Source organism: Enterococcus viikkiensis (assembly GCF_005405345.1).
GTDB lineage: Bacteria > Bacillota > Bacilli > Lactobacillales > Enterococcaceae > Enterococcus_A > Enterococcus_A viikkiensis.
Genome location: NZ_BJDW01000013.1, coordinates 1 through 57,671, shown reverse-complemented (window position 1 = coordinate 57,671; position 57,671 = coordinate 1). Strand labels below are relative to the sequence as shown.

Annotated in this window: 41 protein-coding genes and 1 pseudogene (1 of these 42 running past the window's edge); 6 read left to right on the top strand and 36 right to left on the bottom strand. The window is 39.9% G+C overall.

Features of this window, described 5'->3' with window-relative positions; translation table 11 throughout:
• The 8 genes and pseudogenes from FFM67_RS08255 to FFM67_RS08220 form a co-directional block, all read right to left on the bottom strand.
• Positions 1-519 carry the 5' portion of an NAD-dependent epimerase/dehydratase family protein gene (locus FFM67_RS08255; RefSeq protein WP_137614099.1) on the bottom strand. 324 nt of this gene lie to the left of the window's left edge, so 519 of the gene's 843 nt are visible here — the first part of the coding sequence; its start codon is at positions 517-519; the stop codon falls past the left edge of the window.
• Positions 516-1,133, bottom strand: a complete 618-nt coding sequence (locus FFM67_RS08250) for a sugar transferase (RefSeq protein ID WP_137614098.1) — start codon at positions 1,131-1,133, stop codon at positions 516-518. The genes FFM67_RS08255 and FFM67_RS08250 overlap by 4 nt, the downstream gene beginning before the upstream one ends.
• A 10-nt stretch (positions 1,134-1,143) precedes the next feature.
• Positions 1,144-2,967 (bottom strand): annotated as a pseudogene (locus tag FFM67_RS08245) (polysaccharide biosynthesis protein).
• Between the two features lie 115 nt (positions 2,968-3,082).
• Entirely contained in the window at positions 3,083-3,850 is a 768-nt protein-coding gene (locus FFM67_RS08240) for a tyrosine-protein phosphatase (RefSeq protein ID WP_137614097.1), read from the bottom strand.
• Positions 3,851-3,881: 31 nt separating this feature from the next.
• Positions 3,882-4,592, bottom strand: a complete 711-nt coding sequence (locus tag FFM67_RS08235; protein ID WP_137614096.1) for a CpsD/CapB family tyrosine-protein kinase — start codon at positions 4,590-4,592, stop codon at positions 3,882-3,884.
• A gap of 9 nt (positions 4,593-4,601) precedes the next feature.
• A complete protein-coding gene (locus FFM67_RS08230) occupies positions 4,602-5,396 on the bottom strand; it encodes a YveK family protein (RefSeq protein WP_137614095.1) in 795 nt (264 codons plus the stop codon).
• A 1,116-nt stretch (positions 5,397-6,512) separates the two neighbouring features.
• Complete coding sequence (locus FFM67_RS08225; protein WP_137614094.1) at positions 6,513-7,724, bottom strand: 3D domain-containing protein; 1,212 nt, start codon at positions 7,722-7,724, stop codon at positions 6,513-6,515.
• A gap of 195 nt (positions 7,725-7,919) precedes the next feature.
• Positions 7,920-8,708, bottom strand: a complete 789-nt coding sequence (locus FFM67_RS08220) for a putative ABC transporter permease (protein ID WP_137614093.1) — start codon at positions 8,706-8,708, stop codon at positions 7,920-7,922.
• Positions 8,709-8,899: 191 nt separating this feature from the next.
• Between FFM67_RS08220 and FFM67_RS08215 the strand changes: the two genes are divergently transcribed.
• Positions 8,900-10,624 carry an ABC transporter ATP-binding protein gene (locus tag FFM67_RS08215; RefSeq protein ID WP_137614092.1) on the top strand — a complete coding sequence of 575 codons (1,725 nt, stop codon included), beginning with the start codon at positions 8,900-8,902 and terminating at the stop codon, positions 10,622-10,624.
• Positions 10,617-12,374, top strand: a complete 1,758-nt coding sequence (locus FFM67_RS08210) for an ABC transporter ATP-binding protein (RefSeq protein WP_137614091.1) — start codon at positions 10,617-10,619, stop codon at positions 12,372-12,374. The genes FFM67_RS08215 and FFM67_RS08210 overlap by 8 nt, the downstream gene beginning before the upstream one ends.
• Positions 12,375-12,462: 88 nt before the next feature.
• On the opposite strand, the gene FFM67_RS08205 is transcribed toward FFM67_RS08210, so the two are convergent.
• From FFM67_RS08205 to FFM67_RS08170, 8 genes are all read right to left on the bottom strand, one after another.
• Entirely contained in the window at positions 12,463-13,680 is a 1,218-nt protein-coding gene (locus tag FFM67_RS08205) for an MFS transporter (RefSeq protein WP_137614090.1), read from the bottom strand.
• Between the two features lie 138 nt (positions 13,681-13,818).
• Entirely contained in the window at positions 13,819-14,985 is a 1,167-nt protein-coding gene (locus tag FFM67_RS08200) for a glycoside hydrolase family 3 protein (RefSeq protein ID WP_174784472.1), read from the bottom strand.
• 110 nt (positions 14,986-15,095) lie between these two features.
• On the bottom strand, positions 15,096-15,791 hold the full coding sequence (locus FFM67_RS08195) for a winged helix-turn-helix domain-containing protein (RefSeq protein WP_137614089.1): 696 nt from the start codon (positions 15,789-15,791) through the stop codon (positions 15,096-15,098).
• A 169-nt stretch (positions 15,792-15,960) separates the two neighbouring features.
• Entirely contained in the window at positions 15,961-16,572 is a 612-nt protein-coding gene (locus tag FFM67_RS08190; RefSeq protein WP_137614088.1) for a hypothetical protein, read from the bottom strand.
• Between the two features lie 101 nt (positions 16,573-16,673).
• A complete protein-coding gene (gene trhO, locus FFM67_RS08185) occupies positions 16,674-17,618 on the bottom strand; it encodes an oxygen-dependent tRNA uridine(34) hydroxylase TrhO (RefSeq protein ID WP_137614087.1) in 945 nt (314 codons plus the stop codon).
• A gap of 691 nt (positions 17,619-18,309) precedes the next feature.
• Positions 18,310-18,777 (bottom strand): PTS sugar transporter subunit IIA, encoded by a 468-nt coding sequence (locus FFM67_RS08180; RefSeq protein WP_137614086.1) that lies wholly within the window; start codon positions 18,775-18,777, stop codon positions 18,310-18,312.
• A 17-nt stretch (positions 18,778-18,794) separates the two neighbouring features.
• Positions 18,795-20,297 (bottom strand): PTS transporter subunit EIIC, encoded by a 1,503-nt coding sequence (locus tag FFM67_RS08175; RefSeq protein ID WP_137614085.1) that lies wholly within the window; start codon positions 20,295-20,297, stop codon positions 18,795-18,797.
• 13 nt (positions 20,298-20,310) lie between these two features.
• Complete coding sequence (locus tag FFM67_RS08170; RefSeq protein WP_137614084.1) at positions 20,311-20,994, bottom strand: N-acetylmannosamine-6-phosphate 2-epimerase; 684 nt, start codon at positions 20,992-20,994, stop codon at positions 20,311-20,313.
• A gap of 145 nt (positions 20,995-21,139) precedes the next feature.
• Here FFM67_RS08170 and FFM67_RS08165 point away from each other — a divergent pair, with 145 nt between their 5' ends.
• Positions 21,140-21,958 carry a MurR/RpiR family transcriptional regulator gene (locus tag FFM67_RS08165; RefSeq protein ID WP_137614083.1) on the top strand — a complete coding sequence of 273 codons (819 nt, stop codon included), beginning with the start codon at positions 21,140-21,142 and terminating at the stop codon, positions 21,956-21,958.
• A 187-nt stretch (positions 21,959-22,145) separates the two neighbouring features.
• On the opposite strand, the gene FFM67_RS08160 is transcribed toward FFM67_RS08165, so the two are convergent.
• From FFM67_RS08160 to FFM67_RS08145, 4 genes are all read right to left on the bottom strand, one after another.
• The gene (locus FFM67_RS08160) at positions 22,146-23,306 is read right to left on the bottom strand and encodes a DUF3089 domain-containing protein (protein ID WP_137614082.1); all 1,161 of its coding nucleotides are present in this window, start codon (positions 23,304-23,306) and stop codon (positions 22,146-22,148) included.
• Positions 23,307-23,414: 108 nt separating this feature from the next.
• Positions 23,415-24,299 (bottom strand): 16S rRNA (adenine(1518)-N(6)/adenine(1519)-N(6))-dimethyltransferase RsmA, encoded by an 885-nt coding sequence (gene rsmA, locus FFM67_RS08155; protein ID WP_137614081.1) that lies wholly within the window; start codon positions 24,297-24,299, stop codon positions 23,415-23,417.
• The gene (gene rnmV, locus FFM67_RS08150) at positions 24,296-24,862 is read right to left on the bottom strand and encodes a ribonuclease M5 (protein WP_137614080.1); all 567 of its coding nucleotides are present in this window, start codon (positions 24,860-24,862) and stop codon (positions 24,296-24,298) included. The genes rsmA and rnmV overlap by 4 nt, the downstream gene beginning before the upstream one ends.
• On the bottom strand, positions 24,855-25,631 hold the full coding sequence (locus FFM67_RS08145; protein WP_137614079.1) for a TatD family hydrolase: 777 nt from the start codon (positions 25,629-25,631) through the stop codon (positions 24,855-24,857). Before FFM67_RS08145 ends, rnmV begins: the two co-directional genes overlap by 8 nt.
• 236 nt (positions 25,632-25,867) lie before the next feature.
• Here FFM67_RS08145 and FFM67_RS08140 point away from each other — a divergent pair, with 236 nt between their 5' ends.
• Positions 25,868-26,467: a hypothetical protein gene (locus tag FFM67_RS08140; protein ID WP_137614078.1), complete on the top strand. Its 600-nt coding sequence runs from the start codon at positions 25,868-25,870 to the stop codon at positions 26,465-26,467.
• Positions 26,468-26,875: 408 nt separating this feature from the next.
• Here FFM67_RS08140 and FFM67_RS08135 read toward each other — a convergent pair whose 3' ends face one another.
• The 11 genes from FFM67_RS08135 to FFM67_RS08085 all read right to left on the bottom strand — a co-directional run bounded on the left by FFM67_RS08135 (position 26,876) and on the right by FFM67_RS08085 (position 48,899).
• A complete protein-coding gene (locus FFM67_RS08135; RefSeq protein WP_137614077.1) occupies positions 26,876-28,369 on the bottom strand; it encodes an AcpB/EbpR/MafR family transcriptional regulator in 1,494 nt (497 codons plus the stop codon).
• 630 nt (positions 28,370-28,999) lie between these two features.
• Positions 29,000-30,457: an NAD-dependent succinate-semialdehyde dehydrogenase gene (locus tag FFM67_RS08130; protein ID WP_137614076.1), complete on the bottom strand. Its 1,458-nt coding sequence runs from the start codon at positions 30,455-30,457 to the stop codon at positions 29,000-29,002.
• Positions 30,458-30,732: 275 nt separating this feature from the next.
• Positions 30,733-32,319, bottom strand: coding sequence for a SpaH/EbpB family LPXTG-anchored major pilin (locus FFM67_RS08125; protein WP_137614075.1), 1,587 nt, complete (start codon positions 32,317-32,319; stop codon positions 30,733-30,735).
• Complete coding sequence (locus tag FFM67_RS08120; RefSeq protein ID WP_137614074.1) at positions 32,303-33,061, bottom strand: hypothetical protein; 759 nt, start codon at positions 33,059-33,061, stop codon at positions 32,303-32,305. The genes FFM67_RS08125 and FFM67_RS08120 overlap by 17 nt, the downstream gene beginning before the upstream one ends.
• Positions 33,061-36,912 (bottom strand): SpaA isopeptide-forming pilin-related protein, encoded by a 3,852-nt coding sequence (locus FFM67_RS08115; RefSeq protein ID WP_137614073.1) that lies wholly within the window; start codon positions 36,910-36,912, stop codon positions 33,061-33,063. Before FFM67_RS08115 ends, FFM67_RS08120 begins: the two co-directional genes overlap by 1 nt.
• Before the next feature lie 470 nt (positions 36,913-37,382).
• Positions 37,383-39,038, bottom strand: a complete 1,656-nt coding sequence (locus tag FFM67_RS08110) for a SpaH/EbpB family LPXTG-anchored major pilin (RefSeq protein ID WP_137614072.1) — start codon at positions 39,036-39,038, stop codon at positions 37,383-37,385.
• Between the two features lie 11 nt (positions 39,039-39,049).
• Entirely contained in the window at positions 39,050-39,742 is a 693-nt protein-coding gene (locus FFM67_RS08105) for a pilin N-terminal domain-containing protein (RefSeq protein ID WP_137614071.1), read from the bottom strand.
• A gap of 495 nt (positions 39,743-40,237) precedes the next feature.
• Positions 40,238-41,731 (bottom strand): AcpB/EbpR/MafR family transcriptional regulator, encoded by a 1,494-nt coding sequence (locus tag FFM67_RS08100; RefSeq protein WP_137614070.1) that lies wholly within the window; start codon positions 41,729-41,731, stop codon positions 40,238-40,240.
• A gap of 695 nt (positions 41,732-42,426) precedes the next feature.
• On the bottom strand, positions 42,427-45,672 hold the full coding sequence (locus FFM67_RS08095; protein ID WP_137614069.1) for a SpaA isopeptide-forming pilin-related protein: 3,246 nt from the start codon (positions 45,670-45,672) through the stop codon (positions 42,427-42,429).
• Between the two features lie 386 nt (positions 45,673-46,058).
• Positions 46,059-47,489: a 6-phospho-beta-glucosidase gene (locus FFM67_RS08090; protein ID WP_137614068.1), complete on the bottom strand. Its 1,431-nt coding sequence runs from the start codon at positions 47,487-47,489 to the stop codon at positions 46,059-46,061.
• A gap of 18 nt (positions 47,490-47,507) precedes the next feature.
• Positions 47,508-48,899, bottom strand: a complete 1,392-nt coding sequence (locus tag FFM67_RS08085) for a 6-phospho-beta-glucosidase (RefSeq protein ID WP_137614067.1) — start codon at positions 48,897-48,899, stop codon at positions 47,508-47,510.
• Positions 48,900-49,126: 227 nt separating this feature from the next.
• Between FFM67_RS08085 and FFM67_RS08080 the strand changes: the two genes are divergently transcribed.
• On the top strand, positions 49,127-50,044 hold the full coding sequence (locus FFM67_RS08080) for a MurR/RpiR family transcriptional regulator (protein ID WP_137614066.1): 918 nt from the start codon (positions 49,127-49,129) through the stop codon (positions 50,042-50,044).
• Positions 50,045-50,091: 47 nt separating this feature from the next.
• On the opposite strand, the gene FFM67_RS08075 is transcribed toward FFM67_RS08080, so the two are convergent.
• Together FFM67_RS08075 and licT are read right to left on the bottom strand one after the other, a co-directional pair.
• The gene (locus FFM67_RS08075) at positions 50,092-51,999 is read right to left on the bottom strand and encodes a beta-glucoside-specific PTS transporter subunit IIABC (protein ID WP_137614065.1); all 1,908 of its coding nucleotides are present in this window, start codon (positions 51,997-51,999) and stop codon (positions 50,092-50,094) included.
• A 100-nt stretch (positions 52,000-52,099) separates the two neighbouring features.
• The gene (gene licT / locus FFM67_RS08070) at positions 52,100-52,942 is read right to left on the bottom strand and encodes a BglG family transcription antiterminator LicT (protein ID WP_137614064.1); all 843 of its coding nucleotides are present in this window, start codon (positions 52,940-52,942) and stop codon (positions 52,100-52,102) included.
• Positions 52,943-53,625: 683 nt separating this feature from the next.
• On the opposite strand from licT, the gene FFM67_RS08065 reads away from it, so the two are divergent.
• Positions 53,626-54,138: a type 1 glutamine amidotransferase domain-containing protein gene (locus FFM67_RS08065; RefSeq protein WP_137614063.1), complete on the top strand. Its 513-nt coding sequence runs from the start codon at positions 53,626-53,628 to the stop codon at positions 54,136-54,138.
• A gap of 394 nt (positions 54,139-54,532) precedes the next feature.
• On the opposite strand, the gene FFM67_RS08060 is transcribed toward FFM67_RS08065, so the two are convergent.
• The 3 genes from FFM67_RS08060 to FFM67_RS08050 form a co-directional block, all read right to left on the bottom strand.
• Positions 54,533-54,838, bottom strand: coding sequence for a hypothetical protein (locus FFM67_RS08060; RefSeq protein WP_137614062.1), 306 nt, complete (start codon positions 54,836-54,838; stop codon positions 54,533-54,535).
• 93 nt (positions 54,839-54,931) lie between these two features.
• Positions 54,932-56,941, bottom strand: coding sequence for a methionine--tRNA ligase (gene metG, locus FFM67_RS08055; RefSeq protein WP_137614061.1), 2,010 nt, complete (start codon positions 56,939-56,941; stop codon positions 54,932-54,934).
• A gap of 358 nt (positions 56,942-57,299) precedes the next feature.
• On the bottom strand, positions 57,300-57,596 hold the full coding sequence (locus tag FFM67_RS08050; RefSeq protein ID WP_137614060.1) for a DUF2200 domain-containing protein: 297 nt from the start codon (positions 57,594-57,596) through the stop codon (positions 57,300-57,302).
• Between the last annotated feature and the right edge of the window lie 75 nt (positions 57,597-57,671).

Here is a 57,671-nt window from a genome sequence, read left to right as displayed (position 1 = left end):
TAGTTGCTGATAGTTACCTTTACTTCCATGTCCATAAATCATTGGTGGTCTAAGAATTGCTATATAAAAACTACTCGTACTTAGCGGCTGTAGCCCAATTTCAGCCTGTAATTTACTATCTCCATAAAAATTAGAAGGGGTTGGAGTAGTCGCTGAAGTAATTACCCGTTTCTTATTAATATTTGTCTCTTCTCCATAAATAATGATTGAACTCATATAAATAAATTGCCCAAATTTTCCATCTAAGTCTTCTTTATATTTTTTTGCAGTCTTTATAGCAAGATCGGTGTTTACTTTATAGTAAAGACTCTTTGTTTCTTCATTCACCTTTGAAGTATCCGCATGTGCAATACCTGCAACATGAAATAATGTATCATATACTGAAAAATCTTTACTTTCCCATAAATTGCCATGCATATCTATTGTGTCAATTTGATACTCATCTTCAAAATGTTTCATATATTTTTCAAAAGAGGTTCCAATATAGCTGTTAGCACCTGTAATCAATATTCGCTTCATTGATTTTCTCCTTTACTTTCAATGGTTCCTGTACCACCTTCGATTACACCCTCACTTCTAAATACTGAAACAATGGTGCCAAAGAAGCACTTTAAGTCTAATATAATTGAAAGATTTTTGACATATTCTCCATCGAGCTTTGCTTTCAAATCTATTTGTAATTCATCGCGCCCGCTAATTTGTGCGAATCCTGTTAAACCGGGACGAATATTATTGGCAGAATATTGATCTCGTTCTTCAATCAAGTCATACTGATTCCAAAGTGCTGGTCTTGGACCAATAACCGCCATATCACCTTTTATAATATTAAATAGTTGTGGTAACTCATCTAGACTCGTCTTTCTCAAAAACCTTCCAATTCTAGTAATAAAATAATCCGGATTCTCTAATAAATGAGTCGGCATCTCTTTAGGCGTATCAGTTCGCATTGTACGAAATTTATAGATATTAAAATGCGACTTGTTTTTTCCAATACGCTTTTGTTGAAAAATAATAGGCCCCTTCGAATCAATTTTGATTGCTACACATAGAAACAATAGTAGTGGTGATAGGATAATGATACCCATCAAAGAAATAACGAAATCTATTACTCTTTTCAAATAATTCTGGTACATATAATTCCTCCTACTTATTCGACGCATTCGCAAATCTCACCACATCTTTTGCCAATATTTTATCGTCTTTTGGCAAATACTCTACAAAATTCATTACCTCTTTAAAAGAAAATCCATGAATATTCCCTACAAAGATTTTCTCGTAGACTTCTTCGTCGTTTCGTTCTTTATCTAGTAATAACTCTTCGTATAGTTTCTCACCCGGTCGAATCCCTGTCTCTACGATTTCAATCTCATCTTCTGCATAGCCGCTCAATCGAATCATGTTCTTTGCAAGATCGACTATTTTGACTGGTTCACTCATATCCAACACAAAGATTTCGCCACCTTTGGCCAAAGCTCCCGATTGAATAACTAAGCGACTCGCTTCTGGGATCGTCATAAAGTAGCGAGTCATTCGAAAATCCGTGACTGTAATAGGTCCACCATTGGCAATTTGTTCGCGAAAAACAGGAATGACACTCCCCCGGGAACCCAATACATTTCCGAACCGAACGGCAGAAAATTTTGTTTTCCCCTCTTCATTAAGGCTCGTAACAATCATTTCCGCAATTCGTTTCGTGGATCCCATCACATTCGGCGGATTATTCGCTTTGTCAGTTGAAATCATCACGAAATTTTTCACACTATTTGCCTTAGCGGCTTCAGCGACATTCTTAGTACCGAAAACATTGTTTTTAACGGCTTCTCGAGGATTGTATTCCATTAAAGGTACATGTTTATGCGCCGCAGCATGATAGACAATATCAGGATGATAATGATCCATCAGTTCAAAAATTTTATCTCGGTCTTGAATATCGGCAATTATAGGAATGAATTCCGTAATTTCGCCGTCATAAGTATTTTGTAATTCACGATGAATTTGATAAATTGAATTTTCTCCATGGCCCAGCAATAATAACTGCTTTGGATTGAATTTTGATATCTGTCTACAAATTTCAGAACCGATTGATCCTCCGGCGCCAGTTACTAGGATCACTCTCCCGGTCAATTGATCCTTGATTGAGTCAATATCCAATTTAACCTCTTCTCGTCCTAAAAGGTCCACAACATCAATCTCTTTTAACCGATTAATACTGATTTTCCCCGAAGCTAGTTCTTCCATCGAAGGCATTGTATTGACCTTAACCTTTGTATCGGCTAACTGATGAATGATGCCTTGCAGTCTTTTACTTGGCAAAGAAGGTATAGCAATCGTTACCATATCAATCTGATAATCGTCAATAAGTTTCGTTAACTATTCAACAGGGCCTAAAACTTTTTTACCCGATAAATATGTCTTTTGCTTGTTTGGATCATCATCAATAAAGCCAACAACATCGATTTCACCCGATGTCGGTGAGCCAACCAAACTATTGAATAAAATTCGTCCACCTTCACCAGCACCAATAATCAACGTGCGATGAATTACCCCAGAACAATCTTTTTGATAATTATTCCGTCGCTCAATCAATAGGCGCCAGATCAACCGACTAGCAATAATTAAACACAAGCTTAAAACATAGGCTAACAATTCAAAGCGCCGACTATAACTACCTTCCCAAAAAAAAGAAACGATTATCAAACTCACTATGAACTGACTGGTTATAGCAAAAAATATCGCAGACATCTCTCTTAGGTTGGTGTAACGATTAATCCGAGTAAAAACATTGAAGATGCGCCCGAATAGTAAGTAAAGCGCAATCGACATTAGCGCTGTTGTAAAAACAAAATTTGGTGCAACCCCTACATATGGTTGCATAAAAAGATATGCCGTTAAACAAGCCAATGTGATTAAGGCAATATCTATTATAATTATGATAATAATTTTTCTTTTCCTTGTTAATGCAAACAACAATGGCTCCCCCTAAACAATACACATTTTTCATAACTTCTTTAGACCGAGGAAAAGTTAGTCAAGCCCCTTACCCTTTTACTTCAATAAACTATCAGGTAATTTCTCCTTCTTTCTAATTAAAAAATTTAAATTTCCGCTCCCGTATCTCAGTAAACCGCGGTCGTTTTACTGTATCCCCATTAACCAAATCTTTAGCCATTTGTTGCATTGCTACAACAACTTCTTGCCCACATTCTTTTTGAATCTCTTCATACGCTTCTTTCAAATAAAAACTCCGCTGTCGGAGATTGTGGGCATCTGAAGCAACCATGTACAACATATTATGTTTTAACATTTGTTTCGCTGTTTTTTGGATCTCTTTTCCAAAGACTCCCACGATACTTGGTGCGGTCAACTGGGTCAGAACACCCATTTCTAAAAAAGGGATCAATTCATTAGGATTCCTTCTAAAAATAGCATTTCGTTCAGGATGAACGATCACCGGTGTGTGTCCTTGACTTAGCAACTGGAAAAAAAGTTGTTCTGTATAAGCAGGTACTTCACCCGTGGGAAATTCAATTAGTATGTACGTGTCATCAAGATCCGTAAACAAGATGTCGCCTTTAGCAATATCTTCTAAAAGGGTTCCCGTAATACGAACCTCTTGACCTTCTAATAAGGTAAGCTCCAAGTTGCGCTGATCCAACTCTTGTTGTAGTCGCGCAACTTGGTCAATGACTTGATTCGCTGGATTGGAATACTTTCCATTGTTATGATGCGGGGTACACATGAGATGAGTAATTCCTTGGCTAATGGCTTTTTCAGCCATCCCAATGCTATCCTCTAAAGTACTAGCTCCGTCATCAATTCCTGGTAAAATATGACAATGTAAATCAAGCATGTTCTCACCTTCTTATTATTTTTTATCGTTCTTAGTTATCTGTTCCATAATAGTAGTACCCTTGATCATTTTCATCCGTGCTACCATTAAACACTGCACCCAAGACATTGGCGTTCACCATTGAAAGCAACTCACGGGCTTTTTGCAAGGAATCTTTTCGTGTCACATTTTCTCGGACAACTAGCATTGTTCCATCCGCTTTTGAAGCCATAATCTGCGCGTCTGTCACTGCTACAATCGGTGGCATATCAAAAATGATAAAGTCATAAGAATCTCTTAGTTCTGTAATCAGTTGATCCATGCGGGTAGATCCCAGTAACTCGGAAGGATTTGGTGCTTTGGGACCACTGGTCATCACATAAAGATTAGGTACCACACTTCGTTGGATCGCTTCTTTAGCTCCCATATCCGAACTTAGAACATTACTCAAACCCACATTATTCGCAAGTTGGAACGTTTTGTGCACAGTAGATTTCCGCATATCCGTATCTACTAATAAGACACTTTGTCCTGAGTTTGCGAAAACGACAGCCAGGTTGGCCGATGTGGTCGATTTCCCTTCGCAAGGACCAGAAGAAGTAATAACTAACGTTTTAATTTGTCGGTCAGCAGCGGATGCGAATTGGATATTTGTTCGAATCGTACGATATCTTTCTGATACGGGAGAAGTTTTATCTATTAGCGTTATTAAACTAACTGCTTCTGGTATTTCTGTTCGTTTCTTTCTTGCATTTTTACTCATAAGTGCCTCCTAAATACGATTACGACGACGGCGTTCAACAGTTTTTGAGGACTCTGTCGCCTTTCTATTAGATACTTTTTGATTATTTATTGGTAGTGGTTCACGGCGAATCTTCGCGTTCAATTCTTTTTGTGTCATCGCTGGAATATTTCCTAAAATAGTCAGACCATATTCATCCGTCAATGTACGGCTTTCTTTGACAGTACGATCTAATAGTTCAAGTAATACCGCTAAAAGCACCCCTAACATTAAGCCAAGTAGCAGACCTACCGCTAGTGTTAGTTTTTTATTTGGAAATACCGGTTGACTGCTTGCGACAGCTTTAGAAATAATCGAAATACGGTCAACATTCAATACATCTTTAGCATTCTCTTTGAATATCTCAGCCGTTACATTTGCGATATTAGCAGCTTCCCTTGGGCTAGTACTTGTAGCAATGATCGAAAACATTTGAGAATTTTGATTTTGCTCAACTTGGATAGCTTCTTTCAGGCCACCCGCACTCATCTTCATGCCATAATCAGCATTTAATTTCTCAGAAACTTCCTTCGTTACCAAGTCACCTGTAATAATATCTTTATACGTATTAATCATTTGCAAGTTGGTATTAACATCATTCGCATTGGTTGTTTCTGATTGGGGCAGCGTCACAACCAATTGAGCTTGCGAACTGTATTTAGGGGTCAAAATGAAAAAGGCAAGCAACCCGGCAATTAAAACACCTACAAGGCCCCCTACTACAATCAATCCTATTCGTTTTCTCAGCAGTTCAAATAATTGTTTGATACTAATTGTCTCTTCCATAAACTCCTCAACTTCCTATTTATTTTAATAATCTGATTCAACCTCCCTAACGATAGCAGAAACAGTATATAAAAAAATACATACTCCAAACGAGTGGTAAAAAAATATGTATTCTTTTTTTGATGCTTTAAATAAAGAAAAAGAACGGTTCTAAACGATACGTGCTTTATTTGTCCTAGTATCGTCACCTTAATCTTCCTTTAGAAATCATTTACATCTTTTCACCAATCCCTAAAAAATATTGGTTAATCATTATCCATATTTTTCATCATATTATTTATTAAAAAAACAATTTTACCGTTATCATTATAGTTGAAATCCCTTGCTATATCAATGATAATTTGGATTGTCATTCTTTTCATATTCTAAATATCTTTTCATAAAAAAATAAAAGAACACTCGTTGCTTTAATTTGGAAAGCCCTTCAATCTATTATTTTCTGCTTGTTTTTCATGTATTGTTAGTAGTTTTCACAATATTGTAAAAAATCACAGTTATTTGGGGTTTCTCATCAGGTACTTTATCCAAATGCCAAATTATTTCTCATAAACAATTAGATTACTTTCCGTTAATAAAATTTATAAAATTACTACTCAACCAATCATTTTTTGGTGAGAAATATTTTAGTTCTTTTATCTTATGATATTAAAAAAATAAATCGACACTTTGAACGAGGTCATTGTTTGGCTAGACACACATCGCGGTTTTCAACACATACAGCTTCTGAATTGGTAAACAGTGCGGTCAAAACCGCTACTTTCTCGGTGATACTACAAAACAGATTCTTTTTATCCTCGCTAGTCTATAGCCCACTTGTTCCAGAGTCCTTCGTCTCTTTACGAAAGCCGATCTATTTAGTTCGGTTTTTGTCATCAGCGATTTATTTTTACTTATGTGCCGTTAACCTACCATAACTCATAAACGTCGCAACTCATTAAATGTCTGGTTGGCGGTATTTCTTCTAACATTTTCTTTGAAAAAGGATACCAGGATTGCATGATAACAAAGCACATTTTTATCATTATTTCGAGAAACTGCCTAAGCAATAATAGTCCCATTCAGACAGCAAAAAAAGCACCAATCAAACGCGTAACGTTCCATTGATGCTCTATTTTGTTAACTAATGACTGTCACCGTAACGGATCGACGACCCCATTGGATACATTGGTCCACCGTTGGAAAATGGCAGTCAATGATATTGCCTTTGATTGCGCCGCCCGTATCGCCGGCAATCGCAATTCCATAACCAGACACTTCTACCATCGATCCTAATGGAATGACGCTTGGATCAACAGCAATGACTTGTGGGTTCTGACGTAAGTCGATTCCCATCGCCGTGAAGAAGGTATTTACTGATTCTGCACATGAGTAGGCAGTTGATTGCATTTGCATGGTTTTGCCGGATGTTGTTGGCGTACTTGGTTCAGCTGGCTTGGGTGTTTCAGGCTTTGGCTGTTCAGCTGGCTGTGTCGCCTGTTGACTCGTTGTTGACGAAGATTCTGCCGGCTGTGTTGATTGTGCCGCAGAGGATGCCGCACTAGCTTGCGAATTCTGTGCTTTCGTCATAGCTGCCGTTTTTTCAGCTTGTGCTTTCGCTTCGTTTTCGGCTTTTTTAGCTGCTTCCGCTTGAGCAGCTTTTGCTTCTTTGGCAGCTTGTTCCTTTTGCGTTTTTTCAGCCGCTTCACGAGCCGTTTCGACTTCTTTGGCTTGACTGATTTTTTCTAAGCTAGTTTTATTTTCAGCTAGCTCTTGTTTTAAATTCGCCATTTTAGTATCCAGCTTTGCTGATTCAGCTTCAAGATTTTGGCTATCTTGTTTTAATTGAGTTTGTGTTTTTTCTTGCGTCGCTTTTAATTCGGTTAGGCGATCTTTCGCTTCGCCAAGACTTGCGACTTTGGTTTTTTCAGCATTTTGAATGACTGACATGGCAAACGCTCGGTTCAGAAATTCCCCCAGGTCTTTTGATTCTAGTAATGCATTGATTGAACGCTCCGTCATGCCGTTGACTTGGACTTCTTTCATTCGTTCAGCGATAGCGGTCTTACGTTCATCAATTTTTTGTTCTGTCTCAACAATCTCGGTTTTTGTCTTAACCAAGGTCGCCTCATTTTGACGGATCTTCATCCGAATGTCATTGACCTCTTGATATTTTTCATTGACATCGTTTAAAGCCAGTTGTAACTCTCCGCTGATTTTATCGCTTTGGCGCGTAATCGCCGTTTCTTTCTTATCTAACTCATTCAGTGACTCTGCGTGTGCAAAGACTGGTAAAAGCATGTTCACACCTAAAATTGCTGTGGCAACAAACCCAAACGTTTTCTTTTTCACTTAAAAAGTCCACCCTTCTATTTTACCCTTCGCTATTATACGAAAAAAAAAGGGGCTTTTTGTTTCAAAGAGATTACATTTCATTACAAAACAAATGGAATCTAGGTAACATTCGGTTTATTTTTATCATTTCCCATAAAAAAGATAGCCCCTTCAAGGATCGAAAGGACTAAAGTTTGTCATATTTTTGTAACATTATTTTTTGCGTAACTCTCTAGATAACTGGCGAATCTCTGTTAAAGGACTTTTTATTTCCTTCGATTTCATATTAGGGAAACTATTTAAGAAGCGGCGTTCTTGGAAATTCAACTTCGGTAATTGCTTGCGCCACTCAGGTTGCTCCTTTATTTCTGCTAGCCAACTGCTACGACTTTGATAGCGTTCTTCTGCGGCTGTTTTCAGCTCATCCAAATTGGTTTGCAACTGCTCTTTTTTCTCTTGAATCGTTGCACTCATTGCGTTCATCGCACGTCGTAGTGAAGACAAATTGGCTAAAGTAAAGCCTAAATCAAAACTGATCAACATTAGCAAGACTAATGGTAAAAATATGCTAAACCGTTGTTGCCAGCCTTCCACTACTGTCATTAAATAAGGATTCAATACTCGCACGATAAAGACACAAGCCAATCCCCAAAAGATCGACACAGGCACCGCCACCCGTCCATTAATATTTAACGGAACCTCTTTATAATCCCACAACGTTAACTGAAAAATCTTTTCTAAAAGAAAACTTGTCACATACTCTAATAATGTGACTAAAAATAAGGACAAAAAGAAAAGTAAAACAATATTTTGCTGATAGGGCTCGATTAAATACAATACCCCTACGACACCAAAGCCATAGATTGGCGTGATTGGTCCCAGTAAAAAGCCCCGATACACAAAATGTTTGGCTTTAATTGAACAATAAATCGTCTCCCAAACCCAACCAATAAATGAATAACAAAAAAATAAGAGCACTACTAATGTGAAAATACGTTCCATTTTTTTCCTCCTAAATAACTAATTTCAGTTTTATTATTCCACGTATAGGCATAAAATGCTAGTTCTATCTGCCCTACCATCCTTAAACCAAAAGTCTCAGGGGAAAATCCTCTGTCACTTTTGACAAATACGGTACAATATAACCAATACTATTTTACATTCTATCTACTTTATATATTGGAGGACGTTGCATGTTTCAACTATTGCGCTATGCGAAAGATTATCGCAAACAGATTATCTTAGGCCCATTTTTTAAATTTTTAGAAGCCGTCTTCGAACTGATTTTGCCTTTGTTCATGGCTCGCTTAGTCGATGAAGGGATCGCCAAGCACAATCAAGGCAAAGTCATTGAGATGAGTTTGGCGATGCTAGGACTTTCCATCGTTGGTTTGCTCTGTGCACTGATCTGTCAGTATTATGCCTCGATCGCCTCCCAAGGCTTCGGAACCGTTTTACGAAATCGCTTGATGGCCCATATTAATCGTTTTTCGCATCAGGAATTGAACCGGTTTGGCACGGATACCTTAATCACCCGTATGACCAATGATATTAATCAGATGCAAGGAGCCTTAGCTATGTTGATCCGGCTTGTGGTTCGCGCGCCATTTTTAAGCATCGGTTCAGTGATTATGGCCTTTTATATTGATTGGCAGATGGGCTTAATCTTTTTGATTCTCTTGCCCTTATTTTGTATCATTCTTTTTTTGATCATTCATTTTTCCGTTCCATTGTATAAAACGATTCAACATCAGCTAGATCAATTGAACCAGCTAGTGACCCAGAACTTGAGCGGGGTACGGGTGATTCGTGCCTTTGCTCGAACCAAAACTGAAACGGCTCATTTTAATGAACAAACGGAGGATCTTTCAAAGCTGAATCAAAAGGTGGCGAACATTTCCGCCTTGCTGTCTCCCAGTACGACGTTGATTATGAATGTTGGGATCGTCGCTTTGCTCTATTTCGGCGGTTTCAAAGTAAATGTTGGTGGTTTAGAACAAGGCCAAGTGTTAGCGTTGATTAACTACATGAACCAAATGCTACTGGCCTTAATTGTTGTTTCCAATCTCGTGGTACTTTTTACGCGGGCGGCGGCTTCTGCCAACCGGATCAATGAAGTATTTGCCACAGAACCGACTTTGAACGCTGGAAAACAATCGGTCAAGTTGGATCAACAGGAACCCCTAGTTGATTTTAAAAAGGTTGATTTTCGTTATACGGAAAAATCTGGTTTAGCTTTACAAAATATCTCTTTCAGCTTAGCAGACAACCAAGTCTTGGGGATCACGGGGGCAACTGGCAGCGGAAAATCGACGCTGATTCAATTGATTCCACGTTTTTATGATGTGACCACAGGCACGGTGGATTTTTTTGGTGTCGATGTACGCGAGTGGTCGTTGGAACAATTACGGTCTGAGATTGCCTTAGTCCCGCAGACAGCCGTCTTATTCAGCGGAACGATTCGCGAAAACCTTCAATGGGGCAAAGCCGATGCTACCGACGACGAATGCTGGCAAGCCTTAGCGACTGCGCAAGCTAGTGAATTCGTTCAAAGTCTTTCCAAAGGTTTGGACACGCCAATCTTGGAAAATGGTAAAAACTTTTCAGGTGGACAACGGCAGCGGTTAACGATTGCCCGTGCGTTGATCCGAAAACCAAAATTATTAATCTTAGACGACTCCTTATCCGCCCTCGATTATCAAACTGATTTAGAGTTGCGACAAGCCATGAAACGCGAGCTGAACTGTGGAATCATTATTATTTCCCAACGGCTGCGCTCGATTCAAGATGCAGAAACGATCCTTTTAATGGATAATGGCCGGCTAGTAGCAAAAGGCAGCCACGAAACTTTATTAAAGGACTCTCAACTCTACCAAGAGCTGGTGGCTTCTCAGGAGGAGGGTGCAGTACATGCTTAAACAAAAGAATTTTTTCCATTCATTAAAACTGTTTGTTCCATATCTAGCCGCTTACCCTAAACAATTGATCGCAGCTGTGATTTTGGGGATTGCTAGCGGCATTACTTCGGTCATGATGACTTATTACATCGGAGTCGCAGTGGATCAAATGGTGAATCAAGGTGCAGTAGAGTTCTCCCGTCTATTCCAAATTCTCCAATTATTTATTGGGATCTTTTTAGTCACTGTCATTAGCCAATACGTTATTCAGCGCCTCGGTAATAAAGTCGCCTTTGATTCTGTGGCAAAACTGCGGGATGAAACGTTCACTCATTTAAACAAACTGCCACTAAGCTATTACGATCAAAGTTCAAAGGGCGATATCGTCAGTCGATTCACCAATGATATGGATAATATTTCGACAGCGATCTCAGCGGTCTTCAACCAAGTCTTCTCCGGCATGACCGTCGTCTTAGTCGCGTTAGTTTTCATGCTTTATCTGAGTCCGTTACTGACCTTAGTCGTCTTGGTCGCAACACCGATCATTTTTCTGTTGACTTACATTGTAGCCAAGACTTCACAACAATACTTTACTAGCCAGCAAAGGCTCGTTGGCTCAATTTCCGGTTTCATCACAGAAATGGTCGGCAATCAAAAAATCGTCAAAGCCTTTCAACGTGAGGAACAAAATCAAAAGAACTTTGAAGCGTTGAATCAAGAGCTGTATGTTCGAGGACAAAAAGCGCAGTTCGCTTCTTCTTTAACGAATCCCTCTTCACGATTTGTTGACCACTTGGCTTACTTAATGGTGGGCTTAGTTGGCGGACTATTAGCGTTGAGAACCAATAGCGGGGTCACGATCGGAATCATTTCCAGCTTTACGATTTATTCGAGTCAATTTACCAAACCGTTTATCGAACTGTCCGGCATCACGATCCAACTCCAAACCGCTATTGCCGGCTTAGATCGTTCGTTTGAATTATTGCGTGAACCCGTGGAGGAACCGGACGATTCAGATGCTGTTGTTTTGAATGATACGTATGGAAAAGTCGTTTTTGATCATGTGGCTTTTAGCTATCAAAAAGATCAGCCCTTGATTGAAAACTTTAATTTGTTGGTTCAACCAGGCGAAACAATTGCTATCGTCGGTAAGACCGGCGCCGGTAAATCAACCTTAGTCAATTTGCTGATGCGCTTTTACGAAGTCGATGATGGCCGGATCACGATTGACGGCATTGACATCCGCCATCTGACCCGCGATAGTTTGCGGCAGCAATTCGGAATGGTATTGCAAGAAACGTGGTTAATGGATAGTAGTTTGCGAGCCAACTTGCGTTACGGTCGCAAATCAGCCACCGATGAAGAAATTTACGCTGCGTTAAAAGATGCTTATATGTATGAATTCGTCATGCGACTACCCGACAAATTAGATACCATCGTCGGTGAAGCCGGTGTCAAGCTTTCTGACGGACAGCGACAACTATTGACGATTGCTCGTACCATGATTAGTCGTCCGCCCATGTTGATTCTTGATGAGGCGACTAGTTCGGTAGATACTTTGACAGAACGAAACATTCAAAGTGCCTTTTTAGCTATGATGAAGGATCATACCAGCTTCGTGATCGCCCATCGCCTCTCAACGATCCAAAACGCCGATCAGATCCTTGTTTTGGATCACGGACAAATCGTCGAGATTGGCAACCATCCAGAACTACTGCAAAAAGATGGCTTTTACAAGCAACTATATGACGCACAATTTTCCAAAAGTTAAGCAAAAAAAGCAGCGTACAATTCATGTACGCTGCTTTTTTTGCTTTACTAGATTATTTTTTTTACTTACTACATGACAATTGTCAAATTCAGCGGTTTCGATTTTTTGCTCGTTGATAAAACATCAAACTTAGTCCGCTTAGTATCACAACGAAGATTCCTGCAAGTAAGAACCACATCGCAATCCCCAATTTTTCCGACATCGGTCCTGCGATAATCAAACCGACCGGCATCGCCGCAGACATAACACTGCCAAATAGCGAAAAGACTCTGCCTAGTTTTTCCGGAGCGATCGTTTCCTGTAAATAAGCAGTAAAGGGAATATTATATAAATTCCCCATGCCGCCCATTAAGATACAGAAAAAAACAAAAAGCCAATAGCCGGTGATTGTCGCGGGGGCTAAGCCGCTACCGATAAAGGTAATGCCTAGCCCCACAACTGAAAGCTGAGCAGCGAACAGTTTTTCCCGCCACGTTTTCTTCATGCCGATCAAAAAGGCGCTGATCATCATACCCACCGCATAAGAAAATTCGACAACACTGGCAAACCACGCCGACAATTCAAAATGTACATTGGTCATTAACGGAAACAAGGTTCCTAGCGGTAAATAAAAAGCCATAATAAAGAATGAAAAGAACATCACTACAAGTAGCGGCGGATCGGCTTTAAAGACTGCAAAACCGTCCTTCAATTCTTGAAAATAATGCTGCTTGCTTTCCTCACTGCGGGGAATGTCCGGTACGTCGACGATCCATAATGTAAAAGAGGCCGCCAATGCACCAATCAAATCCGTCAATAAAATTACCCATAGAGGCAGTACCGCAAACATCGCAGCCCCCAAAACAGGTCCCAGCATAAAGGCTCCGGATTGTAAAAACTGATTCCAACTATTGGCTTTGACTAACTCCTCTTCCGGCACTAATAGCGGAACGATTGCTTGAATCGATGGTGTATGAAAGACATTCGCCAATGAGCGTAAAAACAGTGCGACGATCACTACCACAAAGCCCGGGTTGCCGATTAAGAACCATAAGGATAATACTAAGGCTACCAAACCCATAAATAAATCTGCGCAAATCACCACGTACTTACGTTTCAAACGATCCAGCCACACGCCTACAAAAGGTCCTAAGAACATTTGCGGCAGAAAAGCAAATAATCCTGCTAAAGACAACATGATTGCTGATTTTGATTCATTCGTCAGCCACCAAATCAGTGAAAACTGGACTGCGGAGCTGCCGATCAAAGAGACTGTCTGTCCGGATAAGATCGTTAAATATTTTTTTAGCCATTGTTGCTTTTCCATAAACTCTCCTTTGTTTGTCGTCTGACAAAACAAGCAGCTTCATCAAACGTTGATTAGTTCGTTAACGCGAATGATTTCAACCGCATGGATGCACACATAGAAAAACCTCCTGAAAAATTTTTTTGAAAAAATTGATGGTTAAATGACACCAAGTTCAGCTTTCCACGTTAATAAGCGTTCTAATGATTGATCCAGCTGCTGTTCACTGTATTCCCCTTTTTTAATGGCCTCTAAAATATAAGGAATTTGCGTACTGTAACTAGAAGATAACACCAAGTCATTCCCCGCCTGCAATGCCTGCAAGCCTGCTTCATCCTGAGAAATGAAATTCGCCAGACCAGCCATGTCCATATCGTCCGTCATAATGACGCCTTTAAACCCCAGCTCGTTCCGGATCGTATCATGAACAGACTTTGAAATAGACGCTGGCCGATTACCATCGATGGCCTGGATAATATTATGCGAAACCATGATACTGTCGGCTCCTGCTTTGATTCCTGCTTCAAAAGGGACAAAGTCATTTTTCCGTAGTTCATCGATTGGACGATCATCCGTCACGATTTCTACATGAGAATCACGATTATTGCCGTATCCCGGGAAATGTTTCAAGGTAGAACCAATTTTTTGTTTCTTCATTTCTGCGACACTCAGGCTTACATATTTGCTTGTCCCTTCCGCATCCATTCCGATCGTCCGATCATAAATAAACGATTGAGGATCCGTGGACACATCTGCGTCGGGGAACATGCCTAATTGAATACCTAGCTCTTTAAAGATTTGAGCTTTATGCTCAATATCTTTAGTGATCCCATCCCAGCCTTCCTTCTGATAGATCGCCTGGGGACTAGCAAAAGCTGGTGTCACAATTTGGTTACGGCTCAAACGGCTGACCGTCCCGCCTTCTTCATCTGAAGCGATAAACATTGGGGTCTTACTGGCAGCTTGATAGCTTGCGATCGTTTGCTTTAATTCACTCTGACCTTTGCCTTCCATATCCCGATCAAATAATAAATAACCGCCTAAATGATAATTTTCAATATCCGCGATTTGATTTTGCTCAGGAACGCGAGCCAAAAATAACTGCCCAACCTTTTCTTCTAATGTCATTTTTTCCATCAGCTTATCGACCTTCGCTTCCACTGAACTTTTTTTGTCCGCAGCATTTGTCTGCTCTTTTTTTGAAGACGTCTCAGTTGTTTCTTTAGAGTCACTTCCCGTAGGTTTTTTCGTATCCGAACTGCCGCAAGCAGCTAATGCAACTATCGCTGACAACAGTAGTACACTCATAAAAATTCTTTTTTTCACGATTTTCCGCTCCTTAATAAAGTATCTAATGTTCATTTTAGCATAGTTTCATTTCCTAAAAATGCAAAAGGTGTTGAGAAAGAAGCGGACGCTTCTTTTTCAACACCTCACTATTTATTCTGTACAATTGGATCCGACATCACTCGATAGCCTTTGCCCCAAATTGTCTGTATTAATTCTTGGTCTATTTCAAGAATTTCTAATTTTAATTTGATATTTTTCACTAACGAGGAAAGCTGTGCTAAACGAGATTGAGAAACATTTCCCCACAGCGTCATGCATAACTCGTCACGAGAAATAATCTCTCCTGGCTTACTACGTAATTTCTCTAACACTTGCAGTTCTAACGTAGATAAATTAATCAAGGTCATCGCTGAAAGCCCTCTCGATTCTTTTTTAAAACAGGCCTCAGCTTCAATTGGCTCATAATTTTGATAACCGGCCATAACCTCCGCTAGATTTTCCCGTAATAATTCAATAGAATCGCTACTTTGCACATAACCACTTAGTCCGTGATTCAATAATTGGCTCTTTTCGTCTTCGCTAAGCGGGTGATCGATTTCACGAAAAATCTGTTGCCCATGTTTTTTTAGCTTTGGCAACAGTATTTCCATTTCATAGCTGGAGATTGTTTCACCAATAATAATGATTGGAAAATAATTGACTAACTCAGGCATATGTCCGTTTGATTGCAATTCATCCAGAATACTAGTGGAACAAAAAACCTCATAGTTTAGATGCTGTAATTTCTTAGTAATTCCTTCTTCCGCCAATATATTTTTGGTCAAAACTAAAACTCGAACCATCTATCCGCCCTCATTTTCTACTCAATAATACTTATGAATAAAATATAACTTAAATTTAAGCGGAAAAAAGGTCTTTTTTTAAAGTATATTAAATAAAATTATGAACATTCCTAACTATTTCGTTTTTTTATTTTTAGAATAAAGAAAAACCGTGATTTATTATCACGGTTTAAGCTGTAATCTTATTCAATTCTTTTGTTTGCTTCACTGCTTTTTCAAAAATTGGCAAGTTAAATTGTTTGTATAACGCACCTGCCACAAAGTAAGCGATGTTAAAATCAACCAAACTATGGATCAATCCACCGACACCCATCAATACGAAAATGGTATATAGATAGCCTTGTGAATAGAACGTATCCGGCATATTGCCCATAAAATAAAAGGCTGAGACAACTAGCATTTCGGCCACCGCATGAATAATACCAATCACTAGGTTGAAGACTTGGAAGCGACCATTTGCTAAGGTGAATTTTCCATTCTTCAATACAATCTCAGGATGAGCTTGCAGATATTTTGCACCAATCACTGCAAAGATAATGTGAGAGAATGCCCGTAAAGCGATAATCGGGGTCGTTGAGATAAAAAATCCTAAGGTAGTCCCTAATACCACAGCAACAGCAACTAATGGCGAAAAGAACATCGCAATAAAAACAGGAACATGACTCGCCAATGTAAATGAAGCTGGTGGAATCATGATCTTCGGCATAACCATTGGAATCAAGATTCCTAGACCAATCAACATCGCTGAAATCGTTAAATTTCTAACTGAATTATTTTTCATTTTATCCCCCTCGAACTGTCAAGACACTTTATTCGTGTTTTAGTTTAGTGCATATCACAGTAAGTGTCAAGACACAAGGATGGAACTTTTTCGAAAATTTCCTATTGTTTTTCAATTATTGACAATCGTTCCAAACGTTCTTCTTCAGTTAGCGAATGTTTTTTTACGTAACGATTTTTTACGTGTTTGGCACAGGCTAATGAGCAAGCACCTAAATATTTAGCCTCATTTTCCTCAGAAACTAACATTTGACGATTGCATTCAGGATTGCTGCAATTGATATATCGCTCGCACGGCGATTGGTCGAACCATTCCTTGCCGACGATCGTCTTATCCACTTGATTGATTTCGACACTAATTCGTTCATCAAAAACATACATTTTGCCATCCCACAACTCGCCCTTAGTTTCCGCATTTTTACCATAGGCTGCGATTCCGCCATGGAGTTGCGCGACATCTTCATACCCTTCGCGCAATAACCAGCCGGAAAATTTCTCGCAACGAATCCCACCTGTACAATAGGTAACAATTTTTTTATCCATCAGTTGCTCTTTGTTTTCACGAATCCAAGCTGGCAACTCTCGAAAATTATGAATCTCTGGACGAATCGCTCCGCGAAAATGCCCCAGATCATATTCATAATCATTCCGAGCATCGATTACTACAGTCTCCTCATCCAGTAATGCTTGTTTAAATGCTTGCGGCTCTAAATAGTTTCCTGTCAGTTGTCTAGGATCGACGTCTTCCTCTAAGTTTAAGGCGACTAATTCGTTACGTGGGCGGACGAATAATTTTTTAAAAGCATGTCCGTCACTCTCGTCAATTTTAAAATAAGTATCTTTAAAACGTTCATCCGCTAGCATCACAGCCATATACTGATCGGTCGCTGCTTTCGTACCAGATAAAGTTCCATTGATGCCTTCTGGAGCGACTAAAATCCGACCTTTAATTCCAAGTTTCTGACAAAAAGCCAAATGTTCCTTCGCAAATGCTTCAGGATCTGCAATCGTTGTATAGTTATAATAAAGTAAAACACGGTAATCCATGATAGTTCCTCCTGCTTCTTTCATTCATTACTACTATAGGAGAAGGGAATCGTTTTTTCGAGCTAGATGCTTGTGGAATTATTTACAAGAAAAAATTTCCACCAATTATTAAGTGGGAGAAAAGTTTTAATCAGACTAAGCTTACTTAACCGTCTCTACAACTAATTTTAGTTTTACTCATTGCGCTCTTTTTCGATAGTTTTATTGCCTTCATGGGTGAAAAAAATGCCGTGCTGATGACTTAATGAATCTAAGACCCCCTGTTGGATCCCCGAGATCATCTACTTCGCCCACGCTTCTGCGACTTACTTGTTGGGAAATTTGACATGCTCTAAAAAGGATGCTGCGAATGGAACGATAATTCGCCACTAACGAAGTCCCTTGCGCCTCGGTAGTAATCTAAAAAGCTATCGTTTGAAAATCAAACACGGTGACTTCATTCAAACCAGCAATGGAATCTTACTCATGAAATCCGCTCCTTTATTTATATTTTCCTGGACAATTCTAATTGATAACTACATGAATAAAAAAACCTTAGACATCCGACAAGACGTCTAAGGCATAGTGATACATTACCACCTTATTTTGCAGTGACCTCACGATCTACTGCCTTGACAAGCACCCCAAAATGGGCAGCTCGGTTGATCCTGGATCTTCTTAATTAGAAAAAAGATCCACTCAAAAGCCATTTTCATCTTTCATTTAATACTTCTCCATGTTTGACCTGACTTTTTTCTAATCCATCGTAACTTTTAGTACCATTAGTAAATAAGGTTAGAACGATCTCTGATTTACCCGCATCTCGAATTTCTGCGAAATTTACTCGAACTAATACGGTGTTTTCGTCTACCGTTTGTCCTATTTTAACAAAGACCTCGAAAGGCTTTCCTGCTAATTCAACTGTGTCTATACCTATATGAAGCAAGACTTCTTCTCCTGATGCGCCAGTTAGTCCAATCGCATGTTTGGTTTGAAAAATGGTAGTAATGGTTCCTTTGATCGGTGCATATATTTCTGACGAAGTAGGCTGTATCCCAAAACCTTCCCCCATCATTTTTTGAGAAAACACAGGATCATTCACCTCTTTTAATGGAATGTAGTTTCCATCCACAGGAGCAAAAACGTTCCCATACTTTTTCTTTTTAAGAAAATCAAACACGACTACACCTCCCCTTACTAATCATCGTGACCCAGTAACTGATTAATTTCTTGACTAAACAAATCCGCTTTTCCTCCAAAGACAGCCTGAATACCACCTTGGACTTCAAAAACAGCAGTTGCGCCAAGTCGTTTAAACTCTGCTTTTTGAACTTGATCCCCCTGTTTTACAGCTACTCTCAGACGTGTTGCACAGGCTGTAACGGTCTCAATATTTTGATCACCACCCAAGGCTTCAATGATTTGCCACGCTTCTTCTTGTAACGTTTTGGAACCTGAATTATCTGCTTCGACTGAGATATCCTCCTCGTTTTCCATTCCCGGAATAGCCACCCGAAATTTCTTAATAAAGAAACTGAAGACGAAGAAATAAATAATGGCCCAAGCAATTCCAAAAGGAAGAACTTTTAACCAGTTGGTTTTATCATTCCCTTGTAAAACCCCAAACAATAAGAAATCAATCAAACCACCAGAAAAAGAATTTCCGATCCGAATATTTAGGATATCTGCAAAGTAGAAAGACAAACCATCTAAGAAAGCATGGATTACATATAACCAAGGAGCGACGAATAAGAACATATACTCAATTGGTTCCGTGATTCCTGTTAGGAAAGAAGTCAATGCTCCACTAAAGTATAAACCACCATTTTTTTTGCGATTTTCTTTTGGAATTGCACGATACATCGCAAAACAAGCAGCTGGTAATCCAAACATCATCGTAGCAAAACGACCAGCAAAGAAGCGTGTGCCATAAGTAAACAATCCAGTGTGACTAGAATCCGCTAACTGGGCAAAGAAAATATTTTGTGCTCCTGAGATCGAGTTTCCTGCAACCGTTTCTACGCCACCCAAAGAGGTATACCAAAACATCGGATAAATCGTATGGTGCAACCCAACCGCGCCCGTTAGACGCAGTAAAAATCCATAAAAGAATGTCCCAATACTCCCCATTTGTGCCACTTGGTGTCCCACAACAACTAACCCATTTTGGATTGGTGGCCAAATTAGATAGAACACACAACCAATCGCAATCGCGCTAAAGGATGAAACGATTGGAATAAAACGCGATCCACCAAAGAAACCTAGAAATTGTGGCAGCTCAATTTTTCGATAGCGATTATGCAAGAAAGCCACAGTCCCACCAACAACGATTGACCCAACAACTCCGGTGTCAATACTAGCATCTTTAGCAGAAAATAATTCCAGTAGTCCACTGATGGTGGCTGTATAAACCAAAAATGCTACGCCCCCAGCTAAACCAGCAGTCCCCTTGTCGCCTTTTGCTAGCCCTACGGCAATCCCGATCGCAAAAATTAATGCCAGATTAGCGAAAACTGCATTACCTGCAAAACTCATGACACTTAAAATCGTTTGCAACCACGGTTGATTCAAGAATGGATAGGCTGCAACTGCACTTTCATTCGTCAGCGCACCTCCAAGCCCCAGTAATAACCCGGCTGCCGGCAAGATAGCAATCGGCAACATAAATGCTCGCCCTAACTGTGAAAACTTTTTAAACATCTTCTTCTCCTCCTTATTTTGTCAATGATTGGATAAAGCGTGTCGCGATCTCCTTTGGTCGTGTTATAGCACCGCCAACAACAATCCCCGCAGCCCCTAGTTCTTGCATTTTTTTCGCTTCTTCCGGAGTATGGATACGTCCTTCTGCGATCACTGAGACGTCTGCTTGAACGAGTGCTTTCACCAGCTCGATGGTCGATAAAGTTGATTCCTCGGTATACCCTACTAGTGTTGTGCCAATGAAATCTATCCCTGCTTCCCAAGCATTAATTCCTTCTTCGTACGTCGCAATGTCCGCCATCAATAATTGTTTCGGATACTTTTTCTTAACTTGTTCAATAAATTGATTAATCGTTTGGTTATCTGGTCTTTGACGCAACGTACAATCAAGTGCAATGACTTCCACATTAGCAGCAACTAATGCATCAACTTCTTTCATCGTTGGCGTAATAAATACCTCGGAATTAGGATACGTCTGTTTAATAATTCCAATAATTGGCACGGTCACTTTTTCTTTGATCTGTAGAATATCTCTCACCGTATTAGCCCGAATCCCAACTGCACCCGCTTCTTCAGCCGCCAATGCCATCAAAGGCATAATGCCTCCTTCAGTTGTATATAGCGGTTCTCCTGGCAATGCTTGACAAGAAACGATTAACCCACCTGCCACAGCGTTCAAAAATTCTTTTCTCTCCACGCTCCACTTCACTCCGTTTTTAAATATTTTTGGATTATTACTCCAAAAATATAGCATGCGCTTTCAGAAATGTAAATAGAAACTGAAAAAAATTTTTTTTTGACGTATAATTCATTATGATAACTTAGTGTTCAAAGGAGAAAATATGACCATTACTTATACGATCCAAGAAAAATACTCAACTTTAACAAAATCTGAAAAAAAAATTGCAGACTATATTCTCTCTAGTGGGGAAAAAATTGTTTACAATACGATGAGTGACATCCGCGAGGCGACAAATGTTGGTGATGGTACGATTATTCGTTTTTGCCAAAAAATCGGTTTTTCCGGGTTTTCTGATTTAAAAATCGCTATTGCTAAAGAGGATTTCAGCAAACACCAGGAGGAGTCGCAACCATCTGATCTATTTGATCAGCGGACGAAGACAATCAATAGTGCCTTAAAAGCGACAAATCAACTTTTAGATAGTGAAAAGCTCAAACAAGCGGTTCAATTCATTACGGAAGCACACCAAATCTATATCTTCGGAGTTGGTTCAAGCGGCAACAGTGGAAATGACCTCGAGGCGATGTTCTTGCGTGTAGGAGTTCAGTCTCGCTCTATCATCGACCCCCATTTCCAAGCGCAAGTGGCTTCCTTGTTAACTGAAAAAGATCTGGTGATCGGTTTTTCACTTTCAGGAAGAACTAAAGATACTTATGCTTCCTTAAATGTCGCCAAAAAAAATAAGGCAAAAGTCATCGCTATTACCAATTATCAACTTTCACCCATTGCACAACTAGCCGATGTTGTTTTGCAAACTGCTATTGAAGAATTTTTAGATGGTGCTTCATTGGCAGGAAAAATTTCTCAATTGTATCTATGTGATTTACTGATCCAAAGCTATGAAATAGAAAACAATGTAGATTCCATTGAATTAAGAGAAACTGTTTTGCGTTCCATTTTAGACAAAGGCTTAGATTGAAGCCTTTCTTCAGGAAGATGGAGATGGGAAACTAACTTTTTCTACGATGGTTTGGTCGTGGAAATCTGTAAAAGTGATGACATGGCAGTACTGGAATTTTCATAGCACTAAAAATTTCTATTGCTGCTCTATATTTTTCAATAAAAAACAAGGAACCGCCTACCTTTCGATAGACGGTTCCTTGTTTTTATTGTTGTTGATTTGGATCCGTGGCTTGCTGATCTTCTTGAACCGGCTGATTTGCATCTGGCGTTTGTGCTGATGGTTGTGGGTGCGTCGCAAAATATTGCGCTTCACGATTTTCAGCATTTTGCTGCAAGTTGTAATAATAAAAACTGATGTCATTGTTCAAGTATGAGCCTGATGGATACAGCTTCCGAGTACTTTCAGGCATCTCGTATTTGGCTTTATCAGCGATCGAGCTGATAACTAAGCCTCTAGCTGGATCCACGGTTGCATCGGCAAAATTCATGACCTTAGTATAATCACCTGAATCATTGCGGATATAGGAGCCGAGATTTTCTGCTGCCGTTGCTGGTGTGGCATCTGTTCTCCAATTAATTGGGTTAATCGCCAACGCTCCTTGATCCCAGGTCGGCAACTCTCCAGTAAAATCAGGGGCAACGGTATTGTAAGAAACCACTACTCCAGTATCATCTGGTCCCATCGCGAATTTAACTTGCGGGTTATCATTCATCTCTTGCTGGGTAACGGATTGGCCTAACACGTAGGCGGCGATCATCCGGTTGCTGACGCCGGGATTCTTTTTGAAATAGTCATACATGATCGACTTGATTAGTCGCGCCCCTTGAGAATGACCGACTAAAATAAAGGGACGGTTATTGTTTTTGTGTTTGATGTAATAATCAAAGGCCGCCATCACATCGGCTTTTGGCACACCATCCACATATTGGTTTTGTTCTTCTTTCGATTTTGAAAGCAACCAATTGGCGTCTAATTGACGGTAATAGGGAGCAAAAATATTGCCGCTTGTTTCAAAGGCAGACCCTTGACTGGCTAAGAAAACTTGAGCTCCGGCCCGCATACTGTCGTTATCAATTTTAGCAATTGGCGAAGTATTTTTATTTTTTTGCGCGTAAGCCGTCGTATAAAGCATGAAAACATCGGCTTGACTAGTGATCTCTGTTGGTTCAGCTAACCAATTATTGGCCTTACTGTAATCGCTGGCTTGAATTGTTTCTCCAGACTTTTCTGGTTCTTTGACTTTAATTGAGGTTTTCCGCGTTTCTTGCTTTGGTTCCTCATTTTTATTCATGGTAGTGTAAGCGTAATAGCCGCCGGCGCCTAATACTGCTACAACTAACAATCCAATTAAGAATTTTTCCATCGTATCCTCCAAAAAACAAATTTACTACTTCTATTATAGGGGAGTTGGGTTTTGTTTGACAAATTTCGTGTAGATTTAATGAAAAAACAAAAAGAGCCGCAGCTCTTTTTATTTTTCTTTATTCATCTCTAGAGCATTCGATAAGCGAGCAAATTCTTCCAACGAAAGGGTTTCACCACGACGCTTGGGATCAATCTCTGCCTGCTGCAGGCTGGTTTCCAGCCATGCGCGGGTCGCTTCATCTTTGCCATACGTGTTCAACAAATTATTCCAAAGAGTTTTTCGTCGTAAAACAAAAGCTGACTTGGTTAATTTGAAAAATTCTTTTTCATTTTTCACAGCTACTGCTGGTGTCTCCCGGCGAACTAAACGTAAAATTGCAGAATCCACATTCGGTTGAGGAATGAAGACCGTTTTCGGTACGATAAAGGCTGTGCTGGCCTCCATATAATATTGGACGGCGATTGATAGCGAGCCATAAGCTTTCGTCCCTGGTTTAGCAGAGATGCGATCAGCGACTTCTCGCTGCATCATGACGACCATCTCAGCAATCGCTAAATCAGAGGCCAAAATATGCATCATGATAGGTGTTGTAATGTAATAAGGTAAGTTCGCTACGACTTTGATTGGACCTTCCTGATCAAAATAAGCCGTTTCTTGCTGCAAATTCACTTTCAAAATATCATTATGAACGACCTTAACATTGTCATAGGGGCTTAACGTATCCGCTAAAACTGGAATCAAGCGGTCATCGATCTCAAAGGCTAACACTTGGTGGGCAGCCCGAGCTAAATGCTCCGTCAATGCACCAATACCGGGACCAACTTCGATCACGTTCGTCTGTTCATCGATCTCAGCGGTAGCGACGATTTTTTGTAAAATATTCGGTTCAGTCAAAAAATTTTGACCAAGACTCTTCTTGAAAGAAAATCCGTGTTTTTTTAGGATTTCTTGCGTTCGAGAAGGCGTTGCGATGTCTTTGTATTTATTCAAGCGGTTTCCTCGACTTTCTTCATGGCCTCACGGAGCTGGGCTTCGGTGATCCGAAACATCGCCAACCGTTTTTCTAGTTGTTTCGCGTTTGTATAGCCAATCTTCAGTTCCTCACCTAGACGCTCGCGGCGTTCACGGGCTTGAGCTCCCGCTATTAAACCATAATCCAGCAACGTTTGTCTAGCAATTTTTGGTTCCTCCGTACTAGCGGCAGGCGTCACCACTTTTTTCAATGCTTCAATGAGGGCTTCATCACTGGCATGCTCGACCCCCAGACTGGCTCCTCGCTTTTGGGGCGTGGCCATTCTTCGGGACAAGAAAGCATGCTGAGCATCAGGAATGACCTCCATAATCGTCTTGCGAATCTTTTCACCGGAAAAATCTGGGTCAGTGAAGACAATCACGCCGCGAGTCTCTTGGGCATGCTCAATCTGTTCCAAAATTGTCTCGTCAATCGCCGACCCGCGAGTCTCAATCGTATCGACTTCAAAAACTTCCTTTAGGCGTTTTGTATCGTCTTTGCCTTCCACAACAATGATTTCTTCAATTCTCTCTTTAGTCATGGGCATTGATCCTAAACAAACGATGAGCGTTCTCAGTCGTTTGGCGAGCGACTTCTTCCATCGGTACATTCCGTAACTCGGCGATTTTTTCCACCACATAACGGGTATAGCCCGGTTCATTACGCTTGCCGCGGTAAGGCATCGGCGCTAAATAAGGCGCATCGGTTTCGACGAGTAATTTATCCATCGGCACAACGGTCGCCGCTTCTTGCACATCTAAAGCTTTTTTAAAGGTCACAACACCAGAAAAAGAAACATGCATCCCTAAATCTAAGAAGCGTTCTGCCCATTCACTGCTGCCGCTGAAGCTGTGCATGATTCCGCCAATCTCGCGAATGTCTTCTTCTTTTAAGATTTTATACGTATCCTCCAGTGCTTCGCGGGTATGGATACTGATCGGCAGCTTCATTTCTTTAGCAATGGCGATCTGACGACGAAAGACTTTGGCTTGTACTTCTTTTGGATCTTCCATCCAATGGTAATCCAAGCCGATTTCTCCTAACGCCACCACTTTAGGCAGTGTTAATTTTTCGATTAAATCTTCCTCAATTGCCTTCGTGTAACTCCCCGCTTCTGTGGGGTGCCAGCCGATAATCGAATAGATTCCGTCATATTCTTTATTCAAAGCCAAACTTTTTTCGATCGTCGGTGTATCAAACCCTACGACTGCCATCTCTGTTACCCCTAATTCCCGGGCACGTTCCACCGTTTCTGGAATCTCCGCGTCAAATTGCTCCGCATTCAAATGGGTATGAGAATCAAAAATCATTGATATTCCTCCTGCTGATACTTCGCTTAAGCGTGAAGTATCCCTTAAATTTACTTTCCTCGTACGCCTACCATAGCACAAAATCCAGATTTTCTCATTTCCTATGAAAATCCGTCGCAGGTCGGATGCCGCCACCGTCTATGCCCTCTATAATTAAAAAGGAAGAAAGTGATCCACTCAAATTTTTTCAAGACAACTAACTACTACTCGGTGGAAAACTGATAGGAGGTTTTTTTATGCCGAATTTTCAAAAAGAGTATCCCAACTTCGCCAGCTATTTAACGCGTCGTTATCCCGACAAAAGAGATCCTTTAAAAAGCGTTTGGCATTGGGGGATCTTGATTCTTTTTAGTCTATTATGTATCGCAACGATCAAGCAGCAATTGTTGACGATCGGTCTTTTAATGATTCTAGCCGCTCTAATAAAAGGGCCGGGGCTCTTACTGTTTGGTGCACTGTATTCCTTTTTAGTCAGCTTGTTTCCGCCGATTGGTATCTTGCTCTCTGCTCTTTTCTTTTTATTGAATCTGCGGTTGTTAACCAAAAGCTGGCGCGTAAATCTCGTAACCTCACTTTTTTATTTGTATCCGCTAGGTTTGAGCCTACTGCGCTACTTTACTCATTGGGAGGCCTTCTGGCAAATCGGACTGCAATTATTGCCAGGTCTGTTACTACTGCATGTTGTCTTAATTCAAGTCTACTATTTCCATCCTAGCGTGCGGCAAGTCGCTTGGACCGTTCTAGCAACCCCTTTTGAATTGCTCTCTTTGATCTTGCCTAAACGTCTGAAACGACCTTTCCGCTCGGCCCAGCAAGTCACTAGAATAAAACGCTAAATAAAGAACCGCGAAAGTCCCTATTACTTCGCGGTTTTTTATTTATTCTCAAGCTTTTCCCATGTTAAAATATATAGACCCTCGCTTTTCTTTGAAAAGAAGGACTCAAATGATTTCAACGTATGAACTTCCAGATAACGAGCAGCTATTTGACCAAGCATTCAAAACATTAGGCCGACTGTTCTTTGATAAAGTACCCGTCAATAACTTCACCCCAGACGATCAGCTACTAAGTCAGCCTCTGCTCGAAATAAAAAGCATATCATCCACCAAAGTGCCCATTAAGAACAATGACTGATTGAATAAGACCGAAAAAGACAGCTAGAAGATGCATGCATCTTCTAGCTGCCTTTTTTCTTAGGGAGATCGCGTCCCTCCACTTCTATTTTTAGGATACGTCCTTTCTTTTCAACCAGCTAGCTCACTCACTAGCTGTTGCAATTGGAACACATCTTGATTGGTCAAAAACGGATCAATCACCACCGTCGGGTATTCGTCCGGCACTTCTTCCACACTGCTGGAAGTAATCAGCGCATCATATTTTTCCAGCTCTGAGCGGTTAATATTGACGCTACTTAAATGTTTCTCCACATAATGGACTTCAAAATTTCCGTAAATCTGGCTTTCAATCTGACTTCCTAAGAAAAACTCCTCTGTTGGTGACAGCTCCGATAATAATAATAATTTTAACGGACGGTCACAGCTGGCTAAGAGCGTCAAACTTTGGGGAACCATCGTGATCAGCAGATACACGTAATTCCAGATAAAATCGTTATCCTGATACATTTGATGACGCTGAACAAAAACTTCCACAATTTTGGCCACCTTTTTTACGGCCTGATCATGTGTTTCCGACAATTTTTCAAGAAAAATCTTTCTTTGTCGGAACAAAATATCGATCCGTTTACCACTTGGCGAATAAATTAAATGTTCATTCAGCAAGTTGATCGTCACTTCCTGTTTCTTTTCATGACCGAGGGAGAAATTCAACAAGTTATCAAATTCTTCAACTAATTCCAAATGACGATAATAATAATCCACATAGTCTCCTTCTTTTTTCAAAGCACTGTGCAGCTGGATCTTGCTGGACACCACAGTATCAGAATAAGACAACCAGAGGCAATCCTTGATTTCCTCAGTGGACAAGTTCAAACGAAAGACTTCCATCGACATTCGTCTGAAAGCATCCAAAATATTCCTCTCCGGCAACATCAAATGGCTCCCAAGTTCTTCTTTGGGATAATAATGTCCATTTTTGATCCGCCACAAACTAATATAAATATTGTAGCCCAGCCGCTTCCGTGAAATATAGGTATCTTCCAATTGATTGACCTGAATGAATTGATTCACTAGATCCGTAATCGCCTTGATCTGAAATTCCTTCAATTCCCGATACAAGGATTCCAAACGATCTGACTTTTCAATGAAATAGCGGTAATACATATGGCGAATCACACTCTCCTTGCCTTCTAGCCGCAAGGGGCGATAATGCAAAGTGACTCCCGTTTCTAGTAAAATACTCTCGATTTTTTTTAAGTTCCGTTGTGTCTTTGACGGACTTAAGAACAATTTTTTCGACAAGTCGATGATGTTTTCATACTTTTCATATAACAGTTCTTCGATGATCTGAAACTCAGGCGACTGCTGGATCGTATCCGCATACAGCCGATTGATGCTAATGTGAGATTTGATATTCAGCTGATACAAGCCTTTGAACTTCACGATCATAAACGCATCCTGCTGGCTATTGATCAGCTTCACATCCTTTAACAGCACCGATAATGAACATTCCAATTCTTCTAGTAACTGGTCACTAGATAACCCGGTACGACAAGCATACAACAACTCTACTACTCGCAAATGTCTTAAATTACTGACCCCTAAAATATTTCTAAAATCCATATAACCACCCTTTTTCACTAACCCCGGTAAAACCTCTCTACCCAACATTTGACGTCGAGAGCCTAACCACGAAAAAGACCGATCAAAAATCCCCTAGTTTTTGATTCAGTATGGTTTCAAGCTCTTTTCTTTCCGGTTCTTAATGGTTCAAGTTCTTTTGGTTAAAAGCCAGCTTTCCCCCTTCACTGTTAAACAATTTTTTTGATGATAACAAAAGAATCAACAGTCCCCACTCTATTCTGATTGAATCCACCGTCTATCTATTAATAATGGTAACTGAAATCCAGCTTCCTTGCTCCACTCCTTCTTTAATTATCCATTGTTATCCAGCGTAATGATTATGCTACCATTATAATCTTATTTAGATAAAGTCAGTTATTTAATTCACTTTCTAAAATAAAAATAAATTTTTTTAGAAACTAATTGCTGAATTATTTTTTGAGCGTTTGAATTATCAATCTTTCCGATAACTTTGATTGTTACTTATCCAGGCATAAAAACAAAAAAATATATATTCCGTTCTAAAAAATTTTCCCCTCTTGTTCTACTTATCGATCGGGCTATTTAGCAAAAAAAGGCCTTTCTCCACGAAGGAAAAAGGTCATTTGGACTATTCAAATGGAGTGACTTTTATTTGGCGGTACGAATATTGACGAATTTTACTTCGACATACTCTTCTACCCCATAAGTCCCATTCTCGCGACCAAAACCGGAATGTTTTACGCCGCCAAATGGTGTCGCTGAGTTAGAGATATTCGTATCATTGACGCCTACCATCCCATATTGCAACTTATTGCTGACATTGTCGATCGTATGGATGTTGGTTGCAAAAAAGTAGGAAGCCAAACCGAATTCTGTATCATTGGCATCCTTGATAACTGCTTCCTCATCATCAAAGACAATCAATGGAATGACTGGACCAAACGTTTCCTGATAGAAAATATCCATCTCTTTTGTCACGCCATCTAAGACAGTTGGCTCAAAGAAAAAGCCATCAGCATATTCGCCGTCTGTTAGTTTATGGCCACCTGCTAGGATTTTCGCCCCCTTATCCGTGGCATCCTTTAGCTGATCAACTACCTTTTCGATGCCAGCTTGATTGATTAATGGACCCGTGGTCGGATCATCTAAGCCATTGCCAACGGTCACGTCTTTGATTGCCTCTACTATGCGATCCGTTACTTTCTGCTTGATATCTTTATGGACGAAGATTCGATTTGGCGATGTGCAGACTTGACCATTATTGATAAATTTCGTTTGGATCAAGGCTTCCACTGCCCGTTCAATATCCGCATCTGGAAAAATAATGTACGGTGCATGTCCACCTAATTCCATCGAAACATTTTTCAGGGTAGGGGCCGCTTGTTCATTTAAGGTTTGACCGACTTCGGTGGAACCTGTAAAAGTGATTTTTTGCACATCATCAGATTCAGATAAAATCGTTCCGATTGTAGATGAATCGCCTAAAACGATATTCACTACACCTGCTGGAAAACCTGCTTTATCAAACAATTCCATCAATGCCAAAGCAGACAACGGTGTTTCCTTCGACGGTTTCAAAATCACGGTGCAACCTGCCGCAATCGCTGGTGAAATCTTTCGAATAATCATATTCGATGGGAAATTCCACGGTGTGATCGCCCCTACTACTCCAACTGCTTGTTTGCGTACTTGCCACTGATTCGTCGCAGGTGAAGGTACGATCTCCCCTAGCAAACGCTGCCCTTCTGCCGCGTTCCAGCGAAGATTTTCAACATTTGTTTGGATCTCACCCTTCGCTTGAGTCAAGGGTTTTCCTTGTTCCATCGTCATAATCTTAGCTAATCGTTCTGAGTCCTCTTCCACCAAATCAGCCATCTTATTCATTAATGTTGCCCGTTCAGCCGGTGATTTTTCTGACCATTCAGAAAGTGCATCATTCGCCGCTTTAATCGCTGACTTAATCTCTACTTCACCGCCTGCTTGAACCTTCGTTAAGGTTTCACCAGTGGCAGGATTAATGATGGCAATCGGTTCTTCCGAGCCATCCAGCCATTTTCCATTGATATAGAGACGTGTTTCGACTTCTGGTAACTGTTCTTTTGCCATGTGTCTAATTTCCTCCATTTCTTGGTATAAGGAAAACGTAACACGAAGGACTACAAAGCTCAAAAAATCAGCTTATTCCTATAATTTTTTTGATTAAAATGAAAAATAATGCATAAAAGTAACCGAACCTCGACCTGTCCATCCTCGATTCTTTAAAAAGAACATTTTTCCATCTAATACGTTACTCCTATTGATTCCTATCACGATGGAACCTGAACCTATAAAAAAATAAGCCTTAAAGCTGAGCTTTCAGGCTTATTCATCAACTTCGTTTCTTATACTTCAAACTGTACGCGACGGTAGCGAAGGATTGCTGCTGTCATCAAGCCAAGACCGATTACGATGAAGGCGATGATACCCATACCACCTGTTGATGGTAATGTGCCGCCTTTAGTCGTATTTTCGATTTCTTGTGGAGTAGCGCCTTCGTAAGTTCCTTTAGCTACGGTGAACTGTACGTCACTTGATAATTTTTGGTAGCCGTGAGGGGCTTTTGTTTCACGTAAGTAGTACTCACCGTACTCTAAGCCCGTTACTTCAAAAAGACCATTCGCATCAGAAGTATATTTTGTTGCAGTTGCATAGTCTTCGTTTGCTGCAACGGGAGTCCAAGTCATTGTATCTGCACCAGCCGTTAAGTAGAGATCCACGCCGCTGACTTTTTTGATTACAACAAACTCAGCGCCAGCCAAAGCTTCTTTAGCTGCCCCAGAATATTTGAAGAATTTTTTACCCCCTGTTTTGATTGGCGGAATTGGTGGGTTCGTCTTGCTTTCGTCTTGTTTGCCATCATGATTCATAGTTACAGTGAATTCATTGTTGATGTCTTTATCAACAGGCGTTTTTTCTGTGAATGATACAGTATAGAAGAATTCAATTGTTTGACCTGCGTATTGACTCAAATAATTCGCAGTTGCAGGACCAGCGGCACCGGTTAGATTCATGGCTAAATTAAAGCCAGCATAGCCTGCCCATGGTGAAGCCACATTTTGTGGAGTATACGTTCCGTGAGTCGCCAAGAAGTCAGCAGAATTCACTTGTGTTCCATTTACCACGATTCGATCGATTCCTTCGAATTTCACACCCGTTTCAGTAACCGCATCCTTAAATTCCAATTTGCTGTAACGCGGCACTCCATTATCAAGTCCACCGATTTGGCTTGGAATTACAAAACTTGCGCGGTAGTGGATTTGCTGTCCAACCTCGAAATCATACCCGTCAGGATTAGGTGCTGGCAACGGATCGCCATTTTCGTCAACTAATTCTTTCTCAGGATCTTCGCCTTCAACTTTGTTCTTAGGGTATAAATGAATAGTAGAAAGTTCTGTGTCGCCCTCTTTTAATGGTAACATTAAGATTAATTTGTATTGACCGATAGTAACGCCGGTCGCCGCATGCTCTTCAAAGAAGTAGACTTTGTAAGAACCATCTGCATTTTTAGCAGGCAAATTGGCAAAATTTGCTTCGCCATTTACATCTGTTGTTTGGTCCCCTGCATCAACGGCGTTTGGAGCAGCACTTAATTCAAATGCATCCATAACTTGTTTTGCTTTGGCATTATACTCTGCACCTGTTTCATTCCCAGTTAGGACTGCATCTAAGGCCGCATAGAAATCCTCTGTGATATCCCATGCCGTGAAAGTAATCCCTTGTAATCCTTCATACCGATCAAATTCAGTCATTTCCTTACCGGTATTTTCAAGACTGCTATTAGGGAATTCATCCATTTTTTTCTTATGCAATGTCACGTTCACTGAATCCACCGCATGTGCGTCACTACCAAACCCAAACAATCCTGTTACTAATGGCGCCATAAATAGTAACGCCATTAATAACGAAAGCACTTTACCCTTGTTCTTCATAATTTTTTCCCCCTTGTTTTCTGTTTAGCCCAATAAAGCTGACGAACATAAGCAACAACCCTAAAATACAATAATTACGAATCAACTCATTTGTTGAAGGAAACTCTTTTCCTGAAATATAGTCATCCGGACCTCCATCATTTGGAGTCCCAGGTGTCACAGGCCACTGTTTCTTTGGTTCAGAGCTGTCTGTGATTGGTGGTTCGGGCTCGCTTGGTGTTGTTGGCTTAGTTGGTTCTGTTGGTGTAAGTTCATCGTACTTACAGTTGATGAGTAAACGTTGTCCTTCTTGATTTGTCCCCCTGTCTATTTGTGGCAAATAAATCACGATTGGCAACATTTGGTACTTTCCTGTTTCGCCCGTTGAAAGCACTAGATAAGCGGCATCGCGTGCGTTTTGATAACGCGGAATGCTAAAGGATACCTTGCCCTCACCATCCAACAAAAGCGGTGCTGCTGTGACTTTTGGCAACTGGTCTTGCTGAACAAAAGCCAAGCGTTTTTCTTTCGTTGGATAAGTATTCAAAATGTATTCTTTGTCACTCTTTTCATCACTAGCCCGCGTAACCCGCCATTCTGTCAAATCGTATACCTCCAGTATTAAGGACTCCATTCCTTCGTGGAGTTTTCCGTTCGGACGTGTATCAATCTGAACGTCCACCTGACTTTCCTCTGCAAAAGCAGTAACCCCCCAGTTACAAATGCCCAGAATAAGTCCCAAGAGAAGAATCATTTTTTTCATTACGATCCCCTCCTTTTAGTATGAAGCCAGAATAGGCTGCCAAGCAGTCCTCCTGCTGTTGTTGTTACACCAATTGCAATCTTAAAAATCGTCGCTGTTCCTGATCCGCCAGTGCTTGGTAATGCTCCTGGTCTTTTCTTCTTATTCGTGATAGTCAGATCAATTTGATTTATATCATTTCCGATACCGCCAGACCCGCTGACATTCGGATTGTTTTGAATCGTCACAACACCCTCTTGTGAAATACTGATTCTGACAGAACTAGTCAAGCCGGTGTAGCCATTAGGAATGACTGTCTCCGTTAATTGATACTCGCCAGGACGTAATCCATCAAAAACAAACAATGGCCCTCCGGATTGAGTCTGATCATTATTTGTTCCAACCAATCGGAAGCTGGCTCCCCTGAGTTCATTTCCATCTTGATCAACTTTTTTGATCACTAGCGCAAAATCCGCCAATTCATTCTTGATTTTATTAGTAGAGCCGGTCTTCCCATCAAAATAGATAACTAATCCCGTCCCGCTACTATTTTCAACGGCTCTGATCTCAACATTCGCCGTCTTCTTATAGCCTTTTGGTACATACGTTTCTTCCAAGATAAATTCGCCTAGTGGAATATCTGAAATCGTTACCACCCCATTGGCATTTGGTGTCAACTCTTCCGCTAATAGCTTGTTGTCTGATTTGCGTCTTACCGAAAATTTCGGTAAGTCATTTGAATCAAATGGTGTCTTACCATCTTGCTTATACTTGTAAAAAACGATTTTATCCTTTAGAAGCTTATTCGTTAGCGTCACACCGCCTGTTGGTACATTTGCAGCGGTAAATTCAGCCGAATAATTGTACGTTGGCTTGGCATAACCAGTCACACGTGTTTCCTCGACTACCCGATAAACATGGTTTTCACCTTCTACACCCGCGAAGGTATCTTTCCAATTTGTTGTAGGTGTCAAGATTTTTTGTTCAATGGTCTCCCAGCTGTTGCCATTTTTTCTTTGCAGATTTACACGCACATACATCTGACGTAATCCCCAATAATTTTCCGTTTCCTTGAACTCATCCGCCCAGATTTTTTCTACCGGAATCTTTAAGTCTTTGGATAAATTATTCGTAACTTTATAGGGTGAACTTTTCCCATTCATCGTAAGAATCAGATCTGTTCCAGCTCCGTTCTCCACTGCTTTAAGGTCTATGTTCTCCATCTTAGTGTAACCATCAGGCACATAGGACTCTTCCACAAGAAAGTCACCTAGTGGAATGTCGGAAATCGTGACTTGGCCATTCGCATCTGGTTCTAAATCAGCTGCCAACAACTTGCCATCCGACTTGCGCCTCACCGTAAATCTTGGCAACTCTTTCGTAAATGGCGTCTTGCCATCTTCTTTGTACTTACAAATAACTGCCTTACCCTTCAGCAATTTATTCGTGATTTGAACTCCTTCGCTCGGTAACGTTTTGGCGGTAAATTCATCCACATTAGATATTGGCTTTTCATAGCCTGTCGTTCGTGCAGGTTCAACTACCCTGTACGTAGTCTTACTGCCACCTTCCGCTGTGAAAAAATCTTTCCATCCGTTTGCTGCACTTAGTGTTTTCGTTTCAACATCTACCCATGAATTTCCACTTTTTCTTTGTAAAACGACTTTGACACTATTTGCTCGTAATCCCCAATAATTTTCCGTATTAAGGTGTATATCCGACCATTTTTTCTCAACCGGAATCTTAATTTCTTCTGCTTTTCCACGTGCAGATGGCACACCAAATTCTAGCTTGTCTTTCGTCCGTTCAGGCGTTGGTTCCAGCGTGGTCTTGCCATTCGTCTGATACCACTTGCCGCCCTCATAATTCGGATGTTCTGTTTTTAAACGCAACGTGTAATCCAGTTGAATCTCTTGATTGCCGTATAAATTGATGTTGTCAACAGTAATCTTGTTGTTGGCAACAACGGGATGATTCGGTAATTTATTCGATTCGATTGCGGGTATGCCTGATTTCTTCAATTCTTTAACTTTCGGTGTTCCAATCAACTCATACATATCCCCAATTGGATCTTCAATTTTTCCTTTGTCCACCGTCTGAATGACCGAGGTAAACCAGTCTTCGAAGGAAATATCAAAGTCTCCTTGCGTATTGGCATGGAAGAATTGATAGTCTTTTTCTGCATCACCGGTAGCGTTAGATTTTTTCGAAGCCATCTTATAAAGACCTCTGATTAACTCTGAAGTCGTATGATCTTGATAAAGTGTGCTCTTGATATTGATAGCGATTGAAAAAATCTCCATACCTTGTTCTTTAATGTCTAATGCAGTAGAATTTGCCGGAGTCAGATGGCTATATAAGCAGTGTCCATCTCGCATAGAAAATCCTCTTAAAATCTTCGTTTCAGCAGGACTACCTATGTTCGAATTTCCAAGCATAGATCCGCTATCAACGCTGTTTTTGTCATAATTTATGATGCGTAATCCGTCATAATAAACATTGGAATCAGACACAGCATCTAAGGGTTTTACACTTATATTGGGCGCGCCATCCGTTAAAAGAAAAATAACTTTTCGGCGATTGGTTCCAGGGGTGTTGTTCAACATTGCCTGAGCATCCATCAATGCCTTTTGAGTATACGTATCTCCATTCGATGGCGTATTCTTATACGTATTTACCAAATTTTGCCATCCAGATTCATTGCTAGTCATTGGTACCGTTCTATTTGAATTAGCGTAACTTGCTGATGAATAAATAATTCCACCAAGTCTTAAACTATCCGTTTCTGGTTGAGCTGCCTTAAATTTATCTATCAATTTTTGCAATGAATCGACTGCTAGCGTTTTTCTAGGTTTCCCCCCAATATATCCACTTGATAACACCATCGAATTGGAATTATCCAACACAAAACAGACATCCACCCCCGGTTTCGCGATGGTGCTTCCGCGAACATTTAGTTGAACATCAAACGCATCTTCTTTGTTCGTCTCACTAGCAAGTTTTCGTAAAGCAATATTCGGTTTGGTTTTTTCGACCCCATATTTAATATAGGATTTTGTGTAATCATCTTGTGACAGATTCCAGCTAGTGACGCCGTCCCAACCATTTTCTCGTTCATATCCACCTTGATGGTTGAGTACATTCGACTGCCCTGTCGGTGTCCAATTACAGGTAGGATAGATCCCTTCACTCGGCGATGTTGTGTAGAGTGGCGCTTTGTTGGTATACTTTGGCGGGTCCATTCTGAGTAATCCGTTATATGGCACGGCAGTCGCTGGTAATACCTCTTCGACTTTCGGACCAATAAATTCTTCAGAATCAATCGTTGCTTCCCCTTTTTTACTCACCGATTTTTCTGTCTTACTTGAAGTTTTTGTCTTTTCTTTTGTTTCTTTCACCCTTAATTCAAAAGGCTTTTTGATGGATAAAATATCTTCTTCTGTCGCTTTTTTTCCATCTTTTAATGCAGTTTGTTGATCCATTTGTACTTCCAAATTGAGCATTTGCACGGATTTAGGCAACTTAAATACGAATTGTCCTTCCATAGATGACGAATACGCGTTTTCTACCAACCACTCTTTTTCACTCGTCATTTGCTCAAATTTCGGATAATTTATCACTTCCCCTTTCTCGTTAGTTACTTTCAGCTTGAGCCTTTGTTGTGTATCACTGTCTTCGCTTTGCCTCTTGAAGGAGATACGCCAGTGGATTGCATCATCCTGCGATTTCACATCATAGGATAATTGCAGATAGTTCTCATTGATTAGTTCTGTGTTTGTTGTTTCGGCATATACTTTTGTCAGTGACGGAACGGACTCAACGATAAAAGAAAAAAGCAGAACAACTAACATGAGCAAGTGCTTTTTCTTCATTCCATACATTCCTCCCTTCGCTTTTTTCACCCACTGTCCTTCCACGTACCAATATGATATCTTATGTAATTTTATTGCGCTTACAGTCATTTTCGTCAATTTTCAGTTATTTAAATATAATATTTTACGTTCATTTAGCTAAAAAAATCATCATAAGCGTTATCGAACTCAGATACTTTATTTTTGATAAAGAATAATAAAGTTTGAATGTCGCAAAAAAAATTTTTCATTTGAATTTTCCGTCACCTATCTATGAAGAAACTTTGAAAAATACTCTTTTTCTGGAAATTCCGTCAATACAATTAGTGAACAAATAAGACATCTAACGCCTTGATAGTAGTGAAATCAATTTATTATTGTCTATTTTTTTCTTCCATTCCTGTCAATAGCTGCCAAAAAAGCGAAATAAAAAAGACAAAGAGCTTTTCAACTCTTCGTCTTGCTATCTATTTATTTAATTTACCCCTAACTTAGACACCCTGGTTCAGCTTGCGATAACGGATATACGCGTACGTCATCAAGCCTATGCCTACAATTAAAAAGGCGATGATCCCGGTTCCGCCAGTTGATGGCAAGAAGCCGCCTTTAGTAACGTTGGCAATTTTTAATTGGGCTGCATCATCAGTATAAGAATCCTTTGAGATCGTAAAATCAAAATCATCTTCCAATTTGCTATAGCCATTCGGAGCGTTGATCTCGCGCAGGGAATAATCGCCATAGGCTAGTCCCGTTACTTCGAACGTTCCATCATCCTCAGAAGTAAAGATCTTCGCGTCGGTGTAATCATCCCCCACCACTTTTACCCAAGTCCGTGTATTGGCTTCAACTTTCAAGAAATATTCCTCTGAGCCTTCTGTTTTGATAACGACGAATCCAGCACCGGCTAACCCTTGATCCGGCTCTTTGGAATCTACCTTGATGAATTTTCTTCCGCCAGTAGTAACTACCGGAGGGTCAACGACTGTTTGGACCTCATCTTCTTGACTGTTATCATGGTTCAAATCAACGGTAAAGCTATTTTCCACTGATTCATCAACTGGTGTGTCATCCGTCAAAGAGACCACATAGTAGATGGCTAATTTTTGGCCAGCATAGTCTTTCAAGTAATCGGCCGTTGCCCGTGATATTTGATAGTTTGGATCATCCTTTTTATTCGTCGCATTATTCAAGTTCATCTCGATCTCAAATCCAGCGAATTGATCTTTGTCGTAATTTGAGTCGGTATTTTTTAAAGTAATCGTTCCATGTTTTTGGAACTCCGTCAGATCAATCTCCTGATCGTCTGCGGTGATTTTGCTGATACCTTCAAATTTGACACCCGTTTTGTCCACTGCATCGGTGAAATTCAATTTGCTATACCGTGTCTGCTTGCTGCCATCTTCTCCGATCAGTTCATCTCCAATTTGACTCGGAATGGTGAAGGTCGCTCGATAATAGATTTTCTTTCCCACTTCATAATCGTATCTGCCTTCTGTTGGGGTTGTGATTGGTTTGCCATTCTCGTCAACAATCTCTTTATCAATATCATCAGGCTTCACTTTATTTTTAGGATAAAGATGGATGTCTCTGATCGGGGTTCCGTCTTCTTTTAACGCAGGTAAAATCAAAATTAACGGATAAGCACCAGCCGTCACACCCTCTTTTTCCGCTTCATCAAATAAATAGACCTTATAAATTCCACCAGCATCGCGCTCTTCTAGGTCCATAAACGTCGCAAGTCCCTCCGTATCCGTGGTTTGAGTCCCCTTGGACACAGCATCCTTGGCATCTACTAATTTGAATTCCTGTTTGACCTTCTTTACGGCCGCATCGTAGGCCTCATCTGAATAATTTCCTGGTAGTTTAGCTAGCTCAATATCCAGTTTTTTATAGAAATCTGTCGTAATATCCCATGCTGTAAATTCTACACCCGGTAAGCCTTTATAGTGATCAAACTCGGACATTTCTTCCCCGGTATTTTGAATTTCTTTTGTTGGAAATTCATCCATTTTCTTTTTGTGTAAGGTGACATCGACTGTCGCACCCGCTGCCGAAGCACTTTCGGAAATTCCAAGCACGCCAAGCATTATTGGCAATACGCAAAGTAACGCCGTCAATGCCTTAATTAATTTACCCCTCGTTTTCATAATTCTTCCCCCTATTTTCCCTTTTTATTTAGTTTGAAACCAATGAAACCAACCATCATTAATAGCAGACCGATAATTGTATAATCACGAATGAGATCACTTGTTGCCGGAAAAGCCGTTCCCTTAAGAACAGGAGAAACCTCCGAATTTTTTTGTAGGTTGGGCTTCTCCCCTTTATTGGAAGATTCCTGTGACGGTATTCGCGTATCAACTTGATATTTTCCATAAATCAATAATCGCTCCGCCTCTTCTTGCGTCTCTGGATGTTTTTGCGGTAAATAGAGAATGATTGGCAGCAAATGATGGGCCCCAGTCTCTCCGCTGGCTAAAACCAAATACGCCGCATCTTTGCCTTTCTGAAAGCGAGGAAGCTCGAAGGAAAGATTCCCGCTGCCATCCACGATTAGCACCTCGGTATTGACCTTCCTTAGCTGCTCTTGTTTAACAAAAGTCACCATTTTTTCCTTCGTAGCATAGGTATTTAACAAATATTCCTTCGCCTTCTTAGCCTCCTCAGGGTGTTGTGTCCGCCAATCTGTCAGATCATAGACTTCAAACATCAGCTGATCCGTCCCCTCGACTTTTCCATTTTCTCCCCATGTATGTAGCCAAACCTCGACTTGCTTCTCCGCCGCGGATGCCTTAGTTCCGGAAAAACTAACCACTAGAAGCAGACTTACAATAAAAAAAAGCTGCTTTCTCATTTTTTAGACCTCCTTACACTAAAAATCATCTCATTCTTAGTCAAAAGTATTCGTAATAGACAGAATAAAGAAGTGTATCCTGCCATTCGACTAAGCCTTCCAAAATACTCTGAACCAAAAATAACGTCACCTTAAATGAATGACTAAACAAATATGATTTTCTAACAAACCACTCCCTTTATTTTTAATTGATACTAGTTATTGTCACCATCATCTTAACTGATATTATTTTTCTGCGTTTTTCTCACGGAATCCTCTTTTAGCGTTATTATATTTCCCTTTAAAAGCGTTATTTTGAGCTTATATTCTATATATAAAGTTATTTTACTCATTTACTTTATTTTCTTTTCAAATAATAAAAAATTATTCGTTTGTATTTAAAAAAACCTTTTGGGTATTCACACGTTCATCAATAGACTCAAGCATGCTTCCTCAGTAATAAAAAAAACCCTCAGCTAAGCTGGGGGTAATTCATTCCAGTTTCAATTTAGTTCCTCAACCAGCCAGATCACTAATTAACTGCTGTAGTTGAACAATATTTTGGTTGGTCAAGAAGGGATCAATAATTACGGTGGGGTAATCGTATGGAACTTCCTCAACACTGCTTGAAGTAATCAAGGCATCGTATTTTTCCAAATTATATTGGTCAATATGAGCATCCCGCGATCGCTCCTCCACAAAATTAACTTCAAAGTTTCCATAAATTCGTTCTTCAATCTGTTCTGCTAAAAAAATTTCTTCCGTCGGTGACAATTCCGACAGCAATAAAAGCTTCAATGGTTTGTCATTGCTAGCCAATAAATTCAAGCTTTGCGGCACCATTGTGATTAAAAGATAGGCGTAATTCCAAACAAAATCATTCTCTTGATAGATGCGATACCGCTTCACAAAAAGCTCCGCAATCTGCAAGACCTTCTTAACCGCTTGGTAGTGAGTCTCCATCATTTTTTCAAGAAAAATACTCCGTTGGCGATACAAGATATCAATGAAACGCCCCTTCGGTGAGTACATTCGCTGATCGTTAACTAAGACAATCGTTAATTCATGTTTCTCATCTTCACTTAACGAACGACCGATTAAGCGATTGAATTCTTCTACTAACTCATAATGCTTCTGATAAAGATCCCGATAAGTACGACTTTGTTTCATCGCCGATTTCCATTGATCCTCACTAAAGACCAACATATCTGCATAAGATAACCACAAACAATCCTTAACTTGTTCTTTTGTTAGGCGTACCCGAAAAACTTCTAATGCCATCCGTTCAAAAGAATCCACCGTTTCTTTGTCTGGCATACTTAATGGACTAATCAATTCATTTTGCGGATAAAAACGCCCATTTTTAATTCGCCATAGACTGATAAAAATATTGTAACTCACACGCTTCCTGAAAATATGGCGATTTTCCAAATGATTGACTTGAATGAATTGATTCACTAAGTCGGAGATTGCTCTTATCTGGTATTCCTTTAGCTCATCAAATAGCGTCTCTAAGCTGTCGGACTTTTCAATAAAGTAGCGATAGTAAAAATGACGTACCACGCTTTCCTTTCCCTCAATCCGTAATGGGCGGTAATCTAACTTGATTCCAACTTTCTTTAAGGCATTTTCGATTTTCTTTAAATAGCGCTGCGTATTAGATGCGCTCAAATAAAGCTTTTCTGCCAAATCACTGATGCTAGAACATTTTTCATAAAGTAGTTCTTCAATGATTTGAAACTCAGGCGCTTGCTGAAGAACCTCAGCATATAAACGATTGATGCTAACATGCGGTTTGACTTGAATTTGGTAAAGCCCTTTAAATTTCTCAATATGGAAGGCATCCTGCTCATCGTTGATCAGCTTGACGTCCTTCAATAAGATCGGCAATGAACACTCCAGCTCTTCTAATAGTTGATCGCTTGGTAGCCCAACCTGACTAGCATAAAGTAGCTCAACAAAACGTAACCGCCGCAAACTGCTCGTCCCCAAAACCTCTCTAAAATCCATTTTATCATCCCCTTTTTTGACTCCTTCTGTTAAACGATACGAAAATTTTTATACCAATAAACAAAAACTCCCTTGATAAAATTCCCAACAAACTACCTGTACGCAATCGTTTGCCTCTCAAAAAACGCTTACTACAGGAAAGCTGTTCTGTAGTCTATTCTTTATAACGGGCGATTCAAAAAAATCCTCAACCAAAAGAAAAATACAGCTGCTGAATTATTCCAGTCGTGTCCTTCACTTCTTAAATATTTTTGTTTCATTAAGCTAAATGGTTTTTATTCATGTATTATTAAATCGCATTTCCATTTTTATGGTTTTTTATTAAAGTGTATGCTGTTCAAAAAACTATGAATAAAAGCTAATAAAAATAAAAGCTAATAATAAGTTTAAGAAAACTTTAACTCTTTATTTTTACTATTTTTCTTATATATATATGATATCGAAACTGATTTTTATTTTTATTTTTGTAATTCCCTTATATAAGGTTATTTAAGTCCACATAAAAATATTAATATCAAGGCATTCAAGGCTTGTATAAAGTTATTCAATTCGTTTTTTTTATAGCGTGTAAACATTATTAATATCCATTTTGAGAAAACGGAATAAATCATTTGGTTTTTACAAATAAAAAAAAGCCAAAAGTTTTCACTCTTCGCTCTTTTCAAATTCTCATATTATTTTTTGGCTTGTTCTTTTTAATTATTCGGCTGTCTTTTATTTACGTATTGATAAACAAGACTCAACATCATCCCTAGAAACATCATAACACTAGCGGCTATGAAAAATTTACCCACTCCGCCTTCGCCAGTATGTGGCAGAGTTCCTGTTCGCATTTTGTGATTCGTAACCATCAGTTCAATGGTATTGCCATTTTCGCTGATCCCACCGGAGTCAGTAACGTGAGCATGAGGTGAAACCTCAACTTGACCACTAACAGTGATCCGAAATTGGATCGGCTCTTGGAGTCTTTCATAACCTTCTGGATTCTTTACCTCAGTCAAAGTATATACACCCGGACGCAGAGCGGCAAAGTCAAATATCGGTCCATCCTTTTTAGTTACATCATATTCAGAACCTATTAAGCGGAAAGCCGCGCCTGAAAGCTGCTTACCGTCTGGTCCCACTTTTTCAACTCTCAGTGTAAAATCCTTTAACTTATTTAATGCATAAAAATCCTCGCTGCTGTCATTTATTTTAAAGACGAGCGCATCTAACGCATCATTCTCTCTGACACTGATCTCAAAATCTGTTATCGGCAAATACCCCATTGGAACGTAGGTCTCTTCCACAAGGTAATCACCAATGGAGAAATCATTAATGACAACCTTGCCAAATTTATCCGGCGTAAGATCCTTTGCCAAAATCGTACCATCCTTGCGTTTCACTTGGAATTTCGGCAGATCATCGGAAAAGACAGTCTGACCATCCTCTTTGAATTTCCAGAAGGAGTGGTCTCCTCGCAGCAACGTATTGGTAATTTCGATGCCGTTTTTAGTAAGTGTCTCAGAAGTAATGTCTGTTTGATTAATTTTCGGCGCTTTGTAGCCAGCCGTCCGGTTTGGTTCAATCACGCGATAATGGTTATCCGGTCCACCTTCAACTGCTGAAAATTTTTCAGTCCAATCATTCGCTTCATTCAATACTTTTTTTTCAAGTGTCTGCCATTTGCCATTCGTCTGTTTTTGCAAGACTACAGTAAGGTCGCTCGGCCGTAGTTTCCAATAATCTTCTATTTCAGCGAAAGTATCTTCCCAGATTTTTTTGACTGGGATGACGAAATCTGCTTTTGACCATCTTACTGAAGGAATACCGAACTCAAGTAGATCCGTTGTTCGCTCAGGGGTCGGTGTCAAGGTTGTAGTTTTGTTCGCTGGATACCACTGACCTGAAACAAATGATTTATCCGTCGTTTTTAATCGAACCGTATATTCTACTTCGATTTCTTGGTTATCCGTCAAATTGATATTGTTTACTCCAATTTCACGCTGATTGTTCGCCACTGAAATAGTGGGTTGATGCTTCTCTGAAATGGCCGGAGCACCGTTTTCAAGTACTCGAACCGTGGGTGGCAAGTCCTTGACTAACTCAACCATATCCCCTAAAGGATCGGTTATTTTCCCTTTTTCTACGGCCAAAGTAATTGTCTCATACCAAACTTGCATCTCAGTAGCTAGCTCGTCTACATTATCAGCATGATAGAAAAAATAGTTGCTATTTTCATCAGAGGAACCATTGACCTTTTTGCTAGACATCTTGGCTAACCCTCTTGTTAACTCAGCTTTGGTATGGTCGCTATAATTTCCTGATACCATCGGCTTGATATCTAAAGCCAATGTATGAATCTCTACTCCTTTATTTTTTAAATCATATGCAGTCGAATTAGCCGGTGTTAGATGACTGTTTAAATAATAGCTCGTTCCAGGAATTTGCCAGGGACCGATAAAATTAGTTTTTGATCCACTCGCACGAATGCTATCACCTTTTTTAAAATTGTTATCCGCATCAGTAGCATTCCAATTTTTTACATAGACATTATCGATATAGATATTACTAGACTTCTTGGCTTCTGCCGGATTGGTTGGCAAATAGCTTAAATTCGGCGACCCATCGGTTAAAATAAATAAAAATTTTTCTCGTTCGCCACTCTCTGCTGAGTCAAACATGTTATCCGCTTCCATCAAAGCTCGCTGCGTGAAAGTTTCTCCTTCTGGAGGGAGCGAATCATAATCTGATGTAATTTGATCCCAAACAGAGGTATCACTAGTTAATTGTTTGGTTACCTTATTCTCAGGCCATTGACCACCATCATAGAAATTCTTCTTTTGATAACTACTGAAAATATGCGCGCCAATCCGAATAGTGTTGCCTACTTGCTTTTCCTTTAGTTCTGCAATCAAACTTTCGATTGCGTCGGATGCACTTTTCTTTTTACTTTTTCCAGTATTATTGACTGAATGAGACATCGATCCTGAATTATCTAATAATAAAAGAATATCGATTCCCGGCTTCTGCCGGCGACTTCCCCGCACGTTCAACTTAATCTTGAATTCATCTGTTTTTGAAGTTTGTTGGACATATTTTCTTAATTGGATATTCGGATTGGCAGATTCATCCCCATAGTTTATATAGGAATTCTGATAAGTATCTCTTTCTACGTCCCAGCTCGTTTGATTGTCCCAACCAGCTTGTGTTTCAAATCCACCTTGATGATTGATAACATTAGTCTGACCTTCCGGCTGCCAAGCAGCTGTCGGATACGTTCCTGTCGCGTCAGTTGTATATTGTGTTTCTTTGTTCTCATACAGTGAATGATAAATTGAACTTTCTTTTGTAGTCTTCGCACGTGGGACAGATTCATCTAACTGAAGCAGTTGCTTAGGACCGACAACTTCTTTTGACTCAGCGGTAACGGAAGCGTTCGATTCTTCGGTAGAGGCTATACTAGTTTCTGCCGCATCTTCCAAATTCGCTGTAAGGAGATAGGGCTGTTCATTTTTTAAAATAGTTTTCTGAATCCTTGCTTCAGTATCCAAGGAGTTTTGCTGATCGACCTGTAAAAATAGCCGCAGCTGTTTAACTGATTGAGGCAACTCAAATAAAAGCTGAGTTTGCAGCCCATCAGAATACTCTTTTTCAATTAACCAACTATCCTGCTCGATCATTTTTTTACTTATAGGATAGGCAATCGGTTCGTTTTTTTCATCTACTATTTTTAACTTCAATCGTTGCGTCATACGCTTGTCTTCGCTTTGTCGGTCGATTTTTATTTCCCAGCGATTGAACTCTTTTTTAGATTCACAAGTATAGGATAAAGTTAAAAATTGTTCATTGATAATTTCTTTTTCTAACGTTGTTGCTTGCGCGCTCATTGTTGGCAGAGCTAATTCTGTGAAGAATGAAAAAACGAATATTAAAAACAACAACAAACTATTTTTACGCATTGCATGGGCCTCCTTACTATTCAATTCGACTTAGTGGTGTAATAAATGATTAAAGAAACTGAAAAATAATAAAAAGCTACTTTATCTGAGTAATTTCTTGAATCATCTATGAATAATAACAGCATAGCAGATATTATTTTCTATTCATTTTCAGTTAAAATGAATGTCTAAGTTATTGAATTTTGAATAATTCCCGATGTTAAAAGACGAACTCAAGCAAAAGCGTTATTCATTCTCATATTTCTTTTTGACTGTTAAACAAAATAGTATTCTTTTTTAAAGACAATTTTAAACGCATTGAAAACATAGAAAAGAAGCCCCACCTGTTAAAACGAACTAAACTAAAAAAAGCCGAGACTGGAATGCTCCAAGTCTCGACAGTTACATTAATTACTTAAATCTTCACCATTCGTAGCGATTACTTTCTTATACCAATCGAATGATTTTTTCTTACTGCGTTTCAAAGTTCCATTGCCTTGATTATCTCGGTCCACATAAATGAAGCCATACCGTTTTTTCATTTCGCCTGTTCCGGCAGACACAAGGTCGATACATCCCCAGGTGGTATAACCTAATAGATCCACACCATCCTGATCAACTGCATCTCTCATGGCTTCCACGTGCTTGGATAAGTAGTCGATACGGTAATCATCTTCGACATAGCCGTTTTCATCCGGTGTATCCACTGCACCTAAGCCGTTTTCCACGATGAACAATGGTTTTTGATAACGATCATATAAATCGTTCATCGTGATCCGTAAGCCTAGAGGATCGATTTGCCAGCCCCATTCACTTGCTTCCAAGTATGGATTTTTGACAGAGGCAAAGATATTGCCGGCTGTTTGCTCCAACAATTCTGGATCAGTCGTTGCTACACGTGAAGAGTAGTAAGAGAAGGAGATGAAGTCAACCGTGTGAGCTTTTAATAACTCTTTATCGCCTTCTTCCATTTTCACTTCGATCCCTTTACGCGCCATTTCTTTCAACGCATATGCCGGATATTCCCCACGTGATTGTACATCGATGAAGAAATAATTTTCTCGTTCTTCTTGACGCCCAGCCCAAACATCTTCCGGTTTTGGTGTGTATGGATAGTAAGAGCCCGCTGCTAACATACAGCCAACTTGATTTTCTGGATCTACTTCATGAGCGATCTTTGTTGCAATTGCAGAAGCAACTAATTCATGATGGGCCGCTTGATATTTAACTTGCTCGACATTGTCGCCTTCTTCAAAGTACAAACCAGCACCCATGAATGGTGCGTGTAAAATCATATTGATCTCGTTGAAGGTTAACCAATATTTGACCAACCCTTTGTAACGATTGAAGATCACGTTACATAGATTTTCGTAAAAGCCGACTAATTCACGGCTGCGCCATGCGCCATATTTTTCTACTAAGTGCATTGGGCAGTCAAAGTGAGTGATCGTCACTAGTGGTTCGATGCCATATTTTTTACATTCTTTGAAAATGTCTTCGTAGAATTTCAAGCCTTCTTCATTCGGCTCTGTTTCATCACCCTGTGGGAAAATCCGGCTCCAACCTAATGATAAGCGATAGGTTTTAAAGCCCATTTCCGCGAATAACTTGATATCTTCCTTCCAATGATGATACATATCGATTGCTTCTTTAGCAGGATAGAAATGCTCATCGTCGAAATCAAACATTTTTTTCTTCCCGGTAATCACTGGAAACCGATCTTCGCCGATTGGCACTACATCCACGTTAGCTAGGCCGCGTCCACCTTCGTTATAGCCGCCTTCACATTGATTGGCAGCCGTTGCGCCACCCCATAAAAAATCTTTTCTAAAGCCCATCTATTCTTTCCCTGCTTTCTATACTTTTACTAAGTCTAATTCACGTGCCACTTCATCTTGAACTTCGATGCCTTCTTTTTCTAAGCGTTCAATGGTTTCTTTGAAGTTTGGCAAGAATTCTTTATGAGCGATAAATAATTCATCCATGATCCGTTGCGCTGTTTTGCCTGAACGAACCAATGGGTTAATGGTGAATGCTTGCAAAGCAGTATCGTAGTCACCCGTCACAGCTGCTTCAATCGTCAATAATTCCATTGCTTTCATAACTTGCAACCAGCCGCGTTCCGCTACCGGCAATTCGCCAAAGGCTACATTACGGGCCCCTTGTCCGCCGATGTAGGCAGAAACTTCTACGACGCAGTCTGCTGGAAGATCTGGAACAGCACCGTCATTTTTCGTTGAAACAACTAATTGTGTATTTTTGTTGGCATAAATGGAAGCAATCGATTCACAGGCTGCATCAGAATAATACGCACCACCACGTTTACTTAATTGTTCTGGCTTGTAATCCAAGTTTGGATCTTTGTACAGTTCAAACAATTCCGTTTCCGTTTGTTTGACTTGCTGCGCACGTGTACCAACTGTTTTGTATTCTTCTAACGCATGACTCAGTGTTTCTTCTTCTTGATAGTAATAATGGTGGTAGCCGCAAGGAATCATCTGCATTTGTTCTAAAATTTCTCTTGGGAACGGAATATCATGAATGTTCTTAGGCATTCCCGTTTCATCGCCTTCGTACATTTTTTTGATAATGTCTAGTGTGACATTTTTCCCATGAGCGTCAGTTACTTTATGCCAGTGGAAATGATTCAAGCCGGCAAATTTATAAATCAGCTCCTCTGGTTGTGTGCCTAATAATTCAGGTTCGATCATTTGTGCCATAACTGGGACATTACATAAACCGATGACTTTGTCCCATTTACCATAACGAACGACAGCCTCAGTCACCATACCGCTTGGGTTGGCGAAGTTAATCAACCAAGCATCTGGACATAACCGCTTCATGTCTTCTACGATGTCTAAAATAATCGGCACCGTCCGGAAAGCTTTGAACATGCCCCCAGCACCATTAGTTTCTTGTCCTAACATGCCATAGTAAGCTGGAATACGCTCGTCTTTGATCCGTGCTTCTAATAAGCCAACTCGGAATTGAGTTGTAACGAAATCTGCATCTTTCAACGCTTCTTCACGGTCTAAAGTAATATGGACTTTCACGTCATAAGGAGAAGCATCCCACATACGTTGAGCCATCGCACCGACGATTTCAACTTTTTCACGTCCTGCCTCAATATCTACTAACCAGATTTCGCGAACTGGCAATTCATCGTAACGTTTAATAAAGCCTTCCATTAATTCGGGGGTGTAGCTGCTACCTCCGCCAATTGTGGCGATTTTTACTCCTGCTGTCATTCGATCGACTCCTTCTGATTTTATTTACAATTTAATTATCTAATTCGTAAACCGCTTTTTCAATTCAATCACCAGTTATTCCATTGATATTTACAAACAAAAGGAAGAAAACGCTTAATTTTGTAAATATCGATGGATTATTTACGCATTTCTTTCTAATAGCTCACAAAACTGTTTACAAATCATTTATAATAAATGTAAACATTCTTAAAAATGGTGGTGCCACTATGCTTTTAACTGAAAAAATGAAACAAACAGATTTTTCTAATGCCGAAACAGCCCTAGTCGGCTATATTTTAGACAAAGGGACCACGATCGAATCCATGACCATCAAAGAAATCGCAGAAGCCAATTACGTGCATCCTTCAACGCTGATTCGAGTCGCAAAAAAACTAGGTTACAACGGCTGGCTTGAACTGCGAAACGAATTCTTAGCCGAACAAACCTACTTGCAAACCTATTTTGAAGATGTTGATGCTAATTTCCCTTTTCAAAACAATGACGGCTTAATGACGATCGCCAATAAAATCGCTTCTTTGGAACGAACAACGATCGACGACACTTTGAGTCTGCTAAATCATGACGATCTGCAAAAAGCGAAACAGCTGCTGCTAAACGCGAAACAAATCAAGATATTCGGCAGCAACGCCAATTTATTGATCTCCCAAGACTTTGCTTTGAAGATGCGGCGCATCCAGAAAAACGTTGTGACGAACCAAACGATGGGAGAAGATGCTTATGAAGCCTTCAATAGTCAAGAAGATACGTGTGCTATTTTGATTTCTTATACGGGCGAGAATAATCATATTTTACAAATCGCGAAGATTTTACAAAAACAAACTATTCCAATCATTGCCTTGACCAGTATTGGCGATAATACACTGGCTTCCCTTAGTCAGGCCGTCCTACGAATGACGACTCGCGAACGACTTTATACAAAGATTGCCAATTTTACTATCAATTCATCCATCTGCTATTTGCTAGATGTTCTTTACAGCTGTGTTTTCGCTGAAGATTATCAAAAAAATCTGAATCATCTGATCACGATCAGCGAATTAGTTGATAAGCGAAAAACCAGCTCTGCTATTATGGCTGAATCTCCTGAGTCGATGATTCAAATAACAGAATCGTTTTTACCAAATTAAAGTTCGGGACCTTTGTCTAGGTCCCGAACTTTTTAAGGAAAAGAATATTATACAAGAACCGTTAATAACTCATCATCCTTGCAGACATCTGCTTTTTGATCTGCTTCAATAATGTCAAGATAATCCGCAGTGTTGGTTATGATGACTGGTGTTTCTACACTGTATCCAGCTGCTTCGATTGCGGAGATATCAAACGTAACTAATTTATCCCCACGTTTAACCTTAGCACCTTGTTCTACAAATGACTCAAAATATTTTCCGTCCAATTGAACGGTATCTAGCCCAATGTGAATCAATACTTCTAACCCATTATCTGAAACTAAACCAATTGCATGTTTCGTTGGAAACATCGTCATAACTGTACCGTCAAATGGTGCTACTACTTCACCTTTGGTCGGGTGGATGACAACACCTTTACCTAGAACACCTTGTGCAAAAGCTTGGTCTTTCGCTGTTGATAATGGCATCATTGTTCCTTGAACAGGAGCCGTAACGATTTCTTTACGGACTTCCATTGCTGTTTGTCCTTCTTCTACTTCCACCACTTCATCATCTCTCCAGAAGAAGAATGTTAAACCAAAACCGATGACTGCTGCGATTACAATAGCAATGATTGAGTAGATAGCACCAGAGGTATCCGCAGTTTGCTGATTGATGAAGTTTGGAATTCCGAAGATTCCTAAGCCGCCCATTACGTAAGAACGAGTATTCATAGCAATTAAGAATGCGCCCGCTACAGCACCCCCGATCATTGAGAAAATGAATGGTTTTTTCTTAGGAAGAGACAGACCATAGATCGCTGGCTCCGTTACTCCGCAAATCCCAGAAATAACAGCAGGGACCACTAATGCTTTTTCTTTCGGATTCTTTAAGCGGAAGTACATTGCTGCCACTGCCGCTGTTTGAGCGAAGCTAGCACCGAATGTCCCGACCAATGCTGTTGAATAACCCATCGTACCTAACTGCAAGATAGCGATTGGAATAATACTCCAATGCAGACCAAAGATAACCAATACTTGCCAGAAGAACCCAACGATTAAACCAAATAAAATTGGAGAGAAATTCAACAAATTATCAAACCCAGTTGCTAACATATTTGTCAAGATCGTAATAACTGGGCCGATCACTAGGAAACCAATCGGTAACGCAATTAGCAATAAGAAAAAAGGAATAAAGAAGTTTTGAATCATTTCTGGAACAATTTTACGTAATGGCTTCTGTAATTTGCTAGCCAGCCAGACGATCAAGATTGATGGAATAACGCTACTCGTGTAGTTGTTGGCTACAAAAGGAAGTCCCATGAAGGTCATATAAACCGGGCTTTCAAACATCCCACCAGCAAATAAAGTATACAGCGGTTTGACACCTTCCACTGCGGTCAGCGCAGATAATTGAATGGCTGGATAACACAAGGCACCACCAATGACTAAACCGACATACTGGTTAACACCGAATTTTTTAGCAGCGGCGATCGCTACTGCTATCGGTAAGAACATGAAGATCGCATCTCCGATAGCATTCAGTACTACGTAGGTGCCGTGCTCAGGTGTCAACACACCCGCTGCCACTAATAAAGCATTCATCCCTTTGATCATCCCGCCGGCACTCAATGCACCTAGAAATGGCTGGAAAATTCCACTGATTACATCGATGAAGCGATTGAAAATATTCCCTGAAGCCTCTTCCGGTGCGCCACCTTCACCACTAATTCCAGCAATGTCTACCACATCGTCATACACTTGACCCACGTGATTGCCAATAACAACTTGGTATTGTCCAGCGCTGTGCATGACCGTCACGACACCATCCATGTTTTTCAACACGTCATCATTGGCTTTACTTTCATCCTTCAATTTAAAACGTAAACGCGTAATACAATGTGTTAGGCTATTAATATTTTCTTTTCCGCCGACATTTGCAACGATCTTCTCTGCTAATTCATAATACTTTCCCATGTTTGTCTTCCTCCTATTTTTGGCAGCGCATTCATTTTTTCGTGACTAATCAACGCTGAGATTATTCAGCGCTAAACAGTTCTCACGAGGTTGTTGGCTTTTACTGACTAACTTTTTGAACCAAGCGTGCAATATGAATCGTTAAATATAATTTTTCATCATTTGACATCGTGTAATGATAGGTTTGCTGGATAAACTCGGCGATTCGCTCGACGCATTGATAAGCATTTTGATATTTTTTTTGGATAATCAACAGCAGTTCATCATCTGTCTCGTCAGTAACTTGCCGTTGATTCATAATTCGAGAAGCGAAGAAACGCAGATGCGTCGTAAAACGATAGAAATATACAGAGTCTTCATCAAGTTGAACTTTAAAATAATAGCTGGTTATTTGGATGATCTCCTGCATCATCTCTGTCATCATAAAAGCGTCGTCATTATCGTTTTCCGTTTGCGCATTTACTAGATGCAACGCAATGTTGCCGGCCTCATCTTCGCCAAGATCGATACCGAATTTAAGTTTGATTTTCTCTACTGCATTTACTCCAACGGAAAATTCATCTGGAAAAAATCGTTTAATGTCCCATAATAATAAATTGCGAACACGAACGCCTTCCTTCACCTGTTGAATCGATGCGTATAAATGATCAGTAATAGAAATGTAGAGTGAGTCGTTTAATGGATTCTTGAGAGCTACTTTGGCTTCATCAATAATGTCGTTGGCAATCTCCACATAGCTAATTGGCATATCTTCTAACAACTCTTGAAATTTATGCAGCAAATCACTATTGGCAAGATGATAGGTCTTATCGATCGCCTCTTCTGCTATCTCATCCCCGACTTTTTTCTGAAAGGCTAGACCACGCCCCATCACAACGACTTCGTTATTTTTTTGATTCGTTGTGATAACCACATTGTTGTTTAAAATCTTTCGAATTTGCATTCAACGCTCCTCCGTTCTGCGACATTCGCTACTTGAAATCTTTTCCATGGACTTCGTTCACTTAAAATAATAGATACGTTCGTGACTGTTGTCAAACCCAAGTTTGTTCTTTTTTATAAAGTCACCTCCTGTTTTAGGGCAACAAAAAAACCCAATGAAGGTACGACAAATAACTCGTACACGTCATCAGGTTTAGCTTGTAATAAAACAATCACTATCCATCATTTGGTCTATTTAATTCAAAATAATCTTAACAAATTAAGAAAACGCTGTCAATGAGTTTTACAAAAATAGTTATCAAAAATTTTTTTTATGTAAATCGTGATTGTCTCCAGAGGATATCTTTTATTAGCTTAGACATACTATAGAATTTATCATGGAAGAATTTACTTGAAATAACTTTTTTACTATAAAAATTCGTATTAATACGCGACCAGCGAAAAGACGAAAGATTATTGTTGGCAGTTTATCATTTACAAAGCTTAACTAGCGCTTAAAACACAGAGCCGCTAGTCACTATGAAACATCTAATTAATGCCGGCTAAACACTAAAAAGAGATTATTCAACTCGTTTTTTCATGAATTTTCATTTTATTTTAATTAAAAATCACGAACAAATTAATTGAATTAATTACTATAATCCTTTAGGGTAAAACTAAACAAGCCGAAAGGAAGGAATATCAATGACCAAGAAAATTGCTGTACTTGTTACTGATTTAGTTGAGGATGTTGAATTGTCCTCTCCCAAAGAAGCCTTAGAAAAAGATGGAAACGAAGTAACTTTGATCAGCTTCGAAGCCAATCAAGAGATTACCGGTAAAAAGGGTACAAAATTTATTAGTGATACAAGCATTGATGAGGTGAAGCCAGAGGATTTCGATGCTTTATTGATCCCAGGTGGCTTTTCTCCTGATCAATTACGTGCTGATCCCCGCTTTGTTTCATTTGTCAGTTATTTCTTAGATAAAGATCAACCACTCTTTGCCATTTGCCATGGTCCGCAACTGTTTATCCAGACAGGTTTAACCAAAGGCCGGACAATGACCGCTTACACAACAGTGCGGCCAGATATTGGCTACGCTGGTGCAATCGTGAAAGACGAAGCGGTTGTAGTGGATAACAAATTAGTTACTAGTCGGACACCTGACGATTTGCCTGCTTTTAATGAAAAAATTGTCGCAGTACTCCATGCCTAATCAACTTCAATTGATAGATACAGAAAGAGACCGATTCATTATTGATCGGTCTCTTTCTCTTCTATGTCTAAACTATAAATGAAAATCGATTCTCATTCATCTACTGGGAGAACTAGCCTAAAATGAACGATAGCCCCCTCATGCTTGAGGGGGCTATCTAACTAATCAATATTTGTTATTCTAAAGTTGAGGGTGTTGACTATTACTAAAAATTAACTATTTCTCGTTTAAACGATGTATTCCCAAATCCTTCTAATACATCCTTGTAACCCTTTAGTTACGCCAGTTTGATTAAATTTCATCAAAATGAGTTAAAGTGTCGCATAAAAATATCTTTCGTGTTCTCTCACTATAACATATTTTCAGACTTTACGCTAAAGGACTTGGTTACTTCTTAAAAATTTGAAAAGACAACATCGTTGATCCCAAAATAATTTAAACCATATAAGAATAGCACGAGACCATTTATAATAAGCGAGACTACGATAATCCCATATCGAATCGTCAAATAAGAATACCCTTCTGGTCGAAAGCCAGAATATTTTTTCCCGTGGTAGCCAACCAAAATAACCAACAAAACGAGTGTCATGATGAATTGAAAAATCAGACCAAGTAAATACACACCTGGCCCACCATTATTTAATTGAAAAAAATACCCGCCTAATGTCAATGCATCGATTAAAATCGCAATTAGCGGCATCCGCTTCACTCCTTAGTTTACTTTTTATTAAGCAGTATAGCGAATTAACAAAGAAAAAGCTCTCGAAGTGTTTTAACTTCGAGAGCTTGAGCATTATCCTACGATCGCACCGTTTGGCATATCCGCTGGTGCTTCCACAACTTTTAGTGTTCCGTCTGGCGCTTCCGCTGAAAGGATCATTCCTTGACTGATTTCTCCCCGCATTTTCCGCGGTTTCAAGTTCGCCACGATAATCAATTTCTTTCCGACTAAACTTTCTGGATCAGCATAAAATTCCGCAATTCCCGAAAGGATTTGACGATCTTGTTTGTCACCGGCGTCTAAACGGAATTGCAAGAGTTTATCGGCACCTTCAACTTTTTTGCATTCCATGACTTCCGCAACTTTCAATTCAACCTTATCGAAGACATCAAATTTGATTTCTTTATCCTTTACTGAAACCAATTCCGTTTCTTCTGGATTCCATTTGATTTTTTCTTCCTCTGGTTGGCTGCCTTCAGACATTTTTGCCTGAATATAAGTAACCTCTTCTTCCATGTCCAAACGTGGGAAGATTGGCTTGCCTTTCGGTGTCACTTTCGTACCTTCTGGGAATTCACCAAAATGAATTTTTTCTAAGTTCATTCTTTCGACATTTAAGCCTAACTGTTCAAAAATTCGTTTTGGCGTTTGAGTCATGATTGGTTGTAACAGAATGGCTACGATTCGTAAGCTTTCTGCTAAGTGGACCATTACGCTGTTAAGCTCTGCTTGGCGTTCTTCGTCCTTCGCTAAGACCCACGGTTCCGTTTCGTCGATATATTTATTCGCCCGTGAGACTAACGTCCAAACTTCCGCCAAGGCGTTATTGAATTCCATTTTGTCCATTGATTCACGGTAACGACTAACTACATTGGCCGCCGTCGTTGACAGTTCGCCATCAAAATCTGTAACTAGTGATTTATAAGCTGGTACAACGCCGTCACAATATTTATTGATCATCGCAATCGTCCGGTTCAATAAGTTGCCTAAATCATTGGCTAAGTCATAATTCACTCGAGAAACAAAATCTTCTGGTGTGAACACACCATCTGAACCAAAGGGGATCGCCCGCAATAAATAATAACGCAACGCATCCAATCCATAACGTTCGACTAACATCTCAGGATAAACGACATTACCTTTGGATTTAGACATCTTGCCGTCTTTCATCATCAACCAGCCGTGTCCGTAAATTTTTTCTGGTAATGGTAATTCTAATGCCATCAACATGATTGGCCAGTAGATTGTATGGAAACGGACGATTTCTTTCCCAACCATTTGTACATTTGCCGGCCAATATTTTTGGAACAAGCTGTCGTCATCTGAACCATAGCCTAATGCTGTAATATAGTTTGATAACGCGTCGATCCACACATAAACAACGTGTTCTGGATTCGCATTCACTGGGATACCCCATTTGAAGGTCGTCCGTGAAACCGCTAAGTCCTCTAAGCCCGGTTTGATAAAGTTGTTGATCATTTCATTCTTGCGAGATTCTGGTTGAATAAATTCTGGATGCTCATCATAATAAGCCAACAAACGATCCGCGTATTTACTCATGCGGAAGAAATAAGATTCTTCACGAACCAATTCAACTTCGTGACCACTCGGTGCTTTCCCGCCGATCACATTGCCCTCTTCATCACGATATACTTCATCTAATTGCGTTTCAGTAAAATATTCTTCATCTGAAACTGAATACCAGCCTTCATATTCACCTAAGTAAATATCCCCTTGTTCCAATAATTGATCAAAGATTTTTTTGACTGAAGCTTGATGATAGTCGTCGGTCGTCCGAATAAATTTGTCATAGCTGATGTCCAACGTTTTCCATAATTTCTTGATGTCCGCTGCCATCTTGTCTACATATTCCTGGGGTTCGACGCCAAGTTCATCGGCTTTCTTTTCAATTTTTTGTCCGTGTTCGTCCACACCTGTTAGATAAAACACGTCAAAGCCCATCAAGCGTTTGTAGCGAGCAATCGCGTCACAGGCAATCGTTGTATAAGAATTCCCAATGTGCAGTTTGCCACTTGGATAATAGATTGGCGTAGTAATATAAAATGTTTCTTTCTCTGCCATGAGGCTCCTCCTTTAAAAATAGATTCCTACGTAGTATACCACAAAAGTAGTGGGCTTTTAAGAATTGGAACGTGTAAACTAAGGAATTACTTTTGGAAGAGAATGCCTTTCAAACTTCATAGGATCAATTACTGATTTGTAGCATTTCTTTGGGATCAACTCCACTCATCGCAACACCCTCGCTATTTTCGGGAAAGCGGATTGTTTGGACCCCAGATCAATATGGCCCGTTAATGAGCACCCTTTATCACTGGCAATGAACGCTTGATTCATCTGCCCATTTGAATAGCCACAATAAGACAAGAACATGCCAACTATTATAAATAAACAGCGAGCCAAAACGACTCGCTGCTCTCATTTACTTCCGTAATATCTTCTCCATTTTTTTCCCTTTAGCCAACTCATCGACTAATTTATCAAGATAGCGAATTTTCTGCATCAAAGGATCTTCGATGTCCTCCACTCGATAGCCACAGATCATTCCCTTAATCAGGGTGACTTTTTCATTCATCCGCGGGGCCTCTGCAAAAAAGGTTGTCATATCGACTTCCTGTTGAATTTGTTTTTGTAGCGACGTTTCATCATACCCCGTTAGCCAATAAATAATTTCATCAACCTCGGCTTTTGTCCGATTCTTTCGCTCTGCTTTTTTAATACGCCGATTGTAAAATTAAGCTAGACAACTAAAAAAGCCATTTGTGCTACACTCAAAATAGTTCTGACCAAAGAA

Coding starts and splice junctions, on each gene's coding strand:
- FFM67_RS08240 (WP_137614097.1), bottom strand. CDS start 3,850: ATGCTTGATTTACATTGTCATATTTTACCAGGAATTGATGACGGAGCT.
- FFM67_RS08230 (WP_137614095.1), bottom strand. CDS start 5,396: ATGGAAGAGACAATTAGTATCAAACAATTATTTGAACTGCTGAGAAAA.
- FFM67_RS08065 (WP_137614063.1), top strand. CDS start 53,626: ATGACCAAGAAAATTGCTGTACTTGTTACTGATTTAGTTGAGGATGTT.
- FFM67_RS08235 (WP_137614096.1), bottom strand. CDS start 4,592: ATGAGTAAAAATGCAAGAAAGAAACGAACAGAAATACCAGAAGCAGTT.
- rnmV (WP_137614080.1), bottom strand. CDS start 24,862: ATGACTAAAGAGAGAATTGAAGAAATCATTGTTGTGGAAGGCAAAGAC.
- FFM67_RS08165 (WP_137614083.1), top strand. CDS start 21,140: ATGACCATTACTTATACGATCCAAGAAAAATACTCAACTTTAACAAAA.
- FFM67_RS08250 (WP_137614098.1), bottom strand. CDS start 1,133: ATGTACCAGAATTATTTGAAAAGAGTAATAGATTTCGTTATTTCTTTG.
- FFM67_RS08105 (WP_137614071.1), bottom strand. CDS start 39,742: ATGAGAAAGCAGCTTTTTTTTATTGTAAGTCTGCTTCTAGTGGTTAGT.
- licT (WP_137614064.1), bottom strand. CDS start 52,942: ATGCAAATTCGAAAGATTTTAAACAACAATGTGGTTATCACAACGAAT.
- FFM67_RS08115 (WP_137614073.1), bottom strand. CDS start 36,912: ATGAAGAAAAAGCACTTGCTCATGTTAGTTGTTCTGCTTTTTTCTTTT.
- FFM67_RS08090 (WP_137614068.1), bottom strand. CDS start 47,489: ATGGGCTTTAGAAAAGATTTTTTATGGGGTGGCGCAACGGCTGCCAAT.
- FFM67_RS08130 (WP_137614076.1), bottom strand. CDS start 30,457: ATGGCAAAAGAACAGTTACCAGAAGTCGAAACACGTCTCTATATCAAT.
- FFM67_RS08220 (WP_137614093.1), bottom strand. CDS start 8,708: ATGGAACGTATTTTCACATTAGTAGTGCTCTTATTTTTTTGTTATTCA.
- FFM67_RS08095 (WP_137614069.1), bottom strand. CDS start 45,672: ATGCGTAAAAATAGTTTGTTGTTGTTTTTAATATTCGTTTTTTCATTC.
- FFM67_RS08075 (WP_137614065.1), bottom strand. CDS start 51,999: ATGGGAAAGTATTATGAATTAGCAGAGAAGATCGTTGCAAATGTCGGC.
- FFM67_RS08140 (WP_137614078.1), top strand. CDS start 25,868: ATGCCGAATTTTCAAAAAGAGTATCCCAACTTCGCCAGCTATTTAACG.
- FFM67_RS08125 (WP_137614075.1), bottom strand. CDS start 32,319: ATGAAGAACAAGGGTAAAGTGCTTTCGTTATTAATGGCGTTACTATTT.
- FFM67_RS08060 (WP_137614062.1), bottom strand. CDS start 54,838: ATGCCGCTAATTGCGATTTTAATCGATGCATTGACATTAGGCGGGTAT.
- FFM67_RS08190 (WP_137614088.1), bottom strand. CDS start 16,572: ATGAAAAATAATTCAGTTAGAAATTTAACGATTTCAGCGATGTTGATT.
- FFM67_RS08110 (WP_137614072.1), bottom strand. CDS start 39,038: ATGAAAACGAGGGGTAAATTAATTAAGGCATTGACGGCGTTACTTTGC.
- trhO (WP_137614087.1), bottom strand. CDS start 17,618: ATGGATTACCGTGTTTTACTTTATTATAACTATACAACGATTGCAGAT.
- FFM67_RS08135 (WP_137614077.1), bottom strand. CDS start 28,369: ATGGATTTTAGAAATATTTTAGGGGTCAGTAATTTAAGACATTTGCGA.
- FFM67_RS08210 (WP_137614091.1), top strand. CDS start 10,617: ATGCTTAAACAAAAGAATTTTTTCCATTCATTAAAACTGTTTGTTCCA.
- FFM67_RS08080 (WP_137614066.1), top strand. CDS start 49,127: ATGCTTTTAACTGAAAAAATGAAACAAACAGATTTTTCTAATGCCGAA.
- FFM67_RS08100 (WP_137614070.1), bottom strand. CDS start 41,731: ATGGATTTTAGAGAGGTTTTGGGGACGAGCAGTTTGCGGCGGTTACGT.
- FFM67_RS08215 (WP_137614092.1), top strand. CDS start 8,900: ATGTTTCAACTATTGCGCTATGCGAAAGATTATCGCAAACAGATTATC.
- metG (WP_137614061.1), bottom strand. CDS start 56,941: ATGGCAGAGAAAGAAACATTTTATATTACTACGCCAATCTATTATCCA.
- FFM67_RS08175 (WP_137614085.1), bottom strand. CDS start 20,297: ATGTTTAAAAAGTTTTCACAGTTAGGGCGAGCATTTATGTTGCCGATT.
- FFM67_RS08085 (WP_137614067.1), bottom strand. CDS start 48,899: ATGACAGCAGGAGTAAAAATCGCCACAATTGGCGGAGGTAGCAGCTAC.
- FFM67_RS08160 (WP_137614082.1), bottom strand. CDS start 23,306: ATGGAAAAATTCTTAATTGGATTGTTAGTTGTAGCAGTATTAGGCGCC.
- FFM67_RS08195 (WP_137614089.1), bottom strand. CDS start 15,791: ATGGTTCGAGTTTTAGTTTTGACCAAAAATATATTGGCGGAAGAAGGA.
- FFM67_RS08145 (WP_137614079.1), bottom strand. CDS start 25,631: ATGATTTTTGATTCTCATACCCATTTGAATGCGGAGCAATTTGACGCG.
- FFM67_RS08205 (WP_137614090.1), bottom strand. CDS start 13,680: ATGGAAAAGCAACAATGGCTAAAAAAATATTTAACGATCTTATCCGGA.
- FFM67_RS08120 (WP_137614074.1), bottom strand. CDS start 33,061: ATGAAAAAAATGATTCTTCTCTTGGGACTTATTCTGGGCATTTGTAAC.